The following is a 57,671-nucleotide window of genomic DNA, read 5'->3' as shown; positions in this document are numbered from 1 at the left end:
AAGGATTTGCTTACCAGCCAATCATTGCGTCGGGTGCAAATGCATGTGTTTTACATTATGTTCAAAATGACAAAACATGTAAAGACGGCGATGTAATACTTTTGGATGTTGCGGCGGAATATGCTAATTATGGTTCTGATTTGTCAAGAAGCATTCCTGTAAATGGCCGTTTTACAAAACGTCAGCGTGATGTTTACGATGCAGTTTTGCGTGTTTTTAAGGCATCGAAAAGTATGCTGGTTACGGGTGGACTTTGGGACGAATATCATGTGGAAGTGGGCAAGATCATGGAAAGTGAATTGTTGGGTTTGGGATTGATAACCAAACAGGATATTGAAAAACAGGATCCGGAGTGGCCGGCCTACAAGAAATATTTTCCGCACGGAAATTCACATTTCCTTGGACTTGATATTCATGACGTAGGAAATAAATACCGTCGTTTTGAACCGGGAATGGTGTTTACTTGTGAGCCTGGAATTTATATCAAGGAAGAAGGATTGGGAATCCGACTGGAAAATAATATTCTGATTACGGCAGATGGCAATATTGACCTAATGGGACATATTCCAATCGAAGCTGAGGAAATTGAAGAAATCATGAATTCCTGAAAATTATAAGTTTGAAGAAACAAGCCGGGAGATTTTTCATTTTTCCGTCTTTTCATTCAAATAGCAAGCCCAATACCATGGAGTTTTATACCGAAGACCTTTACAAACTGCTTTTTTCGTTTTCTCTGGGTGCAATCATCGGTGCCGAGAGGGAATATCGCAGCAAGTCGGCGGGATTACGGACGCTGATTTTGATTGCCGTAGGTTCCACACTTTTTACTTTGGTGTCAATTAGGATTAGCGGCGATGCTGGTAGGGTTGCAGCCAACATTGTTACAGGAATCGGTTTTATCGGTGCAGGGATTATTTTCCGTGAAAATAACCGTGTTGTTGGTATCACAACGGCGGCCATTGTTTGGGTTACGGCCGCATTGGGCATGGCAATCGGTGCAGGATTTTATTTAATTGCAATTTACGCTTTTCTTGTTGCCGGTTTGAGTCTGATTATTTTATCCCCGATTCAAAAATGGATCAGAAACAAAAACCAGATCCGCAATTATCGTTTAATGAGCGTTTATCAGAAAAAAACACTCAAAGATTATGAGAAACTTTTTAGCCTTTATGGGTTGGCGATCCTGGGGGCGGAGCAAAATCGATCAGGAAGTCATATTACCGGAAACTGGTTGTTACAAGGTTCGTATGAGATGCATGAAAAACTGACGGAATATTTGTTAAATGATAATGATATCGTAGAATTTGACTTCTAGTAGCTATCAGCTACTTTTTAGAATTAATTTTTGCTTAGATTTTACAAGTTGAAGCAAAAAATGAGACAGATGCACAAATAAAAACGTTATCATTAAACCTGTATAAAAAAAATGGTGTTTGAAAAAAACACTTACCTATAACCCATTTCTTAAACAGTTTGAGGCGTGTTTTGTCTGAAACTGAATTTTAAATTAAATTATGTCAAACCTGATAAATAAAGCACTCTGGGAAATCATCAGCCAGAATACTTCTGATGCCGAGTCAGAATGGCTGACTGAGAAAGGAAATGCCTCACCCATTGAGTTAATGACCGCTTTCGTTTCTTCTCCACGGGTTTTGCCAAAAAAAATTGTCAACGTAGCTTTAGAGCAGGAAAATGCTCTGAAAGATATTGTTGCCGGTTTTTTGGTAAATGGATGGAGCTTGGTTCGCTTGTCACGCGTGTGGTTATTGACACAGCTGGACGAAACGGAAAAGGACACTTTTGTCAAAAATATTGAAACGCTTTTTGATACAGCCGAAATGAATGAATTGGTAGCGCTTTATTCCGCTCTTCCGGTTTTGGCATATCCCGAACAGTGGCTTTTCAGAGCCACAGATGCGGTTCGCTCAAACATGGGATTTGTATTTGATGCGATTGCCTTACATAATCCATTTCCTGCAAAATATTTTAGTGAACTTGCCTGGAACCAGCTTGTGCTGAAAACGATTTTCAATGATAAACCGGTCCACTTTATAACGGGTTTGGAAGAAAGAGAAAACGCAAATCTGGCGCTTATCCTTTCAGATTTTGCTCATGAGCGCTGGGCAGCCGGTCGCTCAGTAGCGCCTAATGTGTGGCGTTTAGTGAGTAAATTCATGAATGAGGCACTTTTATCTGATATGAGACATTTATTTGAATCACGTCAGACACAGAATCAAGAGGCTGCGGCGCTTGCATGTTATGAATCTGATTATGCGCCTGCAAAAGCTTTATTATCCGAATATTCTGAATGCGAAAAATCAATAACAGAAGGGGCTTTAACCTGGTCCAATCTTGAATATACAGACTTAAATACCTATGTGCCAACATTGCAAAGATAGTAGCGCGCCCAATCCATCGCATTTCGAGGAAGGCGACGGGCTGGCAAATACTCCTGCTCACATTGATATGGCATGGAGTGAATATAATGAACTGATCAAAGGAATGCGGTTTTTTGACCCGCACATCCACATGGTTTCCCGTACAACGGACGATTATCAGGCGATGCGCCAGGCAGGAATTGTTGCATTAATCGAGCCTTCTTTTTGGGTCGGCCAGCCGCGTACAGGACTTTCGAGTTTTAAAGATTATTACAGCAGTCTGGTAGGCTGGGAGCGTTTCCGTTCTTCACAATTTGGTATAAAACATTATTGCACCATGGGGCTGAATTCCCGTGAAGCAAATAATGAGCCGCTTGCAGAGCAGGTTATGGAAATCCTGCCTTTATATATTTATAAAGAGGGAGTTGTTGGAATCGGCGAAATCGGTTTTGATGACCAGACTCCGGCCGAAGAAAAATATTTCCGTTTGCAGCTGGAACTGGCAAAAGAAGCAAAACTTCCGGTGCAAATCCATACGCCGCACCGTGACAAAAAGCGTGGAACGGAACGTAGTATGGCGATTTCTCTGGAACACGGACTGGATCCATCCTGGGTAATTATTGATCATAATAATGAGGAAACTGTAAAAAGTGTTTTAGACCAGGGATTTTACGCTGCTTTTACGATTTATCCATTTACCAAAATGGGCAATGAAAGAATGGTTAAAGTTGTGGAACAATATGGTCCTGAACGCATTATGGTTAACTCGGCTGCCGACTGGGGAATTTCTGATCCGTTGGCTATTCCTAAAACGGCGGCATTAATGAAAATGAGGGGTATTTCGGATGAAACAATTCGTATGGTAACCTATCAAAATGCGATCGATGCATTTGGAAAAAGCGGCCAAATTGATGTTTCAGATTTTGAAGGTGGTGTTTCTGTTGAAAAAACAGAGAAATTTCACGGTAATTCAATTTTACGCGGAGGCCAGCAACCTGACGTTTCCAAAGATTCCCTAGTAATTCAATAATCGTGGCTGAACTAAAACCCTATTTACAATTAACAAGGCCAGCGAATCTGGTAACGGCCATAGCGGATATTTTAGCCGGAATGGCGATTGCACAATTTACATTTTCAAGTTTTAACCCGGCTTTGCTGGTAGTTTCTACACTTGGACTTTACGGCGGCGGCGTTGTGATGAATGATGTTTTTGATGCGAAACTGGATGCGATTGAAAGACCGGAGCGTCCGATTCCAAGCGGAAAAGTGCCTTTGCGATCAGCGATTGCTCTGGGGCTGACATTGCTTTTTATAGGTATTATTGCCGCAGCTTTATTCAGTTTTCAAAGTGGAATGATCGCCGTTGTAGTGGCGGCGTTGACAGTTTTATATAATCGTTTTGCCAAACATCATGTTTTCTTTGGTCCGCTTACGATGGGCATGTGCCGTGGAGGGAATTTGCTTTTAGGTATGAGTGTTTTACCGGAATCCTTTCAACAATGGAGTTTTGTAGCACTTTTGCCAATTGCCTATATTGCAGCTATTACGTTAATTAGTCAGGATGAGGTACATGGCGGAAAAAGAAGAACACTTTACATAGCCGTTTTTCTTTATTTAGTCGTTTTAACGGCACAATTATTGATAGCTGACAGACAGGGAAATGTGCTTTTCGCACTTCCGTTTGTTCTATTACACGCCTGGCTCATTGGCCGTCCACTATATAATGCGATTCAAAATCCAATTGGTCCGTTGATCGGTAAAGCGGTGAAGGCAGGTGTTTTGTCATTAATTGTAATGAATGCTTCCTGGTGTATGGCTTTTGGTTTGTGGCCGGTTGCTTTGGCAGTTTTAGCATTATTACCTTTATCAATACTTTTAGCACGCGTTTTCGCGGTAACATAAAATAGAATGCGGGAAAAAGACGGGAAATGAGTCTTCCAGATATTCAGTCATCCATTATTGTTTTTTCAAGATGCAAACCATAAAACAGAGTTTCAAAATAGAGTATAACTATTCTATTTTTTTTACACACAACCTATTTAATAATACCAATAATCTGTTAAGTAATTTTTTTAGCGCTTACACAGAACAAGGATTTCAGCGTAAAGTATTAGTTGTGGTGGACGGAGGGTTTCTTTCTTTCTACCCGGCATTGGTGGAGGAGATTAAAAACTATTTTGCAACGCAGGTAAAACATATCCATCTGGCAAAAGATGTTATTGTCGTGCCGGGTGGTGAAGCGTCGAAAAATGATCCGGATTTGTTTGAAAAACTGGCGCAAGCTGTTGATATATATGGAATTGACCGTCACTCTTTTGTGATTGGTATAGGTGGCGGCGCTGTGCTTGACCTTGTGGGTTATGCCGCGGCGGTTTCGCATAGAGGTATTAAACTGATCCGGATTCCGACAACGGTTTTGTCTCAAAATGATTCTGGTGTTGGAGTCAAAAATGGTATCAATTTTCACGGAAAGAAAAACTTCCTGGGCACTTTTGCACCGCCGGTTGCTGTATTTAATGATCTTACTTTTCTGAATACGCTGGACGATCGTGACTGGCGTTCAGGAATCTCGGAAGCTATAAAAGTTGCCTTAATCAAAGATGCATCTTTCTTTGACTGGATTGAAGAAAACGTAACAGCTTTGGCATCACGTGATGAGGCGGTCATGTCCTACCTGATTCACCGTTGCGCAGAAATGCACACCGAGCATATCGGAAGCGGCGATCCGTTCGAATTTGGATCTTCCCGTCCCCTGGACTTTGGCCACTGGGCTGCGCATAAATTAGAATATCTGACTGATTTTGAAGTTCGTCACGGTGAAGCAGTTGCCATTGGCATCGCCTTGGATTGTGTTTATGCCAATAAAATCGGAATGCTTCCCGATGCAGATCTGGACAGAATTTATAATGTTTTAGTGAAACTTGGTTTTGATCTTTATCATATCAAACTCGCCGAAAACGATAAAATAAACCTTAGAAATGGCTTACATGAATTCCGTGAGCACCTTGGAGGTCGGTTAACCATTATGCTTTTGGAGAAAATTGGAAAAGGAGTGGAAGTTCATGAAATGGATGCTGATCTTATCGCAGAATCGGTTGATATTCTGGAAAAATACATTTCTGAAAAGAAGGTTTTAACAGAAGGTTAACAACTTTTAAATAAGTCAGATATCCAATTTGAATTTCCTAAACCTAAAAGTATGATTACCAAATTCGGTCATTTAACCTATTGCAGCAATATTCATCCAGGCGAAAAATGGGATGATCATTTCAAGACTTTAAAAGAAAATATTCCATATATCAGGCAGCAGCTGGCGCCCGGCGAGCCCTTTGCACTTGGTTTACGGCTTGCTAATGACGCGTCGATTGAGCTGATCAAACCGGAGCGTATGGCAGAATTCAAAAGCTGGCTTGCCGAAAATAATGTTTATATCACCGTCATCAATGGTTTCCCCTACGGAGGATTTCACGCAACGCGTGTAAAAGATGACGTGCATACGCCGGACTGGACAACATCAGACCGTGTTGAATATACCAAACGTCTTTTTACAATTTTAGCGCAAATTCTTCCTGAGGATACTGAAGGTGGTGTTTCAACTCCTCCATTGTCCTACCGTTTGTGGTGGAAAACAGAAGAAGCGAAGCGAAACACAATTGATATCGCTACCAAAAATATCCTGACAATTGTTGATCATTTGATCTCGATTGAAAAAGAATCCGGCAAGGTAATGCACTTGCATATCGAGCCTGAACCAGACGGGATTTTAGATAATACCGATGACTTTGTAAACTGGTACCGTGATGATCTTCTACCAACCGGAATTGCTTATCTGAAAGATACATATGGTTTTTCGGAAGAAAAAAGTAAAGAAACAATTTTGCATTACATCCGTCTCTGCTACGATATTTGTCACGCTGCCGTTGCTTTTGAAGAACCGGAAGATATACTGAACCGACTAGATGAAATTGGTATAAAAGTGGGAAGGATTCAAGTGAGTTCCGCGCTGAAAGTTGATTTTTCAACAGATCCTCAAACAAAATACGAAGCGATCAAAGCGTTTGACGAGCCGGTTTATCTACATCAGGTGGTAGCGCAAACTAATGATGGAATGAAATATTATCCTGACCTGCCCGAAGCGCTGGAAGATTATAAAGAAGGTGAACAAAAGGAATGGCGCGTTCATTTCCATGTTCCATTATTTATAGAGTCTTATGGTGCGCTTGATTCCACGCAAAATGCAATTGTCAAAACCTTAGAAATCCATAAAAAAACACCATTTGCTCCATGTTTGGAAGTGGAAACCTATACCTGGGGAGTTTTGCCGGAAGATATCCAGAAGCCGATTGGAGATTCGATTGTGCGGGAGATGGAGTGGGTGAAAAAATTGTTAAGGGTTAATTGTAATGGTTAATTGTTACGGGTTAATTGTTAATGGTGGAGTAGGAGAAATCTTTAACATTGAATGAGTTGCTGTTGTTTGACTGCTCTTTTAATTTTGTTTCTGGGGGGAGTTTCGTCGGTCATTTTTAGCTTCATTTGGAGCCTCCTGTTTATAGAAAAGGTGTTTTGGTAAGTATTTTGGCTCCTTTTGGAGCCTCCTGTTTCTGGAAATAATTTACCAGCCGGATGATTTCCGGCTCCATTTGGAGCTTCCTGTTTATAGAAAAGGTGTTTTGGTAAGTATTTTGGCTCCTTTGGGAGCCTCCTGTCTCTGGAAATAATTTAATAGCTGGATGATTTCGGCTCCTTTTGGAGCCTCGTGTTTATAGAAATAATTTGCCAGCAGGACGATATCTGGTTCTTATAGAGTTGCTTATTTCTGGAAATAATTTAATAGCTGGATGATTTCGGCTCCTTTTGGAGCCTCGTGTTTATAGAAATAATTTGCCAGCAGGACGATATCTGGTTCTTATAGAGTTGCTTATTTCTGGAAATAATTTAATAGCTGGATGATTTCGGCTCCTTTTGGAGCCTCGTGTTTATAGAAATAATTTGCCAGCAGGACGATTTCTGGTTCTTATAGAGTTGCTTATTTCTGAAAATAATTTACTAGCCGGATGATTTCCGGCTCCATTTGAAGCTGCTTGTTTCTGGAAATAATTTACTAGCCGGATGGTTTCTGGTTCTTTTGGAGCTGCTTGTTTCTTGAAATAATTTACTAGCCGGACGATTTCTGGTTCTTTTTGGAGCTGCTTGTTTCTGGAAATAATTTACTAGCCGGACGATTTCTGGTTCTTTTGGAGCTGCTTGTTTCTGGAAATAATTTACTAGCCGGATGGTTTCTGGTTCTTTTGGAGCTGCTTGTTTCTTGAAATAATTTACTAGCCGGACGATTTCTGGTTCTTTTTGGAGCTGTTTGTTTCTGGAAATAATTTACTAGCCGGATGGTTTCTGGTTCTTTTGGAGCTGCTTGTTTCTTGAAATAATTTACTAGCCGGACGATTTCTGGTTCTTTTGGAGCCGCTTGTTTCTGAAAATAATTTACTAGCCGGATGATTTCCGGCTCCATTTGGAGCCTCCTGTTTATAGAAATAATTTGCTAGCCGGATCTTCCTGGCTCCTTCGGAGCCTCCTGTTTTTGGGCTTGGCATTACTAACATATTGGTTACTGAATTAACTTCGAAGTTAAGATCAAAATGAAAAAAACTGTTGTCATCGATATCGTAGCGCTTAGTGCTAATTTGATTGGAGAGCATACTCCGTTTTTGAAAAGGTATGTTGAAAAACGTCATCTTACTTCTATAAAACCGGTTTTGCCTGCCGTTACCACGACTTCGCAATCGACCTATATTACCGGAAAATGGCCGGTTGACCATGGTATTGTGGGGAATGGCTGGTATGATAAAGATGACTCCGAAATAAAATTCTGGAAACAATCCAACAAACTTGTTCAGGCTGATAAAATCTGGGACGCAGCGAAAAAGGCAGATCCGACATTTACCTGTTCGAAAATGTTCTGGTGGTACAATATGTATTCCACGGCAGATTTTTCAGTAACCCCACGTCCGCAATATCATGCAGATGGTGTTAAGGCACAGGATTGTTATGCCTATCCGCCGGAATTACGGGACGAGTTACAAGAGAAATTTGGTCAATTTCCACTTTTTAGTTTTTGGGGGCCAAATGCCAATATAAAATCGACAAAATGGATTGCCGATGCGTCCATGTATGTGGATGATAAACATAATCCGACGTTAACACTTATTTACCTTCCGCATCTGGATTATTGCCTGCAAAAATTCGGGCCGGATTTTTCGAAAATCAGTAAAGAACTAGGCGAAATCGATAAAATCGTTGAAGATCTGGTAACGTTTTACGAAGCGAAAAATGCCAGCATTATTCTCTTGTCCGAATACGGCATTAACCCTGTGAGCAATCACATTGATATCAACCGGATTTTAAGAAAAGAAGGATTAATATCGGTAAGAACCGAACGTTGGTATGAATTGCTGGACGCGGGTGCTTCCAAAGCATTTGCAGCTTCGGATCACCAGATTTCACATGTTTATCTTAATGATCCGAGTGTAAAAGAACAGGTTATAAAGGTTTTGAAAGCTACGCCGGGGATTGATCTGGTTTTAGACAAAGAGCAGCAAAAAGAATATCATTTAAACCATGATCGTTCGGGAGATATTGTTGCGGTTGCGAAACCGGATAGCTGGTTTACCTACTACTATTGGCTGGATGATGCCAAAGCACCAGATTTTGCCCATCTCGTTGAAATTTTCAAGAAGCCGGGTTATGATCCTGTCGAGATGTTCATGGATCCAAAAAATCCATTTATCAAACTTCGCGCAGGGTATAAGCTGGGAAGAAAATTACTAGGGTTCAGATATCTGATGGACGTTATTCCATTGGACGCAACACTCGTAAAAGGCTCACACGGAAGTGTGAATGTACCGCGTGAATATTTCCCGATTTTGGTAACGGACGAGCCGCTGGAAAAGGAAATTGAAGCGGTGGATGTTTATGATGTGATTTGGGAGCATTTGGTTTAAAGCGTTTGTAACTCTTGCATACAGGCTTGCGTTGCAAACGCTAAGCTAAGGAACACTAATTACAAATTGGTGTTAGCATTTATTAATACGATTTCACTGCAACTCAGCCTGCAAATTTGTCTAAATCAATATCATGGAGATATGTTGATCTTTTCAAAACAAAGACTTACATGGAGTTTGGCAAGAAGTTGTAATGCACAAGATCTTTAAAAAAGAAGATTAATAGTAACAACAAGTGCTTTATAACATATCTTTATAGTCCCTTTTAATTATATCTTTTTTCAACAACTTCAATTATAACAACAGCGGAATTAACAACTACTTATTTAACAACTATATAATTTGTTTGTAAATAAATTATTTGTTTATATATTTGTTATGTAAAAAGACCCCATACATAATTACTGTATGAGGCCGATGGTTTAGTAACCGAGTATCATGTGGCATAACCAGCTGCCTATTAGCAACTCGATTATCCACCTAATGCTCTTTGGTAAATATGCCCAACATTGTTGGACATATTTAATGAACTTTCTAATCATGCCTTTAACATGTTTAGTAGGTTAAAAGAATATGAATCAAGATAGGCTCCTTTTGCGCTGATACGCGATTGGAGCTTTTTCTTTGCACCAAAGTTATGAAATAGTTACAACTTTCCAACGGTAATTTTATTAACGTATATTGGATTCGTTGGTTTTACTTGAATCATCTAGGAGTACATCATCGCAAAAATATCATTAGCTCAATACCAAATGTATTCATGAATCTTGGGACATATGTCTACAATTATTAAAAGGCCGACTCTGAGCTATCGACCAAAAGAGAGCAAGAATTGGCATTAAAAAAGCTTACTGATTTATTTAACGGACTTATCTGATTAATTCAAAATACTACCTTTGTCACCATGAAAGGAATTATAATATCAGTCATAGTACTAGGGGCCATTGCAATCTTACTCTTTACTCAAAAACCTGAAAAAATAAAAACTCGACCGGTAGTTGTAGAAAAGGAAAGTCGGCAGGAGGTACAGGCAGTAAGAAACACGGATTACCAAATCATGACATCCGACACTAATGAGTTTAAAAATGCAGTTTATTTAGATGTTTTGATTCAAGAAAAACTGACTGTCGATGAAATGATTGCAATTGCTCACAAGGAGCGCATTTCCCATGGAGGAACTGCGCATGTCCAAGTTGGATTCCGTTACTTCTCTAATAATAATCCTTATTACGGTGTCGCAAACTATAATATAGATTGCTCAGCGTGCACTGAAAAAGATGAGGATGGAGAGCCAATTTCCGCACAAGTAATGTATAAAGAACCAACTTTGCCAGAAACAATTAATAATTTACCGGATGGTGTGAGGGCTTCTAATGTTATTGCGAGATTTTATGATCATGGCTGGGGGCAGAATGCACTTATAGCTTATACAAATGATTTAAAAACCTCTGCATCCTACTTTAATCTTTACAATGATGCAAAGTCTGGTGAAACTAAACTGACACCACAGGATAACATGGTTTTTAAAGTAATTGAGACTGGCGCCAAGTATCAGATTTTAAATGATAGAGTGGAATATATTCAAACGAATGGCAATATATCTTACACCTATCAGATTTTGAAATAATAATGAAACCCATGTTCAACATGATTTGCAATCGTGGTGAACATGGGCAAGGGTTTGTAAAGCGACTAGAAAAGTAGCATTGCAAACGCTAAACTAAACAAACAACGACTGCAAATTGATTTTAGCTTGGTTTCTAATACTTCTGGACATATTTTTTCTAATTCCAAAAATCAATAAAAGAACTGCTCTAAAATAATTTTTCCATCTTTAACCTGATAAACACACACTTCTTCCATACTCATTCTTCCACGTCCTTTAAACGTCGTATCGAGGGTCCAGGTAAGGGCAAAACTGTTAGCGGCAACAATAGGATCCGATATTTTAGCACCGTGAAATTCTTCGACAGCGGCTTGAAATGTTGCTGATTTTGCTTTAATCGCCTGGAGACCTTCCACTACCCGCGGCCCCATCATGTCGTTTGCTTCAATACTTTGTGCATTATCCGCATAAAGCGTTTCAAGTACTACATCAATTTTGTTCTGGCGACAAAGTTCCACCAGTTTGTTAGCTACTTCTGAGGTTGTCATTTTATTTAAATTTGGTTAATTAATGTAATTTATTTTATAATAAAGTTTTTTGCTAGCATCATGGCATATCTTATTTCTTTTGACGTCCAAGTTCAAAACTTACAATCAGATTGCCGCTTTTTACATTACCATGTGAATAAACAACTTCACATTCATCGGCGTAAATTTCTCCGTAAAAGACCGTGTCAACTTTCCCCTTGGGAAGTTTGCAGGAATAAAATGGGTTATCGGGGTGACCGACATATTGGAAATGTACTTTTGCTGAATCGTCTATATTACCTTTCGAAGTAATTGTAAAAGGAACACCGAAACTTATTGTATTCGATTTTATCTTATCTACAAAAGGAGAATATCTATACCAACTAAAAACAGTATCTCTGGAAACATCCTTTACATTGAATTGATCTCCAAACTTTCCAACTATAAATGGCAAAGGAAAAAACATCGTTTCAAAATAAATGAAAGCCAGGAGCAATAGTGATAATATAATAACGCCAAGCGTTATCAATACTTTCTTAAACATATTCAATGGCCTTTTGATCATGGATTTTCTCATCCTCCCAAACATTTACTCCCTCATGACGTTCAATAAGAAAAAAGTAACGTCATGAAAATCACTCACATCTCATTTGTACTTGCCATACTATTTACTGTTGGTTGCTCGTCTTCGGATAAAGAAGTTACCGAGGTAGATAACGGACCTGATAATACGATCACGGCAACGGACGCTTTTCCGGCTTTGACATTCACTTCCCCAGTCGAAATAAAACCGGCGGTAGATTCCTCGAACCGCATGTTTGTTGTGGAGCAGTCAGGAATTATCAAGGTTTTTGATAATAGCAGTACCGTTTCTTCTGCTTCAACTTTTTTAGATATCAAAAGCAAGGTTAATTCTGGTGGAGAACTTGGACTTTTAGGTTTGGCTTTTCACCCAAATTTTAAAACGAACGGATATTTTTATGTCAACTATACCAGGAGTAATCCGCTCCAAACTGTCATTGCGCGCTACAAAGCGAATCCCGCCACTGGAAATGTTGCTGATGCTTCTAGTGAAACCATTCTTTTGACATACAATCAACCCTACACAAATCATAAAGGCGGTTCGCTGCAATTCGGAAAAGACGGGTACTTATACATCGCTGCCGGAGATGGTGGAAGTGCCGGAGATCCGGCAAATAATGCGCAGAATAAGAAAAGTTTTCTCGGTAAAATATTACGTATTGATGTCAATGCAACAACAAAAGGAAACTATGGAATCCCGGCTGATAATCCATTTGTAGGTAATACTGACGGTTCTTATGAAGAGATTTATGCGTTTGGATTGAGAAATCCCTGGAAAATAAGTTTTGATACAGGTTCTGACCGGTTTTTTGCAGCAGATGTGGGACAAAGCGTGAAAGAAGAAATCAACCTGATCGCAAAGGGTGGAAACTTTGGATGGAAAATCAAGGAAGGGAAAAATTGTTACAGCCCGTCTTCCAATTGTGATGCAACCGGCCTGATTGAGCCCGTATTGGATTATGGAAGAGCCGACGGCGATGTTTCTATTACAGGAGGTTATGTGTACAGAGGATCGGCAATTGCTGGTTTGGCAGGCAAATATATTTACGGAGATTATGCAAGTGGCCGCATATGGTCTTTGGAACTGGACGGAAATACGGTTAAGGCGAATACGCTTTTGATGAAAATCAGCGGTACGATTTCCACTTTCGGACAGGATTCAAAAGGTGAAGTTTATTTCGCGAATTTCGCAAGTGGAAAGATTATGAAGCTTGGCGTAAATTAAGATTGTTTTCGAATTGGAAGAAAGCCTTACTTTTGGCTGTCGTTTGATTTCTGATGATTCGGCCAAAGTTAGGTTCTGTTACATTCTTTTTTGTTTTATGAAAAGGAATCAATCGTGTTCGATGGAAATATGAGTTTTTTGAATAATACCAAAATAGCAGTAATAGGAGGAGGGAGCTGGGCTACGGCGCTGATCAAAATCTTGTGTGAACAACCCAATATTCAAATTCGCTGGTGGTTACGTAATGCTAAGGATATTGAGCATATTCGCAAATTTCATCACAATCCCAGTTATCTGAGTGATGTTTATTTATCCCCCAAAAAAGTAAAAGTATACGAGAAAACCCGTGATGCTGTAAAAGGTGCGGATTTTGTAATTCTGGCGGTTCCGGCTGCTTTTGTTCAGGAATCATTGCAGGATCTTAACGAATCACATCTGAAAGGAAAACTGGTGGTTTCAGCAATTAAAGGAATGATTCCGGAGGAAAATATTCTGGTGACGGATTGGGTTTCTGAAAAATATCATGTTCCGCTGAATGATATGGCCGTCATTGCCGGTCCCTGCCATGCAGAGGAAGTTGCGCTTGAAAAACAATCTTACCTTACAATAGCTTCCACCGACGCTGTTTGTGCCGAAGATTTTTCCAAATTGATGACCTGCCGGTATGTTACTGCCCATCCGCTTGCCGATTTGTACGGTGTAGAATATGCTGCGGTGATGAAAAATATTATTGCGCTTGCCTGCGGTATCACGCACGGATTAGGAAATGGAGATAATTTCCAGGCCGTGATGGTTTCCAATGCCATGCAGGAAATTCGCCATTTTGTTACGGCATTAGATCCTCGTGAACGGGAATTGAGTACTTCTGCTTATCTGGGTGATTTGTTGGTCACGGCGTATTCTCAATTCAGTCGTAACCGTTTATTTGGCAATATGGTCGGTCGCGGGTATAGTGTAAAGGCCGCTCAGCTTGAAATGAAAATGATCGCCGAAGGTTATTATGCAACCAAAAGTATATACGAATTGAATAAAACTTTGCACGTGGATCTGCCGATCACGACGGCGGTTTACAAGATACTTTATGAGGAAGAATCTCCTTCCCTCGTGATTGAAGAATTGAAAAAGAACTTAAAATAGTAGTCCATTTGGTACCAAACCGGGTACTTGAAACGAGACTACTTACCTGATTTTTGATATTATTCCTGCATTATGACTTTCTATCATCGCTTTTTTGCCGCCTCGTTTTTTGTAATTGCTCTGTTTGTTGCTTGTACTTCACAGCAGGAAACTTCTTCTGAAAAGGCTGTTCCGGTTAAAGATTTTGTTTTTGGGGATAATCGTCCTTTTCCTCAATGTCATGCTTCAACGCTAGTTCGGCTGAAAGACGGACAATTTCTGGTAGCCTGGTTTGGCGGTACGGAAGAAAAAAATCCGGATGTAGGAATCTGGCTTTCGAAAGGTCGTCCGGGACATTGGAGTGCGCCTGTTGAAGTAGCAAAAATAAGAGAAGATGCGCATTGGAATCCGGTTTTGCAAAATGCACCGGATGGTACTGTTTATCTGTATTTTAAAGTTGGAAAAACAATTCCGTACTGGGAAACCTGGGTGAAAAAATCGACTGATGGTGGAAAAACCTGGTCCGAAGCTTATGAACTTGTTCCGGGCGATAAAGGCGGAAGAGGTCCTGTAAAAGATAAGCTGATCGAGCTTTCGAACGGAACCTGGCTGGCAGGAGCTTCCAATGAGTTTAAGCGTTGGGAAGTTTTTGTTGACCGCAGTGAAGACAAAGGGAAAACCTGGATCGCGTCGCCGCATTTGAAACTGGACACAACCGAAATTAAAGGAAAAGGTGCAATTCAGCCGACCTTATGGGAAACCAAACCAGGGAAAGTGCATATGTTAGTGCGTACAACAGGAGGAATCATTGGTCGCAGTGATTCCGAAGATTATGGAAAAACCTGGTCGACCATCGTGAGTTCCAAACTTCCGAATCCTAATAGTGGTATTGACGTCACAAAGGTAAAAGACGGAACGCTTGTTTTGGCTTACAATCCTGATGCAAAAGACTGGGGTTCACGTTCACCATTATCGCTTGGTTTATCTTTTGATAATGGTAAAACCTGGCCGGAAAAAATTGATATTGAAACAGGCAAAAAAACAGATGAATTCTCGTATCCTGCTATTATAAGCTGGGGTGATTCGGTAGCCGTTTCTTATACCTGGAACAGACAAAAAATCGCTTTTTGGCTTGGAACTAAAAGCGATATCAAAAAGCTGGTCGCGGCCAGGAGATAAAATAAATTCAATTATTTTTGGTATAATTTGGTTACATATTGTTTATATTCGAATGTCGGCAAGTCAATCCCTCATTTGATATAAACAATAGCCATGAAAATAATTACTACGTTAATGTGCTGTGCAACTGTGATGTTGTGCAGCTGTTCTCCTTATTATTATTCGCCCAATAAGGGCAATATTCCGAATATCCGGGAAAGAAACGACATTCGTCTGGACGCTGGTCTGGGCGGTGGTTTTGTGATGAGAGGAGCGGATGTACAAGTGGCTTACGCACCTTTGAATCATGTTGGCATAATGGTCAATGGGGCATTAACCAGCAGTATAAGTTCAAAGGAATCGGCCTACATAAAGAAAAAAGAATCGCGTAGTCAGTATGTGGAAGCTGCCCTTGGCTATTTTGCAAAACTGGAAGAAAATAAAAACTGGGTTTTTGAAGTTTATGCAGGTGCAGGGAAAGGTAACTATAAGGTCTTTTATACTATTGATCAAACTGCCCGGATTAATATGAATAAATACTTTATCCAGCCCTCTCTTAGTTTTACCCACCCGAATAAAAATCTGGAATTCAGTATTGGCTCACGATTTTCGGGAGTAAGTCATTGGCTGGGCTATTCAAATTTGATTGATGGCATGGATCGGGATCAATATTATTTGAGAAACCTGCAAAATACGCTCAATGAATTATCAGTATACTGGGAGCCAACCTTCCGGTTTAGCGGTGGAGGTAAAAATGTAAAGGGTTACGTTAGTTACACGCCTTCGGTTGTCATGTTCAACCGCAATAGTGGTGTGGACAGAGAATATGTTAACATCAGTCTTGGTGTGCGTTTGACAATGAATACTTCACGAAAAAAGTAAGCTGTCGATCTTTGTAATTTTCTTGTAAGGCAAAATCGTTACTATAATAAACGATCCAAATATTTTGATTTAATAAAATATCAACATGGATTCAATATAATTGGCAACGTTCCCGATAACGATTGCATTAAAATACTCGTCATAATTGCATTTTACAGATTATTTATTGACTAATATACAGTGCGAATTCGGGACTTGAAGAAAACTGAATTCCGCTTTATTAGTAACTTTCAATAAATAGTGAAGAAATGACAGGATATAACACCGCCCGTGCTAACCTGGGAACCCGGCGTTTTGTTTTCAAAGACGTTTATTTTGATGACCGTGAAAACGACTTTCAAATGAAGTTTGATCGGGAAGACAAAATGCCGAAATACAAGCAAATCGTGCAGTCGATTCGGATTGATATTGAAAGAGGAATTTTGAAAAAAGGAACACAATTACCTTCGATCAGTGAGTTGAGTGTAGATTATTTGCTGGCGCGTGATACGGTGGAAAAGGCATATCGGGAGCTCCGGAATCTGGGATATATCACGTCGGTACAAGGCAAAGGATATTACGTGCAATCGGGTCAGGATAAGAAAGAAAAGATTCTGCTCGTCTTTAACAAGCTCAGTTCTTACAAAAAAATCATCTATTATTCTTTCATAAAAGCATTGGGTGATAACGCGGTTGTTGATCTTGAAATCCATCATTACAGTGTAAAACGTTTCCGGGAGATTATCGAAAAAAATCTGGGAAACTATAATCATTATGTAGTGATGCCTCATTTTGATCAGACTGAGGAGGAAGATTATATGTGCGTTTTGAAAACAATTCCATCGTCACAATTGGTCTTGCTCGACCGGGAAATTCCGGAATTAAAGCAGCCGGTATCCAGTATTTATCAAAGTTTTGACAAGGATATTTTTGGCGCGCTGGAAAATGCGAATGACCTGATGGCCAAATATCAGCGTATGGTTCTGGTATTCCCATTTGAAGGAAATTATCCAAAAGAGATCATAAGTGGTTTCCGGAATTATTGTGTCAACTATCAGAAGGATTTTGAAATCCTGGAAAGCGTTCATGCCGAAAATCTCATTCCGGGTACTGCCTATATCGTTGTTGAGGAAAATGATCTGGCCGAACTTGTAAAAAAGACGAGAAATTCTTCCTATGAAATGGGAAAAGAAATCGGTGTAATTTCTTTTAATGAAACCACACTGAAAGAATTGCTGGGCATCACAGTCATTACCACAGATTTTGAAAATATGGGCCGCACCGCTGCAAATTTGATTTTGAACAAAGAGCAGATAAAAATAAAAAATCCGTTTTTTATGATCAGAAGAGGTTCGCTTTAAACCTGACTATTTCATCTTGTAAATCTCACTTCCTGCAAGCAAAAAACATCCTAATCCATAATCTTCAAAATCGGGTTGGCTGGTGTACGTGACGGGTTGGCCATCTTTTGGCTCCTTTCCTGTTCCCTGTACGAATCCCAGAAAACCATCGTCATGCAATGATTCTTTTTGCAGCGCATTCCAGGCTTTTACAATGGCCAGATTGTATGTTTTATTTTTTGCCAAACCGTTATTAATCGCCCAGGCCATTCCATAAATAAACAAAGCAGTACCACTTAATTCTCTGCCACCAAAATCGGTCGGATCTGTTAAACTTACGTTCCAATAGCCGTCCGCACGTTGCAAAGGAGCCAGGGCCGCTAACATATCTAAAAGCATTTTCTCATACTCTGTGCGGTGAGGTGCATTTTTGGGCATTATATCCAAAACACGAACGAGCGCGGCGATAATCCAGCCATTCCCGCGCGACCAGTAACAGTTTTTGCCTGCGGGCGTTTTATAAGGAGGTAAGAAATCCTTATCCCGCCACCAAAGTTTTTCCTCCGGATTGTATAATCCCGTTCCGCCTTCTTTGGTTTTTGTATGTGTATAAAGTGCATACATTTTTTCAAAATACCGGTCGTCTTTGTAGATGACGCCCAATTTGGCATAAACCGGCATAGCCATCTGTAAAGCATCAATCCAGGTCCAGTCACTGACTTTTTCCGAATCAACCATTAAATCGATCGAAGCTTTAATATCCCTGATCCGTTCTTCTTTTTTATCAATCAGATAAAGATCAATGTACGTTTGGCCGCAGCACTGGTCATCGCCATTTCTGGTTTGAATACCATTTCTCAATCCCCATTGGTGGTTTTCACCCCAGGAAACTGCGTAATCGTAATAACTTTTTTGTGGATCAATAGTGTAAAGCGCCATCAAACCTTCATAATAAACTGCGCGCGTCCAGATGTTACTTGGGCGTTCGCGGTTTGTAATAATGGATTTTCCGGTATCAGGCCATTTTTTTAAAAAATAGCCGTTGGCAAGTCCGAGAGATTTCAGGAGCTCTTTTTTATGAATTTTGGAAGAATCAGAATCTAATGCCCAAACCTTTGACAAGGCACTTCCTGCGAGTAATATTCCTAGCGCTTTACGTCTTTCCATGATTGAAATTACTATAATTGACGAATAAAGAAATTTATCCTATCGTAAAATTACAGTAGGAAATTTGTCAGCCTTCCTGCGCTCTCCTGCACTGGCAATCGGCTGTCAGCAATCGGCTTTCAATCATCAGCGGAGCGGGCAATAGTGAATCAAGGCAATAATCTGACAGCCGATAGCCGACCGCCGAAAGCAATTTCAGAACCCCATCAAATCCAGATCAAAAGTTTCCGTCATTTCGACCCGTTTTCCCATTTTTTTCTGGATGATTTTCCAATGGTGCGCATCTTCCGGAATGATAAGAGAAATAGCTTCTCCTGTTGCTTCTGCACGACCTGTGCGGCCTATACGGTGAATATAATCTTTCGGAGAACGTGGTAATTCAAAGTTGATAACATAAGGTAAAAACTGGATGTCAATACCTCTGGAAACCAAATCCGTAGCGACCATGACCGTCAGTTTTCCTGATTTGAATTTATTCAAAACTTCCGTTCTGGCTCCCTGGCTTTTCTTGCTATGCATAGCCGCCGCCTGAATTCCGTTTTTCGATAATTTATCGACAAGATTATCTGCGGTTCGGGTTGAAGAAACAAAAACCAGAACCTGTTTCATTTCTCCTTTTTTGATCAGATAACGCAGTAGCGGGCCTTTTCTCTCAGGATCAACAAAATAACCGCTTTGTTTGATGAGATCCAGATTTTGCTCTTCTTCTTCAATTTCAATCGTAACCGGATTCCTCAGAATACTTTTATGAATTTTCTCAACTTCGTCACCTAGTGTGGCCGAGAACAAAATGCTCTGGCGTTTTTTGGGAAGAAGAAAAAAGATATCTTTCATTTCATCTGCAAAACCAAGATTCAGCATTTTATCCGCTTCATCCAAAACCAGAATTTCTGTTTCTGTGATGTTCAATGCTTTTGATGACAATAAGTCCAGCAATCTTCCGGGTGTAGCAATCAGAATTTCCACGCCTTGTAAAGCCATCATTTGTGGATTGATCGAAACACCACCATAAATAGCCAGAGATTTGACTTTTCGCGGCATTCTTTCTCCAAAAGTTTGAAAAACAACGCCAATCTGAACGGCAAGTTCTCTGGTTGGCACTAAAACCAATGCAGTAATAAACCGGTTTTTTGGAGCACTTTTGGTCTGAAACATTTCAAGAATCGGCAAAACAAAACTTGCGGTTTTCCCCGAACCCGTTTTAGCAATACCCAATATATCTTTTCCCGCCAAAATCGCCGGAATTGCTTCCTGCTGAATCGGATACGGTTGAGTATAATTTTGTTCTGCTATGGTTTTTAATAAAGGTTCGGATAAGCCGAGCGTTTTGAAAGACATATGATTTTTGTATTGTTAAGATAAAAGGCTTCAAAGGCCGGTGCAAATATACCAATAAGCCAGCTACCATCTTTCCAAACCGTGAAAATCATCGTTTTAGCATGACTGTAAATTGTTAAAATAAAATATCAACCAGACTTTATTCTCCCAGAAATCATGGTACTAAACCGAAGAGATTTTTTAGAAAAACTGGGTTTTGGAGCCCTTCAAATTGGGCTGATCAGTCAGCTTCCTATGTCGTCCTGGGCTGCAAAAGTTCCGGGTTTGCAATTGCCGAGAAGTTTGCCGGAAGCGCAGGGTGTCGCATCTTCTGGTATTCTGGATTTTGTAAATGCTGTTGAAAAAGATAATTTAAACCTGCACAGTATCATGGTGGTGCGCCATGGAAATGTTGTGGCAGAAGGTTGGTGGGGACCTTATGCACCGGATCTGAAACATACGCTTTATTCGCTAAGTAAAAGTTTTACGTCAACAGCGGTTGGTCTGGCGGTTGCAGAAGGAAAGTTGAAAGTGGAAGATAAAGTCGTTTCTTTCTTTCCAAAGGATGTTCCGGCCTCGATCAGTGCTAATCTGGCTGCAATGCGTGTGAAGGATTTATTGACTATGTCAACCGGCCACGATACGGATAGTACGCCGTCTTTGAGAAATTCGGCTGAAACTAATTGGGTGAAAAGTTTTCTTGCCTTACCGGTAGACCATGAGCCTGGATCATTTTTTGTTTATAACAGCGGCGCTACTTATATGTTATCAGCAATTGTTCAAAAATTAACCGGACAAACGGTTTTGGCCTATTTAACTCCAAAACTTTTTAAACCACTGAATATTGAAGGCGCAGACTGGGAAGTAGATCCGAGCGGAATCAATACCGGAGGCTGGGGTTTGCGTTTGAAAACAGAAGATATTGCGAAATTCGGACAATTGTATTTGCAAAAGGGAATGTGGAATGGAAAACGGTTAATTGCAGAAGACTGGATAAAAGATGCAACCAGTTTTGAGGTTCAGTCAAAAGGCGGTTCGAGGAAGAAAGAGCAAAATGACTGGCTTCAGGGATATGGCTATCAATTTTGGCGTTGCAGACATGATGGATACCGTGGTGATGGCGCTTACGGCCAGTATTGCATTGTTTTGCCAAAAGAGGATTTAGTAGTGGCCATTACCAGTGAAACTGCTGACATGCAGGGAATTCTGGACCAGGTTTGGAATCATATTTTGCCTGGTGTGAAAAGTGAAGCATTATCAGCGGATAAACAGGCTGCTGCAAAATTGAAACAAAAACTGACAACACTTTCCGTGCCATTGGAAAAAGGAAAATCAACATCAGAATTAGTTGGTTCGATAAGTGGTAAAAGTTTTGGTATAGCAGAAAATTCCCTGGCCGTCAGTGCTGTTTCATTGACTTTCAAAGACGGTGGCTGCGATTTTAAAATGAAAGATGCACAGGGAGAACACGTAATTTCCTGTGGTATCAACAAGTGGAAATTGGGAATTACTGATTTAAATATAGTGCCACTGAAACTTACGGCAACTGTGATTCCGGGAGAGACAAAAACTAAAATTGCTGCAAGCGGAATGTGGACGGACGAGAAAACTTTTGAAATGACCTGGCGTTTTATTGAATCCGCACATTATGAAGTTGTAAAATGCCGGTTTGAGGAAGGGGGGATTGAAACGGAATTTCTGAGAAGTCTGGCGATTTTGGGGAAAACAAAAGACACGAGGCCGGTGCTGAAAGGGAAATTAATGAGTTAAGGTACTTTAATGTTCTTTGGCATTATTATTTAATGCAATAAAGCATCGGCCATAATTTTGGCTGATGCTTTTGTATTTAAAGACACATCATAGACTTATGAAAAAGATTCACTTTATAACATGCTGCACGCTTGCGGGATTTACCTTATTCAGCTGTAACAGCAGTAAAAAGGAAGAAAAACAGGTAGCAGAATCGGGTGCTGATACTGTTCAAACAGAAGTTGGTACGGCTGTTGAAAATGTAGATCTGCCTGCTCCGTTTGCTACTAAATCTGTTCGGAAAACACCGGATGTTGAGGGTTGGAAAGACGGACAAATGCCAAAAGCTCCGGAAGGTTTTGTGGTAACAAAATATGCAGACAAACTTGATAATCCACGCTGGTCTTATGTTGCACCAAACGGTGACGTATTTGTAGCTGAATCAGGCACCAAGAAAAGTGCGGACAGAATTACACTTCTTCGTGACATAAACAAAGACGGAGTCCCTGAAATGCGGGAAATTTTTATGGAAAAACTGAAACAACCGCTGGGTATGTTAATCCTTAAAAATTATTTCTACATAGGAAATACGGATGGAATAACACGCTATCCATATAAAACCGGCGATACTAAAATCACTGGAAAAGGTGAAAAAATTCTGGAATTGCCAGCCGGTGGGTATAACAATCACTGGACAAGAAATTTGTTGTCTAATGCTGATGGGTCGAAAATATACGTTTCCGTGGGATCTGGTAGTAATGTGGCCGAACATGGTATGGACAATGAAAAACGTCGTGCCAATATTTTACAGATCAATCCCGACGGAACGGGTGAAAAAATATTCGCAAGCGGTTTAAGAAATCCGGTAGGAATGGGCTGGGCGCCAGGTACAAATGTATTATGGACAGCGGTAAATGAACGTGATGAGTTGGGCGACGAACTTGTTCCGGATTATATCACCAGTGTGAAAGAAGGCGGTTTTTACGGCTGGCCTTATTCGTATTATGGAAATCATCCCGATCCAAGAATGAAAGGCGAAGGAAAAGATATGGTTGCAAAAGCAATTGTGCCGGATGTGCCCCTTGGCTCTCACACAGCATCACTTGGACTTGCGTTTTATAACAAAACTAAATTTCCTGCCAAATATCATAATGGTGCTTTTGTTGGTCAGCATGGTTCATGGAACAGATCAAAAATTTCAGGCTATAAAGTAGTTTTTGTTCCTTTCAAAAATGGAAAACCGTCTGGGAAACCGGAAGATTTTTTAACCGGTTTTATCGAAAATGAAGATAAGGTTCATGGCCGCCCTGTTGGGATTGCTGTTTTGGAAGATGGTTCATTATTAGTGAACGACGATTCGGGAAACACGATATGGCGGGTGAGTGCCAAATAAGAAATTAGCTTTTGAGGAATAAAAAAAGGAAGGCCTGGTTCTAAAAGATCAGGCCTTCTCTATGAATCGACAGTACGGGACCGTATGATATCCAGACGGAATTAAACAAAAAATGACTCTCGTTTTACGAAAGCCATTTTCAGAAAATTAATATTTTTATGTTGTTATTTAATTGTCACAACACGTTCAACAACCGGTTCTGATAATTGGAAAGATTTGGTTTGTGAATCATTTTTGCTGATCACTTTAATTTCATATTTTCCTGCGGCTAACTCATCCACATTTAAAATACGTCCGAATTTTTGATTTTCTTTTTCAACTACTTCACGGTAAACGATATCTCCTGTTGTATTTTTGACAAGTATGGTCGTATTGGAATCGTTGTTAAGTTTGTCAACAAAAACATTAATTTTTCCGTTTTTGTTAATGTAAACACCCGTGTTAAGCGCAGCAGATTTTTTAGTTTCTTTTTCTTCTGCATGGGCAGTGAAAGCGAAAGAGGCAACAAATGCAAATGCAACAGCGATATTTTTGATTGAATTTTTCATGGCTAAGTATATTTTAATATTTATGATTTGTTTCCCTTATTGTTGAATCAAAGATAGGGTGATGGCAGGTACTATGTATAACAAAGTACACGAATGGATGTTTTTCGGTGATAAGTGGTATGGGGATTAAATGAGTAATTAAACGGTGAAAAGGGAGCGATATGAATCTGTCTAAGGAATAATCGTTATGTTAGTAAACGATGAAAAATAATTAGCGAAATGATAGTTGCAAGGAATTACTTGCCTTAGTAGGATCGCAGAAGGAGTCCGTAATTGTGAATGTTTCAACAAGTATCATAGTTTTTGAATTGATGCATCCTTTGGTTAACACTGATTTTTCTCAGGAAATTGGAGGAGAAAATGGATTTCGCTGGTTGTCTTAGCGGAGGATTTGATCAATTCCCTAAAAACTGACAAATGTGAAATCCATGTGGGGAATACCGCCCAAATTTATGAATTGTTTCACGCTTCGCTGGCAGATGCTGTGGCAGCGATTAATTATATTACATAACAACGTCGGATTGAGCAGTTGCTGAAAATCAACTCGTTGCTCAATCTGACGTTTTTATAGTAATTGTATTTTATTCTTCTGTCGTAATGGTGTGATTAACCAATGCAGAAAGTACTTCCACAACGCCATTTTCATCGTTGCTTTTGGCAATAAACCGGGCAACATTTTTGATATCCGGATGCGCATTGGCCATTGCATATGAATAATAGCCTTTTTGAAGCATTTCAAGGTCATTGAAATAATCACCGAAAACCATGGTTTCTTCAAATGTGACACCAAATTTTTCCTGCAAAACCTCCATCGCCTTTCCTTTATTGGCTTGTTTGTGCGAAATATCCAGCCAGATCGGTCCCGAAACTTTGACCTGTAAAGTGTCCTGCAAATATTTATAATGCGGATAACTATTGCCTTCTGAGCCAGCCAGATCGCATAATGTAAATTTCAAAAACTGGTCGTCCTCAACTTTTAATAAATCTTCAACAACTTCATATCGTTCAAAATACAATTTCAGGTGATCTATAAATTCAGGTTCATTACTTTCTACGTAAGCTTTTTTCTTTCCGCAAATGATCGCGTAAGTTCCGCCGATGCTTCTGGACTTAACGATCAGATCTTTTACAATCTGATGATCCATATCCTGAACGTGAATTTCTTCATTTTGGTAAACGACATAACTCCCGTTCTCAGCAGCAAAAATAACCTCGTCTTTTACTTCATCCAACGTTTTCAAAAGATTGTAATATTGTCTACCGCTCGCTGCGACAAAAATGATCCCCTGATCCTTCAATTTTCTGAAAACAGGTAAAAAAGAATCACTTAACTCATGCTTCGAATTGAGAAGCGTACCATCCATATCCGTTGCAACCAGCTTAATATCTGACATTTTGATGTTTTTACTGTATCAATAGTTTATACAAAGAACGGTCACAGGAATAAATAATTCCCAATGTAGATTAACTATTTGTGACTGAAATTTGATTTATCCGGCTCTGTGGAGAGAATTTGCAGAGCGAGTAAGGATTTATCCTGTGATATAAAGGAAAATTCTTGACATAAAAGGATCAGAAAGTCTTTTTAGACGGATTCGTATTCTACTTTTGAAGGCTGAATTGTAGATTTTGATGCTTCTAATATTTCAATGCCCGCTAATCGTCCATCCGCAGTATAATCCAGAACAACGCCTTTTTTATCAACATCTGATTCTACAATGGCCAAGTCACTAAGCTTGATGTATAAGATATCGGTTTCTTTATCGTATTTAACTTTCATTGATATTTTGAAAATTTAGAAGTTCGATAAGCTGTTTTAATCAACTTAGGTGTTTTGTTTGAATTAACAAAAACCGAACAAGGAAATAAGTCTCTTGATCAAACAATACTAGTTTTTGATAAATGTATTGCCCTGGCCCATCTGGTTCAATTTTATCTGGATTTTTGCACAACATCGAAAACAATTCCTTGGGAGATACCCCTAAGTTCTATTTGTTCAGCCTCGTTTTTTAACAATTCAAATGTCTAAAAAAACTAGATACTGAACAGGTTGATATTCTCTGTCAAATTCCTCATTTTTTTAGAAATCTGACAGAGAACATCAACAGAGCCTCACCACTTCTCCAACCCCAACAATTTCTTCCCCAATTCCGACAACTCAGCCGTTTCATATTTTGCCTTTTCCCAATTTCTTGGATCACCCGGAAATGCGTAACCTTCCGGTGCTTGTCTTTCCTTCCAGGAATTGATACGCCACTGGCGTAATTCTTCATCATCTTCCTGAGCAGGCATCATGGCAATATATTGAGCCAGACGCACTTTATTCTCACTCCGATTTGCCCGGATTCCGTGTGGCTGTGAGCTATTGAAAATCAGCAGGTCTCCCGCGTTCATTTTTACTTTTACTAATTCAAAACCAGCAGTATCCGGTTTGAAATGATTCCTGTCCTCCGGTTGTGTTAATTTCCAGGTATCATAGGTTCTGAACAATTCAGGAATGCATTGGAATCCACCCATATTTTCGTCATCCTGATCTGCCAAAGCCAAAACACCCTGCACATTTTGCGGCTTGGTTTCCGGATCATAGTCCCAGTGAATAAAACCTTTGTAATCAAAACCCGGACGCAGCGGAACATTCAGATTTGCACGATCAATTGTTACCCACAACTTTTCGGTTCCCCAAATATCTGTAAATGCCTGATATACTTTCGGGAACTGGCGATTGTCCCACATATATTGATGATTATAAACTTCAACCATTCCTGTATTCGTCAATTCTTTCATCTGCATTTCCGCACGCGGCGGTGCATACCAGGTTTCCTGATCGTTCGGATCTTTTTCTTCAAACTCCCAAAGAAAATCGGCAAGTTTTTTAACCTGATCTTTTGGCACTGCATCCTTAATCACAATGTATCCGTTCGTGGTCCAGAATTGCCAGTCTTCTTCGGTCAGCAATCCAAGTGGTTTTCCATTACTGCGGTCGTTCAGTTTTACATTACTTGATTTCGCAGTGGAAGGATTTCCGGGAATATCTTTATGAGCGTTGGAAGGCGCCATGGAAGGTACCATAGTTTTATGTCCCATCTAGGATAATATTTTAGCGTGATTTAATAGGACAAAGTTACTTTATGAGAGGTTCCTACTTCAACCGCTCTAATATCCAGTATTTGCTCTGTATTGATATTTTTGGTAGATTAAATTCGTAGAGGAGCAAAGGGTAGTCGGAAAGTGGCTGATTCAGATATCCTTATTATCAATTAAGACAGTTCGAGCCATCCTAATCACTAAAAGCCGACAGCTATCAACCAACAATGAAAATCATTCGTGAAGAAATCGCCCCGGACGATGGAAGTTCTTTTAAAGTCCTGCTAACACCCGGACTGAATGATACTTTTCTCTGGCATTTCCATCCTGAATATGAAATTGTTTACGTGGAAGGAACAAGCGGAACGCGTCATGTTGGAGATCATACTTCGATTTATGAAGGAAGCGATCTTGTATTTATTGGCCCCAATATTCCACATCTGAATTTTGATTATGGCGTAAGGACTGAATGTGAGCAGGTGATCATTCAAATGAAAGAAAATTTTCTTGGTAAGGATTTTCTGGAAATTCCTGAATTTGCGGCGATTAAAAATTTATTCAATCAATCTCATTTTGGCCTTTCTTTTTCCGGAGAGACGAAATATCTGGTTGGCGAAAGGTTAAAGGTTTTGCCTGATCTTGACCATTTCGATCAACTGATATCTCTTCTGCAAATTTTGAGAATATTGGCAACTTCTGATCAGGTAAGTGTTTTGAATAATACTCCCGCAGGAAATAAGTCTCTGCAAAAAGGACAGTTCCGGATGGATTCAATCTACAAATATGTTGAAACTCATTTCGATCAAAAACCGGATGTGAATTTTATAGCGGAGCAGGTAAATCTTACGACGGCTGCCTTTTGCCGGTTTTTTAAGAAAAATGTAAAAATGACATTTACCGATTTTGTAAACCAATATCGTATCAATCAGGCGAAGAATTATTTGCTACAAGATAAAACGGTTTCAGAAACCTGTTTTGTGGTGGGTTTTGAGAGTTTATCTTATTTCAATAAATTGTTTAAGAAAGTGGAAGGAGAAAATCCTTCGGAGTTTAAAAAGCGTTATTTGAAGTAAATGTTGTAAAAGCAGAGGGAATTATACAAAACCATTTTGAGAGAATAAAAAAAGCTTACCCGATTTCCAGATAAGCCTTACTATATTATACAATAACAGCCATTTTATTTTGAAGATAATCACTGATTTCCTTCACCGTTTGCAGCTTGGGATAATCCTCATCAGGAATAGACACCTTAAATTGATCTTCCATTTGTAAAATTAAATCGACCGTATCGAGACTGTCAAGTCCAAGATCACGTGAAAGATTTGCATCGTCTGTAATAGACTGAAACGGAAGGCCGGAATTCGTAGCCAATAATGTCCTGATTTGCTCTTTCATAGGAAAATCTTTTGTTTATGATAATAAGGAATACGAAAGATTCTCCTCTTTTGTGGCAACAGAGGCATTGTTAATTAAGGTAGAATTGAAGAAATATAATAATTATAAGGTTATTCAATGACAGAAAAGTAACATTCAAGGATTAAATTGGTTGTTGAAACAATATTCCTAATTTAGAAACATAAACCAAAACCATAAGATCATAAAAGAATGAAAAAACTATCCGGGCTTTCACTGGGGTTACTATTGATTACCTCCACATTAACACAAGCACAAACAAAAGATCCTGTTGTGGAAGGCATCGTAAAAGAAGCGACTGAAAATTCGCAACTAGAAAAACTGGCGCACGAATTAATTGACGTAATCGGGCCGCGCCTTGTAGGTTCGCCTCAAATGCAGCAGGCAAATGACTGGGCAGTAGCGAAATACAAAGAATGGAGTATTCCTGCAAAAAATGAAAAGTGGGGCGAATGGAGAGGCTGGGAAAGAGGTGCTTCACATATTGATATGGTTTTTCCAAGGGTGAAATCTTTGGAAGGAATGCAGTTGGCATGGAGCCCGTCGACAGCCGGGAAAACAGTAACGGCTGAGGTAATCATTATTCCGGATCTGGCTGATTCCGTTGCTTTTGCAAAATGGCTACCATCGGTTAAAGGTAAATTTGTAATGACCAGTATGTTGCAGCCAACCGGCCGCCCTGACTATAACTGGCAGGAATTTGCGACGAAGGAATCATTTGATAAGATGAAAAAAGAACGTGATGCGCAGACGGAAGCCTGGACAAAACGTATCGCTAAAACGGGTTATACTGGACGGACACTTCCGGCAGCTTTGGAAAAAGCAGGAGCGGCAGGCGTTGTTGGTTCACTTTGGTCAAAGGGATTTGGTGTGAATAAAATATTTGGTGCAAGCACTAAAAAAATTCCAACGGTTGATATCGCGCTGGAAGATTACGCTTTGTTATACCGTTTGGCAGAATCAGGTCATACGCCGAAAATAAGTGTAAAAGCAGATTCGAAAGAAAATGGTATGGTACCAACTTTCAACACAATTGCTGAAATTAAAGGAAGCACAAATCCGGAAGAATACGTAATTCTTTCCGCGCATTTTGATTCATGGGATGGCGGTACCGGCGCAACTGATAACGGAACCGGAACATTGACGATGATGGAAGCGATGCGTATTTTGAAAAAAGTTTATCCAAATCCAAAAAGAACAATTCTGGTTGGCCATTGGGGAAGTGAAGAACAAGGTTTGAATGGTTCGCGTGCATTTGTTGAAGATCATCCGGAAATTGTAAAAAATATTCAGGCGGTTTTCAATCAGGATAATGGAACAGGCCGTGTGGTTAATTTGTCCGGACAAGGATTTTTGAATGCTTATGATTATTTGGGCCGCTGGTTATCCAAAGCTCCCGATAATATCAAATCTCAGATTGAAATGAAATTTCCTGGTGCTCCGGGTGGTGGCGGATCTGACTTTGCTTCTTTCGTAGCGGCTGGTGCTCCTGCGTTTTCTTTAAGTTCATTAAACTGGTCTTATGGAACGTACACGTGGCATACAAACCGTGATACCTATGACAAAATTGTTTTTGATGATGTTCGCAGCAATGCAATTTTGGCGGCAATCATGGCTTATCAGGCCAGTGAAGATCCCGCAAAAACTTCCCGTGAAAAAAGTGTTCTTCCTACTAATTCAAAAGGAGAACCGGGTGTTTGGCCTGCGGTTAAGAGTCCTACGCGTAAAGGCGGAGTTGAATAATTGTTAATTGTTAAGGGTTAATTGTTAATGATTGGCTCGGCAGAATAATTTGATGTGTTATATTGAAGGGGAGCCAGATTCTAAAATTTGGCTCCCCTTTATTTATCCTGAATTTCTTAACTATTATCAATTTGCCTTTTTCTGTAACAATTGCACAGAACTGTCATTGATTTCAAATGTCTTGTTGTTCAATAATGTGATCACTTCTGCGCCGGCCATGATTACAGGTCCGTAACCATGTGCTGCAAAAGGGCTGATTGGGCGATGGTAATAAAATGCGGGATCAAATCCCATTCCTGTTCCCACGCAAGTGCCTTCCACTTGTCCTTCTTTGTTAATTTTTGTTGACACAGCATTCCATGCTAAAAGTGTCATTGGGGCATAAGTCAAGCCATCGATCCAGCCATTGTTAATTGCTTTTGCGAAGGCGTAAGCATATATCGCTGTGGCTGATGTTTCAAGATAGGAGTCATTCCGATCTAATAACTGATGCCAAAAACCTGAACCTGATTGGTACGAAGCCAGGCCACGTACGTGTGCTTTTAGCAATTCTAAAATTTTTGGTCTTCCCGGATGATTTAACGGAAGCACATCCAATAATTCCACTTTTGTCAAAATCGCCCAGCCGTTTGCGCGTGCCCAGTGAAATTCAGGATGTTCGGTCATGCCTTCCACCCAGCCGTGCATGTATACCCCTTTGTTTTTGTCAAACATGCGGCCTGAAATTTGCAAAACCTGTTTTACGGCTTCGTCATAGTATTTTTTATCACCCGTCAGCTTCCCCATTTGTGCCAAAGCAGGAACAGCCATGAACAAGTCGTCGAGCCAGATTGTATTCGGTTGAGGTCTGTTTCTGGCAAGAGAGCCGTCTTTCAACTTGTGTTCTTTATTCAAAATGTAATCAATATGGCTATCGATCAATGGGCGAAAATTTCCGGTTGTTCCTGCTCTCGTTGCTTTTATCATCGCTGCACACATCGCACCGCAATCGTCCAAAGCATGTGGATTTACTAATCCGCGTAACGGTCCGGCTGTTCCCCAATCGGCATGTTCTGTACTCGTTTTTTTGAAATACGGTACAGATTCTGCTATAAATTGAAGTCTCTTATCAGCGTATTCCTTAAATCTTGGATCGCCGGTAACCTGACTTGCCAGCAGCATGGAAGAATAGGTAACGCCCCATTCATAACTTACAATCCGGTAATCACCTTTTTGTAAAGCTGTGTTCTGATCGATTTTGGTCAAATCGGTTACCGTTTTCCCCGTTTTTGTATCGACAAAAGCGGTAGGCGTCACATTATTTAAATACGCATGGATTCGATTTAAATCATTGACAATATTTTCTTTTTTTACCAAACCATATGGTACAGGATAATCCGGCTGTAATAAATGAAGCGGTGTATTGGAATCGTTCGCTTTTGTTTCATTTCTTTGGGCATCAGCATTTTGTGAATATCCTGCCAATAATGTTGAAAAGATAAGTCCCTTGTATATAAATTGTTTTGATAGACATTTTGTGTTCATATGTTGCCGGATTATTTGTCAGAAATGGTATTATCGGTTATCACAAATATGATCTTTTATAGTTTTATTACATTCCCGTACTCTCCTGTTTGTTTCAATAATTTCGTGTGAAATTTTAAATTAAGCGCAGACTATGATTAGCTTTGAATTAATGCCAAACTACTAATCGAATTGATATGCATTTGATACAAACCATAGAAGCACAAGCCAACATACTTCTACTTCGCACTTTTGAATCGGGTTCTGAGCCGGAAAATCAACAGGTCTTTAAAGCCGAAAAGGGAGAAATCTGGTGGCCTTCAGAAAGTGAAATCTGGCTTGGTTTAGGGAAAACGCCTAAAATTCCTGCCATACTAAAAATCTTCCGTTCTCTTTTTTTTAAACGTAAAGATCGCTGGCCTGAACAAATTGTTTTAAATGCAAAAGGTAAATCTGCCGACTGGATTGAATCGGCTGTAAATGGAATAATTTTAGGTGGCTACAACATTCAGCTTTATAAATCGGAACCGAAAATTTTCAGTACTTTTTTTGGAGAAAGTGGAAAACTTTTCATCCTTGTCGATGAAGTTTCTCAGGAAAATGAAGCTGTGATAGATCTAGCTCACAAAACGGCATTAACTCAAATTCGTATCATGGATTTGATGAACGCACCCGGAAATTACAAATCACCGGAAATATTAGGCGATTGGGCGATTGAATCCGGTGAGAAAAACGGATACAAGGTTACTGTTTTTGACAAGGAGAAATTGGAAGAACTTGGCATGGATGCCTTGCTTTCGGTTAGTAAAGGAAGTGACGTTCCGCCGGTTATGATCGTGAGCGAATATGAACCGGAGACCTATGAAAAAACTGTTGCGTTGGTTGGGAAAGGCGTCACGTTTGATACGGGGGGAATTTCAATAAAACCTTCTGCCAGTATGCATTTAATGAAAAGTGATATGGGCGGCGCGGCGGCTGTTTTGGGAATGGTTGAACTGGCTGCTCAATTGAATTTGCCGGTCAGAGTCATTGGCATTATTCCTTCCACCGAAAATTGTGTGGATGGATCTTCAACGAAACCTGGAGATGTGATAAATTCCCATGCAGGAAAGACAATTGAGGTGATAGATACTGACGCGGAAGGAAGATTAATTCTGGCGGACGGACTAAGTTATGCTGTAAGGGAATTTAAGCCAGACGTCGTTATTGACCTTGCAACGTTGACCGGAAGTGTTATTCAAACGCTTGGATATGAAGCCGCTGGGCTATTTTCTTCCAGTGATAATCTGGCTGCTGATTTAATAAAATCAGGAGAAAAAACGGGAGAGCGTTTGTGGCGTTTGCCTATTTGGGATGAATACAAAGAGGAAATTTCTTCGGATATCGCTGATCTTAAAAATTACCATGGAAAACCTCTGGCCGGTGCCATTGTTGCTGCCAAATTTTTAGAAGTTTTTACAGATGAACATCCTGAATGGGCACATCTGGATATTGCAGGAATGGCTTTTGGAGAAGCGGAATTTGCTCCGGGAAGGGCGGGTACTGCGTTTGGAATCCGGCTGCTAAGAGACTATTTGTCAGCTTTATAGGCGTTATTTATTTAAAAAATGAACAATAACCCGGTTTAATTTAAATTATTCCGGGCTATTATTCTAAATTTTAAAGTGACACAAATTTAACCAGAGCTTTACTTGATTAGTAGCTTGTTTTTGTTAGATTTGAGAAAGGAAGTTCTCCCGGCACAATTTTTCTGGCGGCGGAAACTTGACATACATACCTATCACATTAATCTACTTTTATGGCGCGTCCTTTAACTTTTCTATGTATTTCCACCTATTTCAAAGGGAATGATTTTCTGAGAGCCTGCAAAAACGCAGGTAACACTGTTTACCTGTTGACGGCTAAAAAACTGGATCAAAAACCATGGGCGCGTGAATCGGTCGACGAGTTTTTTTACATAGAAGAAGGAGAAGATAAAACATATAATATGGATGAGGTCGTTACGGGCCTCGCGTACGTCATGCGTAGCCAAATGGTTGATCGTGTGGTGGCGCTTGATGATTTTGATGTTGAAAAGGCATCACTGATCCGTGAATATTTCAGGATTCCCGGTATGGGACAAACTACCGGGAAATATTTCAGGGACAAGCTGGCGATGCGTACCAAAGCATCCGAGTCGGGAATTCTTGTTCCGGGTTTTTGCGCACTTTTTAACGATGACATTATTAATCGGTTTATAGAAGAACATCCTGGTCCCTGGATGATCAAACCACGTTCCGAAGCGTCGGCTACCGGTATCAAAAAAATGCACAACCGCGAAGAATTGTGGGAAACAATCCATGAACTTGGCGACAAGCGTCACGCATATCTGGTAGAACAATTTAAGCCTGGCGATGTCTATCACGTCGATTCTTTATCTATGAACGGGAGAGTTATTTTCTCCTGGAACAGCAAATATCTGGCTCCTCCGTTTGATGTAGCCCATGGTGGCGGAATATTCCGTTCGGTCACAGTTCCTTTTGATTCGTCGGAGGCACATGCGCTGGAAACTATTTCCATTGACGTTTTGAAAGCGTTTGGTTTGAGACATAGCGCGTCACATACGGAAGTAATTCGTTCGAAAGATGATGGGAAATATTATTTTTTGGAAACTTCTTCGAGAGTGGGAGGTGCGCATTTATCAGAAATGGTAGAAGCTTCCTCAGGAATTAATTTATGGAAAGAATGGGCGAAAATGGAAACGGCTGAGGCAAACGGTGAAAATTTTAAATTACCGCCAGTTCGTAAAGAATATTCCGGAATTATTATTTCCCTGACCCGTCAGCAATGGCCGGATATGTCTGTTTTTAATGATCCGGAAATTGTATGGAGAATGGAAGAGGAATATCACGTAGGCCTGGTTGTTCGTTCGAAACAACGCGATAGGGTAATTGAGCTTTTGGATAAATATGCAGATATTATTCAAAACGATTATCACGCCTCTGCTCCCGCGCCGGATCGTCCATCTCATTGATTGTTACGTTTTAATTGTCATTTTTTTGATTGTAATATTTTGCAAATGAGTATATTAGTGAAAATTTAGTTTCATTAATAGAAGTTAGATCAAACCGTTTTTCAGGCATTCAGATTGTATTTATTTTACTACAATCTGAATGCCTTTTTACATCTCCAACATTTGGCAAGGGCTCCGCGATTTAGAAGCAAGAATGTCAGAAGGTGAATAAGTGCAGTACCTGAAGAATTTATTTCTTACACATAGTGATAGTACGCGTACCATTTCTCATCTCTAATCCATATTGCTCTATGTCGCACTTTACAAAATCTTTTTATCTTCTTGTCGTCATTGGTTTTACCTTTTTTGGGTGTAAAAAAGATGATGAGGTGGTCCCTAAAAATATAGTTACTTATGATGGGACCGATTTTGAATTATCCAGCGGACTTATCCTGAATTTTGGTCAATTGTCATCCAGTCAAGGGAATGCACAGGTTTTATTTCTGTACTCTTCTGGTATTAAAATTCATGAAAGCGGGGGAAAAGTTGATTCAACATCTGGTATAGGCCACACCGTATATTTCGAAATATTTAGCCCGGTTTCTACTATATTAGGCGACGGTGAATATACTTTTGATCCCTACTTTACTTATAAAGAAAAGACTTTCAGTAACTCATATACTGTCTTTAATGCTAATTATGCCACTTCGGAAGGTGAGTTTCATGAAATTCTGTCGGGGAAAGTTATTGTAAAAAAAGAAGGTAATGACTATACTATAAATTTTGATTGTAAAGAAGATCTTGCCGGGAAACAACTGACAGGATTTTACAAAGGCAGCCTAAAAGTGTATGATGAAAAATAGAATTTCCTATTCCTCAAAGCGATTAATTATTGGAGAAAATAGAAAAAATGGGCTTCATAGCTTCGTGAGTTTTTGGTTGGTATTTAAATCCCAAAACTGCGGCCATGGTTGCTGCAAGTTGTGCCTGAAATAAATTTCCCGCCATTTTTACTTCACCCAAAGCTTTTGTATCAGGTCCGATCGCAGCAATCCAAATTTGTCCGGAATCCCGGATTTTTGAGCCATGAGATGTCCATTGTTCCTTAATCAAATCTCCTCGGCCATGATCGCAGGTTAAAATTAGAGTGGTTTTGTTTTTATATTGAGGAATAGATTGTACTAATTTCCAAAGTTCGGCAATCATATTATCTTCGGCTTTGGCAGTTTCCAGATATTGATCGTAATTGCCCTGATGTGCAAATGCATCGGTTTCGCCGAAAGCCAGGTACAATACCTTTGGTTTAAAAACTTTTAAATATTCTTTTGCTGCGAAATAGGTTAATATATCGGGCCTTTCTGTGGTTGGTTTGGTCGTTAATTTCTGCATTTCATTCAACAGCTTGGATTCTTTTGAAGTGAAATTTAAGGTATCAGTATCCGAATTGATAAATAATTTGCTGTTTTGACGATCTAGTAAAAAGGGGAAAAGGTCTGAGGTTGCGAAAACTGCAACTTTCTTTTCATAGCCTTTTTGCTTGTTGATAAATTCTAAAACGTTTTCTGATTTGCTCACTACCAGTTTGTTTGAACTGATGGCTGGATCAGCATAGCCGGTTAGCATTTCGCTAAAACCCGGATAGGTCATCTGAAAAGGATTACTTACGTTAACTTCATTTTTTAGATTCCTATTACCATATACTTGTCCATTTGTAGCTATTATTTCCCATAAAAATGGGAATAACATTTCTCTTCGTTTGACTGGATCACTATCCCAAAACTGTTTCTGAACCTGTTTTTTATCCTTTGTGAAAAGTGGATTATTAATAATAGCCGAATCAGCCCCTGCAAATATTTCTTGCCACCGCATTCCATCCAGCACAACGACAATGAGATTTTCTGCTTTTCTGGATTGAGAAAGCGCGTTGGTAAATGGCAGAAACAGAAATAGCAAGAGCAGTAACTTTTTCATTATAATTATGGAGAGAAAGATCAGTTGGGATGTTCTGGTATACTACCTCATTTCCAGGCGCGAAGGCCATTTTAAAATGACAAAAGTGTTTTAATAAATTATGAATATTTGATCCGGAATTGTCGCTGTCATTACTTTTTGATAAATCTGCGTCAGTAACTTTTATACACTTCAATTTGAAGAAGTTATGAGTTACTATGATCCGAAAATTCATCACCGGCGATCAATAAGGTTGGAAGGTTACGACTATTCAAAGGCAGGATTATACTTTCTGACTTGCTGTTGTCAGTACCGGGAACATTTTTTTGGAGAAATAATTGAAAGAGAAATGATTTTGAATGATGCGGGGCGGATGATTGAGCAGGAATGGTTGAGTATACCTGATCGTTTTGTAAATATCCGCTTGTATGAATTTGTAATCATGCCCAACCATTTCCACGCGATTTTGGAGATCGTAGGGGCGACCCTCGTGGTCGCCCAAGATCCGGAGGAACGCCAGACTCTAGATAATTCCCAGATAATGGAAAGAGGGCAACCACAAGGGATTGCCCCAACGAATGGCCGGACGAATGGCCCAATGAATTGCCCAAGCAATTCGCCAACTATCGGAGATATAATTTCCGCCTTCAAATCCATTACCACAGTAAGATACATTCAAGGTATAAAAGCATCCAATTGGCAAAGATTTGATAAAAAGTTATGGCAACGTGATTATTACGAACACATCATCAGAAACGAAACCGCATTAAACAACATCGCCAATTACATCATAGAAAACCCAAAAAAATGGAATGAGGATCGATTCAGGTAGGGGCGACCCTCGTGGTCGCCCAAAATCTTTCGATGCCGAAATACTGCGGTTGATCTAAAATCCAGCCTGGGAATAATTTTCAGATAATTGAAAAAGGGTAGGTTGCCTGAAGAATATTTTCCAGATAATTGAAAAAAGGTAGGTTGCCCCAAAATATTTCCTGTATAATTGAAAAAGGGCAACCACAAGGGATTGCCCCAACGATTGCCCTTTTCCAATTATCCAAAACTATTAACCCTTTTTATTATTAAGGCAATTTAAACGCCTGTCTTCCAACTAATAACCAATTTCCTTTCATTTTTTGCCAAACATAAAGCACACCCAATTTAACTGGCGCAGGTTCTTTCCCTTTATTATGTGTATCGCCCATCAGTTTATGACGAACAATTGCCAGATCTCCCGAAATGGAAATTGTCTGATCTGAAAGATCAATCCGTGTAAAATGGGATTCTCCGCTTGTTATAGCGCGAACAAACTCTTTTTGATCTTCCAGATTTCCATTAGAATGTCCGTAAGATAATAGTGGAGAAGTTAGTTTGGTTAATGTCGCTCCGTCAGCGTCAACAATTGCTTTTCTAAGCTTTTCCACTGCATCGCCTACCGCTTTTTCATCAGCACTTTGTGCAAAGGATATCAAACTTGTGACTAAAAAAAATGCGGCAACAAAAAATGTTCTTTTCATAATTTCACTAAATAATTTGAGTCATTGAAATGTTTTAAGCTCTGGAATGAAAGCCGATTGCTGACAGCCGAAAGCTGAATTAAATTTTCACCTGCTCCATTTTTGGTGCAAAAAAGTGCATCACACTCCAAGCGAGCAGATAAGCAAAACCGCAGATGATAAAAATGATGTTGTAACCACCACCAATATTTCCTGCTGTTTTATAATTATCCAGAATAATACCTACCATAAGCGGGAAAAGTATCCCGCCTACTGATCCGGCCATTCCACCAATTCCTACAACAGAACTAACCGCTTTTTTAGGAAACATATCAGACGCCGTTGTGAATATATTGGCGCTCCACGCCTGATGCGCCGCAGCGGCCAGACTGATCAGAAAAACGGCCTGCCAAATATTCGTTGTGTATTGTGCCAGCATGATCGGAGTTACCAGGAAAGCGAAGATTAACATAGATGTCTTACGGGCCCGAAATATTGGCCATCCTTTTTTGATCAGTGCACCTGAAAGATAACCACCACCAATACTTCCAATGGTTGTAGCAGTGTAAACAATAACAAGTTCAATACTAGGTTTGGAAAGATTTAGTTTAAACGCTTCCGCGAAATAGGATGGAAGCCAGTAAAGGAAAAACCACCAGATTGGATCCGTCAGCATTTTACCAAAAACAAAAGCCCAGGTTTGGCGTACTTTGAAAAGATCAAGCCATTTTACGGGTGCTTCTTTACTGGTATCCGGTTCGTTATCACTATGGATATATTCAAATTCAGCCTGGTTAATTCGAGCCTGTTTCGCCGGAACTTCATAATATCTAAACCAGAAAATTAGCCATACAAAACCCAGAGCCCCTGTAATCAGAAAGGCTTCCTGCCAACCGTATGAACCCAATAACCATGGAACCATAATAGGCGCAACAACCGCTCCAATATTAGCTCCGGAGTTAAAAATTCCCGTTGCCAGTGCTCTTTCTTTTTTTGGAAACCATTCTGCCGTAGCCTTTATAGCGACAGGGAAATTTCCTGCTTCTCCCAAACCCAGTAAAGCGCGCATAAAACCAAAACTTAAAGTTCCGGTTGCAGTAGCATGTAAAATGGCCGCAATACTCCACACAACCACTGAAATTGTATAACCTAATTTTGTGCCAATCTTATCAATAATAGCCCCGAAGCCGATAAGCGAAATAGCGTATGCAGCCTGAAAAGCCATCACGATATGGCTGAAATCTTTCTCGGTCCAGGCAAAATCCGCTTCCAGAGCAGGTTTCAATAAACCTAAAACTTGTCTGTCCAGGTAATTGATAGTTGTTGCAAAAAATAGAAGTGCTACAACACGCCAGCGGTATTTCGTCATTTGGGTTTCCATTTTCGGAATTTCGGTTGTAAGCATAATTGCGATAGAATAGATTGACTGGAGTTAGAAATTTTATATTTTGGCGTATTCAGTTTTTGTAAGAAACTCAGCGAGTGTTTGGGCAGCGCCGAGGTTGATCAGAGATTCTAAATAGTGGACGACATTATCTTCCGATACCCCCATTTTTGTCAGATCAGTTCCCCAAATAAATGGATCTTTTAATATCAAATGCACCATTTCCGATAAGGAAGAAAGTTGCCATTTTTGATAAAAATAAGGAGCCCGCTGATCCTGAATCAGATAATAAGTACCATTGGAAAATCCGTAATAATTATCACTGTCCTTTCTGGTAGCTTTCATGAAAAAGATATACACGGCAAAACCAAAAGTCATGTATTCGGGTGCAACGCCGTATTCTTTATGAAATTCAAGAAAGGCGGGGATGACTCTTGAATTGATTTTGGCAGAATAATTATGCGTAATATTAATCCATTTGTGGCCGATATATGGATTTCTGAAACGATCCAAAATCATCTTGCTGAACTTTTGCGTTCGCTCGGTACTCACCGGATAAGGGATGGACACAGCAATTTCGTTCTGGATTAAATTGGTTATAAAAGAGGAAAATAATTCATCTTCCATCGCTTTGGCAACCGTGGGGAAACCGCTTAAATACGCTAAGCCACAACCCAGTGTATGTGAGCCGTTCAGTATCCGAAGTTTTAATTCCCGGTATAATTCAATATCAGGCTCAATAATGACACCAGGATCAATCTGACTGAATGATAGAATTTCTTTTACTTTTTTGTCTCCTTCAATCGCCCAAAGACCGTAATATTCTGAAATAATCATCAGGTCATCTTTGTAACCGAGATGCTCCTCAATTTCCTTTTTCATTAAATCGTCAGGTCGGCCTGGTACTATTCTATCTACAAGAGAATTACAAAAAGAATTACATTGTTCGAGCCAGTCGATAAATGAACTTTCCAGACCATTTCTATGTGCCAGTTCCAAAACAATTGATTCTAGTTTTTTGCCATTATCTGATATTAATTCCGTAGCAACAATGACCAAACCAGCATCAGGATTTCCACCAAAAGCTTTGAAACGTGTGTATAAAAATGCCAGCAATTTTCCCGGAAAAGAAACCGGTGGCCATTGATAAATATCGTCCTGTACTAATTGGATACCAAGTTCCGTCGTGTTGGAAAATGCAATTTTAATAGCAGGGTTTCTGGCACAATCTAGGACTAGCGACCACTGGTTTTTTGCCGACAAAACGCGACTGATAGAAGATGAAATTATCGTTTCTTCCACAAGTTTTCCGTTTTGTAAACCCTTCATTACATGAGTATACAAATTATCCTGTCGCTCAAAAGCTTTCAGATCACCCTGATCTGTTGACTTTATGACAACAATGCGTCCGTTGAAAATTCCCTGACGGTTTGCTTTGTCAACATAATAATCTGCCAGTCCGCGTAGAAATGCGCCCGTACCAAACTGAATTATTTTTTCAGGCAATTGAAAAATGGAATCGTCCGGGATGATTACGTCAGGATTATTACGCAGTCGCCGTAAATGTTCACGAAATAATTGATTCATAATTTGTAAATCTTGATCATGATAACCGGCACATTTTTATTTTTTTACAGATTGTTTCAACAACCAGATTGAAAGTTCTTTCGCTGCATCAAAATTTTGAAAGCTGTTGTCGATTCTTCTTCCGTCCAGGTATTCGTTATAAATCCACGGATCTCCAATCGCGAGAACGGTTCCTTTTCCATATTTGGAAATACCCATAACAATATCTCCATGATCTGTCAAGGCCGATTTTGCATTATCCGATAAGGCTAATGGAGATAATTCCTTGATATATAATTTGGATGCTGATGTGAAAATATTCCGGTCCGTCGTTACATCAATTCGCCCTTGTTCGAATTGCGTTCCTTGTACCATATTCCTGTTTTTATTGGTAAACTGAATACCGAATACCTTTGCCAGTTCGTTGAAATGGGGGATTTCACAGTTTGAAGTATCATTGGCCATCAACATTAAAACGCCACCTGCTTTTACCCACTTTTCAATTTCTGAAATATCTTTCGCCTGAATGAAATTCGGGTTAGCCGTTTCTTTTTTTGTATCAGGATCTACGATAATGTAAACGTCTATTCCTTTCAGATTTTCCGCAGTTGGAGCCGTCGGGATAGAAACCGTTTGCGCACCAAGATCATGGTAAATGTTACCCCAAAGCCAAAATCCTGAATGCTGGCGATCTTCCCAGGTATAGTGAAATGGTTCTTGCTGACCCGCCGCATTTTTCCTGAATTCTTGGTTGAAAAAATAATCCAATGCTACTTTTTTGCCTTTTCCAATAGCATTTTCAGCAGCAATTTCCATTTCGACACTGGCCATAATAAACGGTCCGACTCCCTTCAAATCATTTTTTCGGATCGGTTCGCTGAGGTAATATTCATAGGTGCCATCGCGGTAAGGTGTCCCGCCAAGTCCGCCAACGCTAACGGTTTTGTCAATACTGATTAATCCGTCTGGCTCTTTGATTATAAATGTTTTTAAAATTCCGTCATAACCGCGTTTGGCCGTTGCAGCGTAAGTGGCTGGAATATATCCCAAACGTGAACCTTTTGCCAAAGCATAAACAAACATGCAGGAAGCGGAGGCTTCAAAATAATTTCCTTTACGATTTTCCTGATCAACAATCTGGTACCACAAACCGGAATTCTTGTCCTGATACTTAGCCAGAACCGGTGCCAGTCTTTGAAGATATTTTATCAATTCAGCACGTTTGGGATGGTCCTTTGGGAAATAATCCAGTACTTCCACCAAAGCCATCGCATACCAGCCAATGGCACGGCCCCAAAACTGGGGCGAAACTCCGGTTTTTTTATCAGCCCATTTCTGCTCCTTGCTTTCGTCGTAGCCATGATAAATTAAACCTGTTTTTGCATCGACAGCGTATTTTTCAATAAGCTCAAATTGCCTTGCGATATCATCAAAATGTTCAGGATGATTGAAAAGGGTGCTATATTCTGCTGCAAAGGGTTCGGCCATGAAAAGTCCATCGAGCCACATTTGGTTTGGATAGCGTTTCTTGTGCCAATATCCGCCTTCTTTGGTTTTCGGCTGTTCTTCCAACTGTTTCCAAAGTAAATCGGCTGCTTTTTTATATTTTTCCTTACCCGGCTGGGTTTGCTGATATGCCGTTAGCAAGGCTCTTCCGGTTGGAAGATTGTCCAGATTAAGATCTTCCGGTTTATACGTTCGGATACTTCCGTCTTCTTTTACATACTGATCTAAATCCTTACGGATATATTCAAAATATTTGCCTTCACCCGTTCGGTACCACACTTTTTCAATGGCTTTCAACATCAATCCTTGTTCATAATCCCAGCGCGTAAGTGTGCTTTTTCCAACAAGAATGGAATCTTTATTACGGGCAATAAAGGAATCTGCCATTCTCCTCGACCAGGGAGCCTGTGCATTTGCAGCGATTGACAAAAAACAAAAAAGGAGAAAAGTAAGCGTTGGTTTCATGCGGAAAGGAATAATATTGATCTTTTCAAAATCGGGTAAGTGGATAGAGGAGGCTTTTTATTTTACAAAATCTTCACGCATGGGCGTAAACATATCGATCAGCACGCCAGCTTCCAGACAAACGGCGCCGTGCATAATGTTGGAAGGAATATAAAATCCGTCTCCTTGTTTGAGAACTTGTTTTTTGCCGTCGATAGTAACTTCAAAAACACCGCTTACAACATAGCTCATTTGCGTGTGAACGTGCTTGTGTGGTGTCCCGATCCCTCCTTTTTGAAAATCAATTTTTACCATCATCATGGTTTCATCGTAAGACATAATCTTGCGCTTTAATCCGCCACCCAGATCCTGCCAGGGAATATCTGCATCCACAATAAATTGTTTGCCGTTCGCCGCTTTTGCCTGGGTATTTTGAGCAAATGTTTGTGTAGCTGAAACGAAAAGCATAGAGCAGAAAAATGTTATTTTGAGAACCTGGCTAATGTATTTCATTTTAAGAATATCAAGTTTTGAATAGTATTTTGTTATTTTTATTTTGATATAAAATCTTCCCGGAAAGGGGTGAAAATGTCAATTAATGTGCCTTCTTCGATGCAAAAGGCGCCGTGAACAAGATTTGGCGGGATGAAAAAAGCATCACCCTGTTTGAGTGTTTTTTTATTTTCCTCAATCGTAATTTCAAATACGCCGCTGTCTACGTAGCTAATTTGCCTGTGCACGTGATTATGTAAGGAGCCAATTCCGCCTGTTTCGAAGGCGACTTTTACCATCATTACATTTTCGTCGTAAGACATTATTTTGCGTTTTACGCCACCACCTAAATCTTCCCACTCGATATCTGAATCGTATATAAATTGTTTTCCTTTATGGTCCATTGTTGGTTGATCAAATATTTCGGTACGCTGCACCTTTTGGAGTTGGAAATTTATTTGCCGTTTCTACAATTATTTTGGTGCTCTGCACCTTTGATTTCGGTTTTTATTTTGTTTTCTACAATTATTGGAGTGCTCTGCACCATGTTTGATAATTGACTTTTTTTAATAAATTATAACTAAATCAGAAATCGACTACTCTTCGAATATGACTAGTTTAGAGTTAATAATTATAATTATCAAATAAAAAATTGTCTTTTGTTGTGCAATCGTTATCGGGAACGTTGCCAGTCGGGGAATTACTCTGTACGAATTTAAATTTTGGCATTAAACATTCACGAAGTATTCGTCTTCACAGACGATACGGGTAAATTGGGAAAAATATATTTGGTACTAAACCAATAAAAAAGAGTTTGGCAAAGCACTCAGACTTTCCAAACTCTCCTTCATTTTCTGATTACTATTTTAAATCGCTTATCGCAACGGCATCCATATCGGTGTAATTCTTATTTTCTCCTGCCATTCCCCAGATGAAAGAATAATTAGATGTTCCGCATCCTGAATGTATCGACCAGGGTGGAGAAATGATTGCCTGACGATCCGAAAGCCATAAATGACGGGTTTCCGACGGTTCGCCCATTAAGTGCAAAACTCTTTGATTGGCAGGAACATCAAAATAGAGATATGCTTCCATCCTGCGATCATGCACATGCGACGGCATGGTATTCCAAACGCTTCCGGTTTTTAAAACAGTCAGACCCATTACCAATTGACAACTTTGAATGCCGTCCAGGTGAATATACTTATAAATCGTTCTGTGATTGGAAGTTTCCGGACTTCCGATTGTTACCGGCGTAGCATCTTCTTTTGTGAATAAGCGCGTTGGATACGTGTGATGTGCAGGAGAAGACAATAAATAAAATGCTGCCGGATTTGCGCTGTCATCACTTGAAAATATCACTTGCTGCGTTCCTTTTCCTACATAAATACAACCCATTTTACTGATTGCAATTTCTTCGCCATCGGCTGTGACTTTTCCGTCTCCACCGATATTGATAATGCCAATTTCCCGTCTTTCCAGAAAGTAATTACTTTTCAGGGAATCAAAAGTTTCCAAAGTCAGAGGAGCTGTGGCTGGGACTGCACTGCCGATCATCACACGGTCATAATGCGAATAAACCCAGCTTATTTTATCGTTCTCAAAAATTGTATCAATCAAAAAATTCTCACGTAAAGTTTTAGTATCCATCTGGGAAACTTCTTTACGGCTACTCTCAAATCTGATTTCCATGGTTTTAGCTTTTGGCTGTTAGCTGTTAGCGATTAGCTACCAGAAAAACAGCATATTTTGTAAATTCTATTATCTATTTAATACGATTAAGCCAACATTCTATCATTCACACACTCCATCATTCACTCATTATTACCTCCCCATCCATCCGCCATCCACAGTCAAAGTAGATCCACTGACATAGTTGGAAGCATCCGAGGCAAGGAATAAAACAGGGCCTTTAAAATCTCCCGGCATTCCCCACCTTCCGGCAGGAATTCTGTCGAGGATGGATTTACTTCTGACGGGATCATTTCTCAGCGCTTCGGTATTATCGGTATTGATATACCCCGGAGCAATGGCATTAACATTGACGCCTTTTCCCGCCCATTCATTGGCAAGGGCTTTTACCAAACCGCCGATAGCACTTTTGGATGCCGTATATCCGGGTACATTTATTCCGCCCTGAAAAGTCAATAGCGATGCTGTGAAAATAATTTTGCCATATCCTCTGGTGACCATTTCTTTGCCCAATTCACGTGAAAGAATAAATGGGGCATCCAGATTGATATTCAAAACCTGATCCCAATATTCATCCGAATGTTCGGCTGCGGGTTGGCGAAGAATAATGCCCGCGTTATTTATCAGAATATCAATCGTTTTATGTTCTTCCTTTACCGTTTTGATAAAAGAATACAAACTTTCACGGTCGCCAAGATTCACCTGATAAGGATAAAATTTCCGTCCAATTGCTGTGATTGACTTTTGAATTTCACTTTCGGTAGTGGGAAGAGATGACGAAACTCCGATGATGTCAGCGCCTGCTTCGGCCAGGGCCTCGGCCATTGCTTTGCCTATTCCCCGGTTGCAGCCTGTGACCAACGCCGTTTTTCCGGTAAGGTCGAATAAATTTGTACTATTCATCTAAATGGGTCTTGTAGCATTTCCGGTTTTTCAATAAATAAAAAAGAATGTACCGGAAAACAAATATGAATTTTAACGAGTTTAGATTTAATAATCAGAAACATCAAACATTGCCGGGCCTTTTTTTGTGCAATCGTTATCGGGAACGTTACCATTGATCCAAATTTGAAGTTTGCAAAAGGATCGTTTCAGATTTAAGGTCTTATTTTGTATCTTCACTCATTAGAAGGATTTGTAGAGTTAATTAAGGAATAAATTGCAATAAACAAATATATTCTTTGGAAACGATTACCATAAAAGATATTGCCAGGGCTTTGAATTTATCCACTTCCACGGTTTCCCGTGCGTTGCGGAACAGTTATGAGATCAATACTGAAACCAAAAAACTTGTTTTGGAATATGCCGAGAAAATGAATTACCGGCCTAACCCGATTGCGTTGAGTTTGCGTGACAGTAAGAGCAAATCCATCGGTGTCATTCTTCCTGAAATTGCCAATAATTTTTTCTCACAGCTTATCAATGGCATTGAATCTATTGCTTACAATATGGGCTACCATGTTGTGATTTTTCAAAGTCATGAATCGTATGAGCGGGAAGTTGCCAATACAAATTATCTGGTTTCCAGAAAAGTCGATGGTTTGCTGGTATCATTATCAAGCCTGACAACAGATATTTCCCATTTTGAAGAATTGCTTGATAAGGGAATGCCAATTGTTTTTTTTGACCGCGTTCCAAAAAAAGTAGATACACATAAAATTGTTGCTGACAATTTTGGCGGAAGTTATCAGGCTACGGAACATTTGATAAAAACCGGAAAAAGAAAAATCGCGCATATTACCAGCCCTATCTATTTGTCGATCACAGTGGAACGACTGGCAGGTTATAAAAAAGCGCTGGAAGATTTTGGAATTCCCTTTGATGAATCTTATGTAAAATATTGCCATCACGGCGGCATGGTTGTGAGTGAAAATGAGGCGGCGGTCCAGGAATTGCTGGATATGGACGAAGTGCCGGACGCTATTTTCACGGCGAGCGACCGGATCACAACCGGATGTCTTTCTGTTTTACACCGAAAACATATCCGGATTCCTGATGAAATTGCTATTGTCGGATTTACGAATATTGGCGTTGCCGAATTGCTGAATCCACCTTTAACCGCCGTTGTTCAGCCTGCTATGGATATGGGAAACCAGGCTACGGAGCTTTTGATCAAACTGATTGAACATCCTAAAAAACCAACTATTTTTGAAAGCAGATCATTGAAAACTTCGCTGATCATCCGGGAATCCACTGCCGGAAAAATAGTAAATGTTTCGTAGTACAAATAATTCATGAACGGTTCTTCGACGATTTGTCTCCCTGTTGAAAATGCACTTTTTAACTTTCGGGTGGCGGGTGTTGCTATTCAAAATGGAAAGTTACTACTTCATAAAACACCCACGGATAATTTTTGGAGTCTTCCCGGTGGCAGGGTTGATATGTTTGAGTTTTCCAAAGAAACGCTTCTACGTGAAATGCTGGAAGAAATCGGCAAAACAGTTATCGTTGGAAATCTTCTTTGGGTTGTTGAAAACTTCTTCGAATACAACAAAATCAAACACCATGAAATCGGTTTTTATTACCTGATGGAAATTCCAGATCTTGAAAATCAGGATGATTTTATTGTAATAGAAGATGAAACTGAGTTATTATTTCATTGGGAAGAAGTTGAGACAATAAATCCCGGAAGTATTTATCCGGAATTTATTACCAAAGATTTACTTCTCAATAGTTCAATAATTCAGCATATCACGCTGAACTTCAAAAATCTGAATGTTATTTAATTGATTTGGTAATAAAGTGCCATTTTATTCTTCCAATGGAATTAGGTTTGCCACTTTCAGCTTCTGAAATTCGGCCTTTCAAAACTCCGTTTTTTTCTTCAACGATCAAATCCCTCCAGGAATATTGATCTTTTTCGTAAGCAAAAGTTTCACCATCGTCGTCATACAATCTTGAAACAGCTGGCTTTTTACCATATACACGAATTTCCAGATCTACTTTTTCCCCAGCCTTAGGCGCGTGCAATAAGGGTGGCATCATAGGAATAATTCCACCTTCTTTTACGAAAACAGGAATTTTGGCAAGTCCGGGTGTAATCGTGATTACCTGGCCGTCGCCGACAAAATTTCCGTTGTAGAAATCATACCATTTTCCTTTTGGCAGTATTACTTTTCTGGAAGTCTGGCCTGTAAACATCGGTGCTACCAGTAAATATTCACCAGCCATATATTGGTCTTTTACTTCTTTTGAAGTTGCTTCTTCGTAAGGATTTTCTTCCAGATTTGTTGCGGTTTTTTCTTTTGTCAAATCACTTCTAAAACCTTCTTCCAAACTCATTCCGCGGAAAGGCGGCGTTCCTTCGTAATGATATTTTGCAAAAGTGGAATACCAGTAAGGCATCATTCGCATACGCAGCTGAGCAACTTCTTTCACCTGTTCTGCAACCTCCGGAAAAGTCCAGGGCTGGGTACTGCTCGCCCATGCATTAATCATCGCCATTGGAGAAAAACAAACTGTTTGAAATCTTCTCAGCCACTCTTCACTTGTTTTTGAAGCGCGTACTTCGGGCGTCCAAAGCACACCGGCATAGCCACTGTTGATCAAAGCCGTAATGAAATCCTCGTGACTGTAATTATCGTTGTAAATCACATAGGGAAAGGAAGAACCGCCGGCATTGGAACCTCGTACTAAGCTGTAAGTCCTGCGGTTATTTTTCCTGAACATTTCATAGGAATATTTCTGAACCAGCAATCCGTAAGTCTGGCGCATTTGTTCTGAGGTATGGCCGGAAGGAAAAGTAGCCACATCAGGCCAGACATATGAGTCGAAACCATCTACTTCATCAATTTTATAACCGCTCACGCCAATTTTTACATGTTCTTTTTCAAACTGATCAAATAAGATTTTTCTGGCTTCCGGCATTGAAAGATCGGGTACAACGCCATTCCAAACTAAATGAGAACCTGTAAATGGTTTTATTTTCGAATAAATTTCAGCATCCGGCGATACATATGGGTTAGTCCACAAATTGATTTTAACACCCACTTCGTCCATTTCTTTTACAAATTTTTCAGGATTCGGGAAGCGTGTTTTATCCCATTCAAAAGTGCAAGGATAAGATTTACTTTGCCAGCCTGGTTCCAGTCCTATAAAATCCAGAGGGAAACCTTTATCCGAAAAAGCTTTTGCTTCTGCTTTTACCTGTGCGTCGGTATACAAGCGGTTTACGCGTTGGGTAAATCCCAATCCCCATCTTGGAGGCAGACAACCGCCGCCACCAAGCAAATTAAACCGCTCGATGACATTGACAGGTTTTGGGCCTGCAAACACATACATTTCAATCCCTTCCGCCGGAACCAGCATTTCCACGGCATCAGAATAAGGGTGCGCACTCCAGTTATCATCTGTATTACGGTTCTGAACTTCCGGAGGATTTTTGCTGTCTTTCCTGACCGAAGAACCTGCGTAAACATCAATATATTTAGCAGAATTAACGAAGACGCCATAGCCCAAAGAAGAAACGTAAAAGGGAGTAGGAGCATGCGTACGCCCATTGTCGGACTTTCCATAATGATCAACATGAAGCTGCATAATTCTGCCTCGCTGATGAATGGTCTGGAAGTTCAGGCCAAAGCCATAAAGCTGTTCATTTCGTTCCAGTGGAAAACGCAAATAGGTTTTTCCATTTCTTACTTCAACCGATATATCCCCGTTATTAAGCGGGAAAGTTGCTTTTTGTAATTTTTGAAGTGCAGGTGACGGTTGTACATCTACGGCATTTAATAGGTTATAAACATCAGGTTTGCCGACAACGCCCTTCCAGACACCAGGATAAATTTCGCGCCAGTTGACAGACTGGGAATGACTTGAAAATGAAAGATAAAGAACAAAAAATGTAAGTAGTAGAAATTTACGTTTCATAATTGTTGGGTCAGATCAAAGAGTAGCTCCGGAAGTAATCATAAGTCAATGCTCATAATAATAAGTAAACAAAAATGCCGCTTCTTTCTACTAGAAAAAAACTTTACAAATTAAAAGTCTATTGATATTGTAGATTAAATAGATTGATAATACATTTGTACTTAGAAACTCAAACAGGTGCACAACCCTAACGATTATGTATTACGAAATCGAAGACGAGCTGGGTAATATTTCTACCATTCAGCTAAAAGAAAGAGAATTGGATGAGCGGGCTGAAGAGTTGAAAACCGGTGATTTTGCTCCTATTTTCTATCTTAAATCAGCAGATGGCGTACAGGTTACTTCCGTTTCAGGATTCTCTGTTGCCGATGATTCCAAATCACTCATGGAACTGATTGCTTACAATCCGCTGGTTTTGAGTTTCTATTGTCCATGCTGGGGAAGTTATGCACCGAAACATTTGGCTGCTTTGCAAGAGTTGGCTCCTCAAATTGAAGCCTTTGGCGGACAACTTTTAGTTTTAACGAATGAATCTCCCAAAGAAATCGCCCGGATTTCGAAAAAGCTGAATCTTGATTTTACGATCATTCACGATAAGGATTTTAACGTAGCAAGATCGTATGGAGTATATTCTGAAACTTCGCCTATCTGGGATCGGATTGCTGGAATTTCAGAAGAAGTTTTTACACCTTCATTATTCGTGATCGGGAAAGACAGAAAGGTAACATATACTTTTGTCGATGAAAACTTTGATGGAACGCCGGATCGTAAGGAATTATTAAAATCTGTTTATCACTGGAAAGAGAAAAAATAAAGTCATTAAAATATATCCTCCGACACCGGCAGTCTGGCTGTTTCAATTATATTTGAATCAGCCGGATTGCCGGTTCTGTTTTCAATTAACCTGTCATCCATTATGCCTTCCGCTACATCAGCAATCCGGTCGAAATTGCCCAAAGTCGGTACTACAATTTTTACACGCATGTCCAAACTTGCCGAGGATTATAAGGCAATAAATCTGGCGCAGGGTTTTCCTGAGTTTGATTGTTCTCCGGATCTGCAAAAGCTGGTTGACAAATATATTCGTCAGGGAAAAAATCAGTATGCGCCTATGGCCGGTGTGATGGGGTTGAGGGAAGCGATTTCGCAAAAAGTTTTTGCTGCGACTAATACGGAATATCATCCGGAATCCGAAATTACCATAACAAGCGGTGCAACGGAAGCACTTTACGTGGCCATTTCTACGGTTGTCAATCCAGGAGATGAGGTTATTGTTTTTGAACCGGCTTACGACAGTTACGTCCCGGCAATTGAAATGAACGGCGGAATTCCCGTTTTTGTAACACTGGATCCGCAATACGAATACATCGACTGGGAAATTGTCAGATCAAAAGTGACGCAAAAAACCAAAGCGATTATTATCAACACGCCTCATAATCCGACAGGAAAAGTCTGGACGGAATCTGATTTGAAACAGCTTGATTTCCTGGCGGAAAAAAATGATCTTTTCGTGATCAGCGACGAGGTTTATGAACATATTATTTTTGATGATTTAAAACACGTTTCGGCTGCTTCCATTGCTTCCCTGGCGTCCCGGACATTTTTATGCGGTTCTTTTGGAAAGACTTTTCATGTCACGGGTTGGAAAGTTGGCTATTGTCTGGCACCGAAGGAATTCACAGCAGAATTTCGGAAAATACACCAGTTTATGGTTTTCAGTGTGATCACGCCATTTCAATTTGCCATCGCAGAATTTCTGAAAGAACCAGAGCATTATCAAAGCCTTTCTGCTTTTTATGAGCGGAAAAGAAATATTTTTAATGATGCGATAAAAGATATTGGATTTATTCTGAAACCATCAGAAGGTAGCTTTTTTCAAAATGTATCTTATAAAAATCTGTCAGAAGAAAACGATCTGTTTTTAGCTGAAAGATTAACGAGAGAAGCCGGAGTTGCATCGATTCCACTTTCCGCATTTTATGGAGAGGAAACTAACTTTCGGGTACTAAGATTCTGCTTCGCCAAAAACGACGACACGCTTTTGAGGGCGGCTGAGTTGTTAAATAAAGTTATCTGGTAATTTTTTTAGGTTACACAGAGAACCACAGAGAAAAGGAGAGGGACACAGAGTTTTATTGAGAAAATTCTCTGCGTCCCTCTTTTTATCTCCGGGGTTCTCTGTTTAACTTTTGAGGGCGGCTGAGTTGTTGAATAAAGTTATCTGGTAATTTTTTAGGTTACACAGAGAACCACATAGAAAAGGGGAGGGACACAGAGTTTTATTGAGAAAATTCTCTGCGCCCCTCTTTTTATCTCCGTGGTTCCCTGTTTAACTTCTGAGGGCGGCTGAGTTGTTGAATAAAGTTATCTGGTAATTTTTTAGGTTACACAGAGAACCACAGAGAAAAGGAGAGGGACACAGAGTTTTATTGAAAAAATTCTCTGTGTCCCTCTTTTTATCTCCGTGGTCCCCTGTGTAACTTTTGAGGGCAGCTGAGTTGTTGAATAAAGTTATCTGGTAATGTTTTAGGTTACACAGAGAACCACAGAGAAAAGGAGAGGGACACAGAGTTTTATTGAAAAAATTCTCTGTGTCCCTCTTTTTATCTCCGTGGTCCCCTGTGTAACTTTTGAGGGCAGCTGAGTTGTTGAATAAAGTTATCTGGTAATGTTTTAGGTTACACAGAGAACCACAGAGAAAAGGAGAGGGACACAGAGTTTTAATTATAAAAATCTCTGTGTAACCTACATTATTATTTTTTAAAAAGAAGCGCTTTTATAGGTTGAATTCTTGTGATGATCAGCGTGGGAATCATCAGGATTAATGCAGATACTATAATGGTTGTAACATTGATCAATAAAAAAGTCGGCCAGTCGAATACGATTGGGACGGTATCCATATTGTAATTAACAGGATCGAGCGGGATGATTTTAAATTGATGCTGCAACCAGCAGAAAGCCAGCCCGGCAATGTTCCCGATCAATAATCCCTGACGGACCATATACAATCCTACCCGCAGAAATACCAGCCTGATTTGTTTATTTGGGCTTCCAAGCGTTTTCAAAAGTCCGATTAACGGCGTTCTTTCCATGATCATAACCAATAAAATGGAGATCATATTAAAACATGCCACGAACAAAATCAGTGTCAGAAAAACTGCCGTGTTTTTGTCCAAAAGGTATAGCCAGTCAAATAACTGACGAAATGTATCCGTAACTTTTTGAAGATAAACAGCCGGAGGAAGTATTTGTTTTAGTTGAAGAGCAACCTGATCGAGTTGTTTGAAATCTTTTAAATAAATTTCATAGGTACCAATGGAATCCTCGCCCCAGCCGTTGAGCCGTTGAACAAGTCTGAGATCGCCAATAACCAGTCGATCATCAAATTCTTCCATTTGGGTATCATAAATTCCGGTGACCGTGAGTTTTCTTGGCCTTGGCGGATCTTGTAAAGAATACATAATAACCTGGTCGCCTGCTTTTAACCTTAACTGTGAAGCAATTTTCCGGCTGATCAGGATTTCTGACGAGTAACCGTATTTGATCGAAGAAGAGTCATTTGAACCAATCAGCCTTCCTTCGATCAGCGAAGTTTTGAAAAGGCTCCAGTCATAATCTTTTCCTACTCCTTTTAATACTACGCCTTTTATTTCATCCGGCGTTTTTAAAATTCCTGATTTGTGAGCGACTGCCTGCCAGTGACTTATTTCCGGCATTATTTTCAGGGCATCAGAAACCGGATTTTTTATATTCATCGCACCTTCTTCATAGGTATTTCCCTGTGCGAAAGCGGTGATGTTGATATGGGCGCCAAAGAGGAAAACCTTTTCCTGAATGGTTTTCTTGAAGCCGATTAAAACTGCAAAAGAAATAATTCCGACCGCTACGCCGATAGCAATACTGGCCACGCCAATACGTGAAACGGTTGCTGAAAATGAACCGGCTTCATTATTCCGGATGCGTTTGGCGATAAAAGAAGGAAATTGCAAAGAAATCGGACTGGTTAAAATTTAAGTATTTGCAAAAGTAGGTAAAAAATAGAGCGTGATGAAAACAGCGCCCATGATCAGGGACTTTTTCTAAGTAAAAATGAATAGTTTGTAACGAATTTTTAACCAAAAGATCAGCCGATGTCGGCCGATCTCAATTTTTATTGAATCGATATTTTAATTTTTTCTATCAAAAATCAGCGAGTTCACTTAAAACACCACGAAATTATAATAGTTTGGTAGGTCACCAGCCTTTTCATATGACCAGACCGGTTTCAAAGTATAGGAGTAAGTTGCCGGACCAAGTTTTGGATCTGTGACATCCACTGTAAATTTCATCATAGGCGGTGTTGGAGCGTTTTGGGCTGCTTCGATTGTAGAATAGCCAACAATACTAGCCAGATCAAGTTTTGCTGGATTTTCAAATGGTATAGGAATGGTACTTGTTGATGTATTACTCTTTGTAACAACAGTTCCGGCTACGTCGTCCCAATAATATTCGAGGTTTAATGGCAGCGGAATTTTGTCTGAGAAAAAAAACGTTTTTGCTGATGCGGGAAATTTAGTATTTCATTACCGGTTAAAATAAGAATAAATCCTTGTCGAAAGAGGAAAAATATTCCTTTTCTATATACATTAAATTCTGGCAAATAGGTCAGGTCAACTGTTTCGTTGCCGACCTTTCTTTCAATTTTGGTAACATAAAGGTATTGTGACTGAATTAAATGGAGGGCTTCATCTTTGGTTAATGCCGTTTGTCTGGATTCCGGTTCTTCGTTAGTACACGAAAGTGTTACACTCAAACAAAACAAAATGTAAAGCAAACATAATGACGGTTTCATAAGTGTGAAGTTTAGTAAAATTGACTGGTGTAAAAATAAGTTATTTATAATTATTATTCTATTTATTATAATTATTAATATTAAACGGTAATCAGTAACTTTCCATTTTTTTATTCCTTGCGGTTGATTTAATTCTTCTCGCCATTTTTTTGTTATGTTGTCAGAGAATTAGAATTGTTAGGCTAAAATTGGAGACCACAAACCGGATTATTAATTATGTCATTTATAAAAGTAGCTTCGGGTGTCGTAAACCAAACACCGATGGCGTGGGAATCCAACACGAAACATATTATTCAGGCGATTGAAGAGGCTAAAAAGCAGGATGTAAGTTTGATTTGTTTGCCTGAATTATGTATATCCGGTTATGGTTGTGAAGACTATTTTTTCGCCGCGGATCTTGCAGAGCAGGCAATGAAATGTTTGCATGAAATTGTAAGCGAAACGGCTGGAATTGTCGTTGCCGTAGGTTTACCAGTGCGTCATAACAACAGTTTGTATAATACCGCCTGCCTTATTGCCAACAAACAGATTATTGGTTTCTATTGCAAACAAAACCTGGCCAATAACGGAATTCATTATGAAGCGCGCTGGTTTCGTCCCTGGCCTGCAGGTTTGGTAGAAAGCATTGAAATTGACCAGATGTTATATCCTATTGGCGATATCATTTTTGATCTTTCTGGTGTCAGAATCGGTTTTGAAATTTGCGAAGATGCCTGGGTTTCTAACCGTCCGGGACGCCGTCACTATGAAAGAGGCGTTGATATTATCTTAAATCCAAGTGCAAGTCACTTTGCTTTCCACAAATTTCTTACCCGTGAAAGACTCGTTTTGGACGCTTCAAGATCTTTTGGTTGCAGTTATATTTATACCAATTTGTTGGGAAATGAGGCTGGAAGAGCAATTTATGACGGTGATGCGATGATTGCTTCCAACGGCGAAATGCTGGTTAGCAGTGAGCGTTTTAGTTATGAAGATCACCTCATTATTGCAGCAGTTATAGATACGGACAATACGCGTTTGAATCAGCTTCAAAATAAAATTTCATCTTCCATAAAAGATAAAACCTGGCGCGTACCGGCTCGTTTTGACTTTCCAGAAATCGATCCTGTTCCACAGCAGATTGCAGAGTTGGAAGCTTTTGAAAAAGGCGGTGCGTTGAAGGAAGAAGAATTTGCCCGAGCTGTCTCGCTCGGACTTTTTGATTATTTAAGAAAAAGCCGTTCAAACGGATTTACGATTTCTCTTTCCGGTGGTGCTGATTCCTGTGCCTGTACTGCGTTATGTGGATTGATGATCCGCCTTGCTGATGAAAGTATTGGTTTGGAGCGTTTCAAAGAAAAACTTTCTTATATCAAAGAAATCCAGTCGGCAAAAACGGAGGAAGATTTAGCGCTGGCTTTGGTACATAATATATATCAGGGAACGGAAAACAGTTCAAACGACACACTGGAATCTGCACAATCTCTTGCAGAATCGATTGGTTCTACTTTTTATAATATCAATATAAACGGACTTGTTGAAACATATAAAAGTCTGATCGAAGAACAAATTGGCAGACAATTATCATGGAAAACGGATGATATTGCTTTGCAGAATATTCAGGCGAGGGTTCGGGCTCCGGGTGTTTGGTTGCTTACCAATTTGTCAAATCATCTGCTTTTGGCCACTTCCAACCGCTCAGAAGTTGCAGTAGGGTATGCAACAATGGATGGAGATACCGCCGGAAGTATCAGTCCGCTTGCCGGAATTGACAAACATTACTTGCGTCAATGGCTGCGCTGGCTGGAAACGGTGGGTTGTGAAGTAAAAGGAAAACATATCCGGATTGAGGGTTTGAAAAAAGTAAACTCCCTGCAGCCAACTGCGGAACTTCGCCCGCTGGAATTAAACCAAACGGATGAAGCTGATCTGATGCCGTACGATTTTCTGGATGCCTTGGAAAAAGTAGCGATACGGGATAAAAAATCGCCAGTTGATTGTTATAAAAATGTAGTGATCCGTTTCAAAGAGGTTTATTCTGAATCCCAGATTTTGGGCTGGACCGAACGTTTTTTTAAACTTTGGAGCCGGAATCAGTGGAAACGTGAGCGTTACGCGCCATCTTTTCATTTGGATGATTTAAATCTTGATCCACGCTCCTGGTGCCGCTTCCCAATTCTTTCAGGTGGTTTTGAGAAAGAACTTGAAGAGCTGCGGTATTATGCGGATGGGAATAGAGGGAGATATGGGAGAGGGAGAATAGGATTTTAAGATAAAGGGTTTCACGCAAAGTTACCCAATAAGGAATTTTGTTTCGTGATTAATAACTTTATGAAAGCTCTCTGCAGCAAAACCGTTTCTGTAATGAATTTGAATTCATCGCAAAGTTTGGTTCGGATTACTTTTTGAGTTTCAAATTGAACGTCGGAGTTCTTATAGTAGAGTAATCTCATCGAAGTAATCTGGCAGAGAGCTTTTCACATTTAAAGTTATAAACAAAATGGAAAAGGACAATCTTACGAGCGCTTCAAAATTTGTTGAAATGGCCTTAATCAATCCTAATGCAGCCGGAATCGATATAGGCGACACGATCCATGCAGTAGCAGTTCCGCCAGGCCGTGATGTAGAAAGTGTGCGCACATTCGGTGCCTTCACTTGTGATCTGATGGAAATTGTTTTGTGGTTAAAAAAATGCTCTATCGAAACAGTAGCGATGGAAAGTACAGGTGTATATTGGAAAAACCTGTTCAACATGCTGGTTCAAAATG

General features: G+C 39.9%; 51 protein-coding genes and 1 pseudogene (1 of these 52 running past the window's edge). 28 read left to right on the top strand and 24 right to left on the bottom strand.

The features are described from left to right. The 7 genes from FZF08_RS19525 to eboE all read left to right on the top strand — a co-directional run. Positions 1–608, top strand: the end of a protein-coding gene (locus tag FZF08_RS19525) for an aminopeptidase P family protein (protein ID WP_159471866.1). Its footprint begins 682 nt before the window's first position; 608 of the gene's 1,290 nt are visible here — the last part of the coding sequence; the start codon falls outside the window, past its left edge; the stop codon is at positions 606–608. 11 nt (positions 609–619) lie between these two features. After that, positions 620–1,315 carry an MgtC/SapB family protein gene (locus tag FZF08_RS19520; protein WP_310590609.1) on the top strand — a complete coding sequence of 232 codons (696 nt, stop codon included), beginning with the start codon at positions 620–622 and terminating at the stop codon, positions 1,313–1,315. A gap of 199 nt (positions 1,316–1,514) precedes the next feature. Further along, complete coding sequence (locus FZF08_RS19515) at positions 1,515–2,399, top strand: EboA domain-containing protein (RefSeq protein WP_159471864.1); 885 nt, start codon at positions 1,515–1,517, stop codon at positions 2,397–2,399. Then, positions 2,377–3,408 carry a TatD family hydrolase gene (locus tag FZF08_RS19510; RefSeq protein ID WP_159471862.1) on the top strand — a complete coding sequence of 344 codons (1,032 nt, stop codon included), beginning with the start codon at positions 2,377–2,379 and terminating at the stop codon, positions 3,406–3,408. Before FZF08_RS19515 ends, FZF08_RS19510 begins: the two co-directional genes overlap by 23 nt. A 2-nt stretch (positions 3,409–3,410) precedes the next feature. Beyond that, positions 3,411–4,280, top strand: a complete 870-nt coding sequence (gene eboC / locus FZF08_RS19505; RefSeq protein ID WP_159471860.1) for a UbiA-like protein EboC — start codon at positions 3,411–3,413, stop codon at positions 4,278–4,280. A gap of 70 nt (positions 4,281–4,350) precedes the next feature. Then, entirely contained in the window at positions 4,351–5,526 is a 1,176-nt protein-coding gene (locus FZF08_RS19500) for a 3-dehydroquinate synthase (RefSeq protein WP_159471858.1), read from the top strand. 51 nt (positions 5,527–5,577) lie between these two features. Continuing rightward, positions 5,578–6,789 (top strand): metabolite traffic protein EboE, encoded by a 1,212-nt coding sequence (eboE, locus tag FZF08_RS19495; protein WP_159471856.1) that lies wholly within the window; start codon positions 5,578–5,580, stop codon positions 6,787–6,789. 910 nt (positions 6,790–7,699) lie between these two features. Here the strand turns inward: eboE and FZF08_RS19490 are convergent. Next, entirely contained in the window at positions 7,700–7,969 is a 270-nt protein-coding gene (locus tag FZF08_RS19490; RefSeq protein WP_159471854.1) for a hypothetical protein, read from the bottom strand. Positions 7,970–8,014: 45 nt separating this feature from the next. Between FZF08_RS19490 and FZF08_RS19485 the strand changes: the two genes are divergently transcribed. Both FZF08_RS19485 and FZF08_RS19480 read left to right on the top strand, forming a co-directional pair. After that, on the top strand, positions 8,015–9,376 hold the full coding sequence (locus FZF08_RS19485; RefSeq protein WP_159471852.1) for an alkaline phosphatase family protein: 1,362 nt from the start codon (positions 8,015–8,017) through the stop codon (positions 9,374–9,376). A 904-nt stretch (positions 9,377–10,280) separates the two neighbouring features. Then, positions 10,281–11,003: a hypothetical protein gene (locus FZF08_RS19480; protein ID WP_159471850.1), complete on the top strand. Its 723-nt coding sequence runs from the start codon at positions 10,281–10,283 to the stop codon at positions 11,001–11,003. Positions 11,004–11,173: 170 nt separating this feature from the next. Here FZF08_RS19480 and FZF08_RS19475 read toward each other — a convergent pair whose 3' ends face one another. Next, on the bottom strand, positions 11,174–11,530 hold the full coding sequence (locus FZF08_RS19475) for a SnoaL-like domain-containing protein (RefSeq protein ID WP_159471848.1): 357 nt from the start codon (positions 11,528–11,530) through the stop codon (positions 11,174–11,176). A 70-nt stretch (positions 11,531–11,600) separates the two neighbouring features. Continuing rightward, positions 11,601–12,053 (bottom strand): hypothetical protein, encoded by a 453-nt coding sequence (locus FZF08_RS19470; protein ID WP_159471846.1) that lies wholly within the window; start codon positions 12,051–12,053, stop codon positions 11,601–11,603. 84 nt (positions 12,054–12,137) lie between these two features. On the opposite strand from FZF08_RS19470, the gene FZF08_RS19465 reads away from it, so the two are divergent. The 5 genes from FZF08_RS19465 (at position 12,138) to FZF08_RS19445 (ending at position 17,812) form a co-directional block, all read left to right on the top strand. Beyond that, entirely contained in the window at positions 12,138–13,316 is a 1,179-nt protein-coding gene (locus FZF08_RS19465; RefSeq protein ID WP_159471844.1) for a sorbosone dehydrogenase family protein, read from the top strand. 129 nt (positions 13,317–13,445) lie between these two features. Continuing rightward, a complete protein-coding gene (locus FZF08_RS19460; RefSeq protein WP_159471842.1) occupies positions 13,446–14,453 on the top strand; it encodes an NAD(P)H-dependent glycerol-3-phosphate dehydrogenase in 1,008 nt (335 codons plus the stop codon). Between the two features lie 72 nt (positions 14,454–14,525). Then, positions 14,526–15,611, top strand: a complete 1,086-nt coding sequence (locus tag FZF08_RS19455) for an exo-alpha-sialidase (RefSeq protein WP_159471840.1) — start codon at positions 14,526–14,528, stop codon at positions 15,609–15,611. A 93-nt stretch (positions 15,612–15,704) separates the two neighbouring features. Next, complete coding sequence (locus tag FZF08_RS19450) at positions 15,705–16,472, top strand: hypothetical protein (protein WP_159471838.1); 768 nt, start codon at positions 15,705–15,707, stop codon at positions 16,470–16,472. A 248-nt stretch (positions 16,473–16,720) separates the two neighbouring features. Further along, complete coding sequence (locus FZF08_RS19445) at positions 16,721–17,812, top strand: GntR family transcriptional regulator (RefSeq protein ID WP_159471836.1); 1,092 nt, start codon at positions 16,721–16,723, stop codon at positions 17,810–17,812. Positions 17,813–17,818: 6 nt separating this feature from the next. Here the strand turns inward: FZF08_RS19445 and FZF08_RS19440 are convergent, their stop codons facing one another. Together FZF08_RS19440 and FZF08_RS19435 are read right to left on the bottom strand one after the other, a co-directional pair. Further along, positions 17,819–18,958, bottom strand: coding sequence for a glycoside hydrolase family 88 protein (locus tag FZF08_RS19440; protein WP_159471834.1), 1,140 nt, complete (start codon positions 18,956–18,958; stop codon positions 17,819–17,821). A gap of 195 nt (positions 18,959–19,153) precedes the next feature. After that, positions 19,154–20,296: a DEAD/DEAH box helicase gene (locus FZF08_RS19435; protein ID WP_159471832.1), complete on the bottom strand. Its 1,143-nt coding sequence runs from the start codon at positions 20,294–20,296 to the stop codon at positions 19,154–19,156. Between the two features lie 156 nt (positions 20,297–20,452). Here FZF08_RS19435 and FZF08_RS19430 point away from each other — a divergent pair, with 156 nt between their 5' ends. Then, on the top strand, positions 20,453–22,045 hold the full coding sequence (locus tag FZF08_RS19430; RefSeq protein ID WP_159471830.1) for a serine hydrolase: 1,593 nt from the start codon (positions 20,453–20,455) through the stop codon (positions 22,043–22,045). A gap of 97 nt (positions 22,046–22,142) precedes the next feature. After that, positions 22,143–23,417: a sorbosone dehydrogenase family protein gene (locus tag FZF08_RS19425; RefSeq protein WP_159471828.1), complete on the top strand. Its 1,275-nt coding sequence runs from the start codon at positions 22,143–22,145 to the stop codon at positions 23,415–23,417. 164 nt (positions 23,418–23,581) lie between these two features. Here FZF08_RS19425 and FZF08_RS19420 read toward each other — a convergent pair whose 3' ends face one another. The 4 genes from FZF08_RS19420 to FZF08_RS19405 form a co-directional block, all read right to left on the bottom strand. Further along, on the bottom strand, positions 23,582–23,965 hold the full coding sequence (locus FZF08_RS19420) for a DUF3244 domain-containing protein (RefSeq protein ID WP_159471826.1): 384 nt from the start codon (positions 23,963–23,965) through the stop codon (positions 23,582–23,584). 581 nt (positions 23,966–24,546) lie between these two features. Beyond that, positions 24,547–25,359 carry an HAD family hydrolase gene (locus FZF08_RS19415; protein WP_229216608.1) on the bottom strand — a complete coding sequence of 271 codons (813 nt, stop codon included), beginning with the start codon at positions 25,357–25,359 and terminating at the stop codon, positions 24,547–24,549. 191 nt (positions 25,360–25,550) lie between these two features. Continuing rightward, entirely contained in the window at positions 25,551–25,745 is a 195-nt protein-coding gene (locus tag FZF08_RS19410) for a DUF2283 domain-containing protein (protein ID WP_159471824.1), read from the bottom strand. A gap of 332 nt (positions 25,746–26,077) precedes the next feature. Then, positions 26,078–27,049 carry a phytanoyl-CoA dioxygenase family protein gene (locus FZF08_RS19405; protein ID WP_159471822.1) on the bottom strand — a complete coding sequence of 324 codons (972 nt, stop codon included), beginning with the start codon at positions 27,047–27,049 and terminating at the stop codon, positions 26,078–26,080. A gap of 227 nt (positions 27,050–27,276) precedes the next feature. On the opposite strand from FZF08_RS19405, the gene FZF08_RS19400 reads away from it, so the two are divergent. Beyond that, positions 27,277–28,122, top strand: a complete 846-nt coding sequence (locus tag FZF08_RS19400) for an AraC family transcriptional regulator (protein WP_159471820.1) — start codon at positions 27,277–27,279, stop codon at positions 28,120–28,122. Between the two features lie 85 nt (positions 28,123–28,207). Here the strand turns inward: FZF08_RS19400 and FZF08_RS19395 are convergent, their stop codons facing one another. Continuing rightward, the gene (locus tag FZF08_RS19395; RefSeq protein ID WP_159471818.1) at positions 28,208–28,444 is read right to left on the bottom strand and encodes an acyl carrier protein; all 237 of its coding nucleotides are present in this window, start codon (positions 28,442–28,444) and stop codon (positions 28,208–28,210) included. Between the two features lie 210 nt (positions 28,445–28,654). Here FZF08_RS19395 and FZF08_RS19390 point away from each other — a divergent pair, with 210 nt between their 5' ends. Then, positions 28,655–30,205, top strand: coding sequence for a M20/M25/M40 family metallo-hydrolase (locus FZF08_RS19390; protein WP_159471816.1), 1,551 nt, complete (start codon positions 28,655–28,657; stop codon positions 30,203–30,205). Positions 30,206–30,331: 126 nt separating this feature from the next. Here FZF08_RS19390 and FZF08_RS19385 read toward each other — a convergent pair whose 3' ends face one another. Beyond that, entirely contained in the window at positions 30,332–31,729 is a 1,398-nt protein-coding gene (locus tag FZF08_RS19385; RefSeq protein WP_159471814.1) for a glycoside hydrolase family 105 protein, read from the bottom strand. Between the two features lie 176 nt (positions 31,730–31,905). On the opposite strand from FZF08_RS19385, the gene FZF08_RS19380 reads away from it, so the two are divergent. From FZF08_RS19380 to FZF08_RS19370, 3 genes are all read left to right on the top strand, one after another. Then, positions 31,906–33,297 (top strand): M17 family metallopeptidase, encoded by a 1,392-nt coding sequence (locus tag FZF08_RS19380; protein WP_159471812.1) that lies wholly within the window; start codon positions 31,906–31,908, stop codon positions 33,295–33,297. Positions 33,298–33,506: 209 nt separating this feature from the next. Continuing rightward, positions 33,507–34,721 (top strand): acetyl-CoA carboxylase biotin carboxylase subunit family protein, encoded by a 1,215-nt coding sequence (locus FZF08_RS19375; RefSeq protein ID WP_159471810.1) that lies wholly within the window; start codon positions 33,507–33,509, stop codon positions 34,719–34,721. 290 nt (positions 34,722–35,011) lie between these two features. Further along, a complete protein-coding gene (locus tag FZF08_RS19370) occupies positions 35,012–35,563 on the top strand; it encodes a hypothetical protein (protein ID WP_159471808.1) in 552 nt (183 codons plus the stop codon). A gap of 22 nt (positions 35,564–35,585) precedes the next feature. Here the strand turns inward: FZF08_RS19370 and FZF08_RS19365 are convergent, their stop codons facing one another. Beyond that, entirely contained in the window at positions 35,586–36,671 is a 1,086-nt protein-coding gene (locus FZF08_RS19365) for an alkaline phosphatase family protein (protein ID WP_159471806.1), read from the bottom strand. Positions 36,672–36,858: 187 nt separating this feature from the next. On the opposite strand from FZF08_RS19365, the gene FZF08_RS19360 reads away from it, so the two are divergent. Beyond that, a complete protein-coding gene (locus FZF08_RS19360; RefSeq protein WP_159471804.1) occupies positions 36,859–37,482 on the top strand; it encodes a transposase in 624 nt (207 codons plus the stop codon). Between the two features lie 247 nt (positions 37,483–37,729). Here FZF08_RS19360 and FZF08_RS19355 read toward each other — a convergent pair whose 3' ends face one another. From FZF08_RS19355 to FZF08_RS19320, 8 genes are all read right to left on the bottom strand, one after another. Next, positions 37,730–38,164: a nuclear transport factor 2 family protein gene (locus tag FZF08_RS19355; protein ID WP_159471802.1), complete on the bottom strand. Its 435-nt coding sequence runs from the start codon at positions 38,162–38,164 to the stop codon at positions 37,730–37,732. Positions 38,165–38,243: 79 nt separating this feature from the next. After that, positions 38,244–39,524, bottom strand: coding sequence for an MFS transporter (locus FZF08_RS19350; RefSeq protein WP_159472776.1), 1,281 nt, complete (start codon positions 39,522–39,524; stop codon positions 38,244–38,246). Between the two features lie 60 nt (positions 39,525–39,584). Further along, positions 39,585–41,114, bottom strand: coding sequence for a tagaturonate reductase (locus tag FZF08_RS19345; RefSeq protein ID WP_159471800.1), 1,530 nt, complete (start codon positions 41,112–41,114; stop codon positions 39,585–39,587). A 36-nt stretch (positions 41,115–41,150) separates the two neighbouring features. Beyond that, entirely contained in the window at positions 41,151–43,064 is a 1,914-nt protein-coding gene (locus tag FZF08_RS19340) for a glycoside hydrolase family 88 protein (RefSeq protein ID WP_200837133.1), read from the bottom strand. Positions 43,065–43,121: 57 nt separating this feature from the next. Next, on the bottom strand, positions 43,122–43,556 hold the full coding sequence (locus FZF08_RS19335; protein ID WP_310590608.1) for a cupin domain-containing protein: 435 nt from the start codon (positions 43,554–43,556) through the stop codon (positions 43,122–43,124). 38 nt (positions 43,557–43,594) lie between these two features. Beyond that, positions 43,595–43,939 carry a cupin domain-containing protein gene (locus tag FZF08_RS19330; protein WP_159471798.1) on the bottom strand — a complete coding sequence of 115 codons (345 nt, stop codon included), beginning with the start codon at positions 43,937–43,939 and terminating at the stop codon, positions 43,595–43,597. A gap of 457 nt (positions 43,940–44,396) precedes the next feature. Then, positions 44,397–45,227, bottom strand: coding sequence for a 5-dehydro-4-deoxy-D-glucuronate isomerase (gene kduI, locus FZF08_RS19325; protein ID WP_159471796.1), 831 nt, complete (start codon positions 45,225–45,227; stop codon positions 44,397–44,399). 132 nt (positions 45,228–45,359) lie between these two features. After that, complete coding sequence (locus FZF08_RS19320; RefSeq protein ID WP_159471793.1) at positions 45,360–46,130, bottom strand: SDR family oxidoreductase; 771 nt, start codon at positions 46,128–46,130, stop codon at positions 45,360–45,362. 278 nt (positions 46,131–46,408) lie between these two features. Between FZF08_RS19320 and FZF08_RS19315 the strand changes: the two genes are divergently transcribed. Further along, a complete protein-coding gene (locus tag FZF08_RS19315; RefSeq protein ID WP_159471791.1) occupies positions 46,409–47,449 on the top strand; it encodes a LacI family DNA-binding transcriptional regulator in 1,041 nt (346 codons plus the stop codon). 12 nt (positions 47,450–47,461) lie between these two features. Further along, the gene (locus FZF08_RS19310; RefSeq protein ID WP_159471789.1) at positions 47,462–47,953 is read left to right on the top strand and encodes an NUDIX hydrolase; all 492 of its coding nucleotides are present in this window, start codon (positions 47,462–47,464) and stop codon (positions 47,951–47,953) included. Here the strand turns inward: FZF08_RS19310 and FZF08_RS19305 are convergent. Continuing rightward, on the bottom strand, positions 47,946–50,093 hold the full coding sequence (locus FZF08_RS19305) for a TIM-barrel domain-containing protein (RefSeq protein ID WP_159471787.1): 2,148 nt from the start codon (positions 50,091–50,093) through the stop codon (positions 47,946–47,948). The genes FZF08_RS19310 and FZF08_RS19305 overlap by 8 nt on opposite strands. A gap of 196 nt (positions 50,094–50,289) precedes the next feature. On the opposite strand from FZF08_RS19305, the gene FZF08_RS19300 reads away from it, so the two are divergent. Next, positions 50,290–50,907, top strand: a complete 618-nt coding sequence (locus FZF08_RS19300) for a redoxin domain-containing protein (protein WP_159471785.1) — start codon at positions 50,290–50,292, stop codon at positions 50,905–50,907. Positions 50,908–51,009: 102 nt separating this feature from the next. Further along, positions 51,010–52,173, top strand: a complete 1,164-nt coding sequence (locus FZF08_RS19295; RefSeq protein WP_159471783.1) for a methionine aminotransferase — start codon at positions 51,010–51,012, stop codon at positions 52,171–52,173. Between the two features lie 673 nt (positions 52,174–52,846). On the opposite strand, the gene FZF08_RS19290 is transcribed toward FZF08_RS19295, so the two are convergent. From FZF08_RS19290 to FZF08_RS19285, 3 genes are all read right to left on the bottom strand, one after another. Further along, entirely contained in the window at positions 52,847–54,082 is a 1,236-nt protein-coding gene (locus FZF08_RS19290; RefSeq protein WP_159471781.1) for an FtsX-like permease family protein, read from the bottom strand. Between the two features lie 210 nt (positions 54,083–54,292). Next, positions 54,293–54,424 (bottom strand): hypothetical protein, encoded by a 132-nt coding sequence (locus FZF08_RS32085; RefSeq protein WP_255463652.1) that lies wholly within the window; start codon positions 54,422–54,424, stop codon positions 54,293–54,295. A 164-nt stretch (positions 54,425–54,588) separates the two neighbouring features. After that, positions 54,589–54,924, bottom strand: a complete 336-nt coding sequence (locus tag FZF08_RS19285; protein WP_159471778.1) for a hypothetical protein — start codon at positions 54,922–54,924, stop codon at positions 54,589–54,591. Between the two features lie 216 nt (positions 54,925–55,140). Between FZF08_RS19285 and nadE the strand changes: the two genes are divergently transcribed. Next, positions 55,141–57,174: an NAD(+) synthase gene (gene nadE / locus FZF08_RS19280; RefSeq protein WP_159471776.1), complete on the top strand. Its 2,034-nt coding sequence runs from the start codon at positions 55,141–55,143 to the stop codon at positions 57,172–57,174. Positions 57,175–57,445: 271 nt separating this feature from the next. Further along, positions 57,446–57,671, top strand: a pseudogene (locus FZF08_RS19275) (IS110 family transposase); the annotation flags it as partial.

It is taken from the genome of Dyadobacter sp. 3J3 (assembly GCF_009801115.1).
In the GTDB taxonomy this organism is placed as follows: domain Bacteria; phylum Bacteroidota; class Bacteroidia; order Cytophagales; family Spirosomataceae; genus Dyadobacter.
Note: the sequence above shows the minus strand (reverse complement) of the source record. Positions and strands in the feature narration are given on the sequence as shown.

What these genes read in the sequence shown, in the direction of transcription:
- FZF08_RS19515 (WP_159471864.1), top strand. Translation starts at nt 1,515, where the DNA reads ATGTCAAACCTGATAAATAAAGCACTCTGGGAAATCATCAGCCAGAAT.
- FZF08_RS19510 (WP_159471862.1), top strand. Translation starts at nt 2,377, where the DNA reads ATGTGCCAACATTGCAAAGATAGTAGCGCGCCCAATCCATCGCATTTC.
- FZF08_RS19500 (WP_159471858.1), top strand. Translation starts at nt 4,351, where the DNA reads ATGCAAACCATAAAACAGAGTTTCAAAATAGAGTATAACTATTCTATT.
- eboE (WP_159471856.1), top strand. Translation starts at nt 5,578, where the DNA reads ATGATTACCAAATTCGGTCATTTAACCTATTGCAGCAATATTCATCCA.
- FZF08_RS19490 (WP_159471854.1), bottom strand. Translation starts at nt 7,969, where the DNA reads ATGCCAAGCCCAAAAACAGGAGGCTCCGAAGGAGCCAGGAAGATCCGG.
- FZF08_RS19485 (WP_159471852.1), top strand. Translation starts at nt 8,015, where the DNA reads ATGAAAAAAACTGTTGTCATCGATATCGTAGCGCTTAGTGCTAATTTG.
- FZF08_RS19480 (WP_159471850.1), top strand. Translation starts at nt 10,281, where the DNA reads ATGAAAGGAATTATAATATCAGTCATAGTACTAGGGGCCATTGCAATC.
- FZF08_RS19475 (WP_159471848.1), bottom strand. Translation starts at nt 11,530, where the DNA reads ATGACAACCTCAGAAGTAGCTAACAAACTGGTGGAACTTTGTCGCCAG.
- FZF08_RS19470 (WP_159471846.1), bottom strand. Translation starts at nt 12,053, where the DNA reads ATGTTTAAGAAAGTATTGATAACGCTTGGCGTTATTATATTATCACTA.
- FZF08_RS19465 (WP_159471844.1), top strand. Translation starts at nt 12,138, where the DNA reads ATGAAAATCACTCACATCTCATTTGTACTTGCCATACTATTTACTGTT.
- FZF08_RS19460 (WP_159471842.1), top strand. Translation starts at nt 13,446, where the DNA reads ATGAGTTTTTTGAATAATACCAAAATAGCAGTAATAGGAGGAGGGAGC.
- FZF08_RS19455 (WP_159471840.1), top strand. Translation starts at nt 14,526, where the DNA reads ATGACTTTCTATCATCGCTTTTTTGCCGCCTCGTTTTTTGTAATTGCT.
- FZF08_RS19450 (WP_159471838.1), top strand. Translation starts at nt 15,705, where the DNA reads ATGAAAATAATTACTACGTTAATGTGCTGTGCAACTGTGATGTTGTGC.
- FZF08_RS19445 (WP_159471836.1), top strand. Translation starts at nt 16,721, where the DNA reads ATGACAGGATATAACACCGCCCGTGCTAACCTGGGAACCCGGCGTTTT.
- FZF08_RS19440 (WP_159471834.1), bottom strand. Translation starts at nt 18,958, where the DNA reads ATGGAAAGACGTAAAGCGCTAGGAATATTACTCGCAGGAAGTGCCTTG.
- FZF08_RS19435 (WP_159471832.1), bottom strand. Translation starts at nt 20,296, where the DNA reads ATGTCTTTCAAAACGCTCGGCTTATCCGAACCTTTATTAAAAACCATA.
- FZF08_RS19430 (WP_159471830.1), top strand. Translation starts at nt 20,453, where the DNA reads ATGGTACTAAACCGAAGAGATTTTTTAGAAAAACTGGGTTTTGGAGCC.
- FZF08_RS19425 (WP_159471828.1), top strand. Translation starts at nt 22,143, where the DNA reads ATGAAAAAGATTCACTTTATAACATGCTGCACGCTTGCGGGATTTACC.
- FZF08_RS19420 (WP_159471826.1), bottom strand. Translation starts at nt 23,965, where the DNA reads ATGAAAAATTCAATCAAAAATATCGCTGTTGCATTTGCATTTGTTGCC.
- FZF08_RS19415 (WP_229216608.1), bottom strand. Translation starts at nt 25,359, where the DNA reads ATGTCAGATATTAAGCTGGTTGCAACGGATATGGATGGTACGCTTCTC.
- FZF08_RS19410 (WP_159471824.1), bottom strand. Translation starts at nt 25,745, where the DNA reads ATGAAAGTTAAATACGATAAAGAAACCGATATCTTATACATCAAGCTT.
- FZF08_RS19405 (WP_159471822.1), bottom strand. Translation starts at nt 27,049, where the DNA reads ATGGGACATAAAACTATGGTACCTTCCATGGCGCCTTCCAACGCTCAT.
- FZF08_RS19400 (WP_159471820.1), top strand. Translation starts at nt 27,277, where the DNA reads ATGAAAATCATTCGTGAAGAAATCGCCCCGGACGATGGAAGTTCTTTT.
- FZF08_RS19395 (WP_159471818.1), bottom strand. Translation starts at nt 28,444, where the DNA reads ATGAAAGAGCAAATCAGGACATTATTGGCTACGAATTCCGGCCTTCCG.
- FZF08_RS19390 (WP_159471816.1), top strand. Translation starts at nt 28,655, where the DNA reads ATGAAAAAACTATCCGGGCTTTCACTGGGGTTACTATTGATTACCTCC.
- FZF08_RS19385 (WP_159471814.1), bottom strand. Translation starts at nt 31,729, where the DNA reads ATGAACACAAAATGTCTATCAAAACAATTTATATACAAGGGACTTATC.
- FZF08_RS19380 (WP_159471812.1), top strand. Translation starts at nt 31,906, where the DNA reads ATGCATTTGATACAAACCATAGAAGCACAAGCCAACATACTTCTACTT.
- FZF08_RS19375 (WP_159471810.1), top strand. Translation starts at nt 33,507, where the DNA reads ATGGCGCGTCCTTTAACTTTTCTATGTATTTCCACCTATTTCAAAGGG.
- FZF08_RS19370 (WP_159471808.1), top strand. Translation starts at nt 35,012, where the DNA reads ATGTCGCACTTTACAAAATCTTTTTATCTTCTTGTCGTCATTGGTTTT.
- FZF08_RS19365 (WP_159471806.1), bottom strand. Translation starts at nt 36,671, where the DNA reads ATGAAAAAGTTACTGCTCTTGCTATTTCTGTTTCTGCCATTTACCAAC.
- FZF08_RS19360 (WP_159471804.1), top strand. Translation starts at nt 36,859, where the DNA reads ATGAGTTACTATGATCCGAAAATTCATCACCGGCGATCAATAAGGTTG.
- FZF08_RS19355 (WP_159471802.1), bottom strand. Translation starts at nt 38,164, where the DNA reads ATGAAAAGAACATTTTTTGTTGCCGCATTTTTTTTAGTCACAAGTTTG.
- FZF08_RS19350 (WP_159472776.1), bottom strand. Translation starts at nt 39,524, where the DNA reads ATGGAAACCCAAATGACGAAATACCGCTGGCGTGTTGTAGCACTTCTA.
- FZF08_RS19345 (WP_159471800.1), bottom strand. Translation starts at nt 41,114, where the DNA reads ATGAATCAATTATTTCGTGAACATTTACGGCGACTGCGTAATAATCCT.
- FZF08_RS19340 (WP_200837133.1), bottom strand. Translation starts at nt 43,064, where the DNA reads ATGAAACCAACGCTTACTTTTCTCCTTTTTTGTTTTTTGTCAATCGCT.
- FZF08_RS19335 (WP_310590608.1), bottom strand. Translation starts at nt 43,556, where the DNA reads ATGAAATACATTAGCCAGGTTCTCAAAATAACATTTTTCTGCTCTATG.
- FZF08_RS19330 (WP_159471798.1), bottom strand. Translation starts at nt 43,939, where the DNA reads ATGGACCATAAAGGAAAACAATTTATATACGATTCAGATATCGAGTGG.
- kduI (WP_159471796.1), bottom strand. Translation starts at nt 45,227, where the DNA reads ATGGAAATCAGATTTGAGAGTAGCCGTAAAGAAGTTTCCCAGATGGAT.
- FZF08_RS19320 (WP_159471793.1), bottom strand. Translation starts at nt 46,130, where the DNA reads ATGAATAGTACAAATTTATTCGACCTTACCGGAAAAACGGCGTTGGTC.
- FZF08_RS19310 (WP_159471789.1), top strand. Translation starts at nt 47,462, where the DNA reads ATGAACGGTTCTTCGACGATTTGTCTCCCTGTTGAAAATGCACTTTTT.
- FZF08_RS19305 (WP_159471787.1), bottom strand. Translation starts at nt 50,093, where the DNA reads ATGAAACGTAAATTTCTACTACTTACATTTTTTGTTCTTTATCTTTCA.
- FZF08_RS19300 (WP_159471785.1), top strand. Translation starts at nt 50,290, where the DNA reads ATGTATTACGAAATCGAAGACGAGCTGGGTAATATTTCTACCATTCAG.
- FZF08_RS19295 (WP_159471783.1), top strand. Translation starts at nt 51,010, where the DNA reads ATGCCTTCCGCTACATCAGCAATCCGGTCGAAATTGCCCAAAGTCGGT.
- FZF08_RS32085 (WP_255463652.1), bottom strand. Translation starts at nt 54,424, where the DNA reads ATGATGAAATTTACAGTGGATGTCACAGATCCAAAACTTGGTCCGGCA.
- FZF08_RS19285 (WP_159471778.1), bottom strand. Translation starts at nt 54,924, where the DNA reads ATGAAACCGTCATTATGTTTGCTTTACATTTTGTTTTGTTTGAGTGTA.
- nadE (WP_159471776.1), top strand. Translation starts at nt 55,141, where the DNA reads ATGTCATTTATAAAAGTAGCTTCGGGTGTCGTAAACCAAACACCGATG.